35 protein-coding genes are annotated in these 44,904 nt (G+C 71.6%); 18 read left to right on the top strand and 17 right to left on the bottom strand.

Going from position 1 to position 44,904, the window contains the following annotated elements; translation table 11 throughout:
- Position 1: 1 nt before the first annotated feature.
- A complete protein-coding gene (locus F8274_RS11405) occupies positions 2 to 937 on the top strand; it encodes an ion transporter (RefSeq protein WP_151462267.1) in 936 nt (311 codons plus the stop codon).
- Positions 938 to 1,001: 64 nt separating this feature from the next.
- Here F8274_RS11405 and F8274_RS11400 read toward each other — a convergent pair whose 3' ends face one another.
- The 8 genes from F8274_RS11400 to F8274_RS11365 are packed head-to-tail and all read right to left on the bottom strand — an operon-like array spanning position 1,002 to position 10,045.
- A complete protein-coding gene (locus F8274_RS11400) occupies positions 1,002 to 2,642 on the bottom strand; it encodes a DUF4127 family protein (RefSeq protein WP_151462266.1) in 1,641 nt (546 codons plus the stop codon).
- Positions 2,643 to 2,654: 12 nt separating this feature from the next.
- The gene (locus F8274_RS11395; protein WP_151462265.1) at positions 2,655 to 3,353 is read right to left on the bottom strand and encodes an N-acetylmannosamine-6-phosphate 2-epimerase; all 699 of its coding nucleotides are present in this window, start codon (positions 3,351 to 3,353) and stop codon (positions 2,655 to 2,657) included.
- Positions 3,350 to 4,264, bottom strand: coding sequence for an ROK family protein (locus F8274_RS11390; protein ID WP_151462264.1), 915 nt, complete (start codon positions 4,262 to 4,264; stop codon positions 3,350 to 3,352). The genes F8274_RS11395 and F8274_RS11390 overlap by 4 nt, the downstream gene beginning before the upstream one ends.
- Positions 4,261 to 5,103 carry a carbohydrate ABC transporter permease gene (locus F8274_RS11385; protein ID WP_151462263.1) on the bottom strand — a complete coding sequence of 281 codons (843 nt, stop codon included), beginning with the start codon at positions 5,101 to 5,103 and terminating at the stop codon, positions 4,261 to 4,263. Before F8274_RS11385 ends, F8274_RS11390 begins: the two co-directional genes overlap by 4 nt.
- Entirely contained in the window at positions 5,093 to 6,040 is a 948-nt protein-coding gene (locus F8274_RS11380) for a carbohydrate ABC transporter permease (RefSeq protein ID WP_151462262.1), read from the bottom strand. Before F8274_RS11380 ends, F8274_RS11385 begins: the two co-directional genes overlap by 11 nt.
- Positions 6,041 to 6,052: 12 nt before the next feature.
- Positions 6,053 to 7,336, bottom strand: coding sequence for an ABC transporter substrate-binding protein (locus F8274_RS11375; RefSeq protein ID WP_151462261.1), 1,284 nt, complete (start codon positions 7,334 to 7,336; stop codon positions 6,053 to 6,055).
- A gap of 27 nt (positions 7,337 to 7,363) precedes the next feature.
- Positions 7,364 to 8,959 carry an FAD-dependent oxidoreductase gene (locus F8274_RS11370; RefSeq protein ID WP_151462260.1) on the bottom strand — a complete coding sequence of 532 codons (1,596 nt, stop codon included), beginning with the start codon at positions 8,957 to 8,959 and terminating at the stop codon, positions 7,364 to 7,366.
- Between the two features lie 39 nt (positions 8,960 to 8,998).
- Complete coding sequence (locus F8274_RS11365) at positions 8,999 to 10,045, bottom strand: LacI family DNA-binding transcriptional regulator (RefSeq protein WP_151462259.1); 1,047 nt, start codon at positions 10,043 to 10,045, stop codon at positions 8,999 to 9,001.
- Between the two features lie 371 nt (positions 10,046 to 10,416).
- On the opposite strand from F8274_RS11365, the gene F8274_RS11360 reads away from it, so the two are divergent.
- Positions 10,417 to 11,775, top strand: a complete 1,359-nt coding sequence (locus F8274_RS11360; RefSeq protein WP_192579786.1) for a hypothetical protein — start codon at positions 10,417 to 10,419, stop codon at positions 11,773 to 11,775.
- 58 nt (positions 11,776 to 11,833) lie between these two features.
- Here F8274_RS11360 and F8274_RS11355 read toward each other — a convergent pair whose 3' ends face one another.
- Genes F8274_RS11355 through F8274_RS11340 form a run of 4 tightly spaced genes read right to left on the bottom strand, consistent with a single transcriptional unit; the run spans position 11,834 to position 14,600 of the window.
- Entirely contained in the window at positions 11,834 to 13,069 is a 1,236-nt protein-coding gene (locus F8274_RS11355) for an NAD(P)/FAD-dependent oxidoreductase (protein WP_151462258.1), read from the bottom strand.
- A gap of 28 nt (positions 13,070 to 13,097) precedes the next feature.
- Positions 13,098 to 13,694 (bottom strand): GTP cyclohydrolase I FolE, encoded by a 597-nt coding sequence (gene folE / locus F8274_RS11350; protein WP_151462257.1) that lies wholly within the window; start codon positions 13,692 to 13,694, stop codon positions 13,098 to 13,100.
- A gap of 1 nt (position 13,695) precedes the next feature.
- On the bottom strand, positions 13,696 to 14,091 hold the full coding sequence (locus tag F8274_RS11345) for a hypothetical protein (protein WP_151462256.1): 396 nt from the start codon (positions 14,089 to 14,091) through the stop codon (positions 13,696 to 13,698).
- Complete coding sequence (locus F8274_RS11340; RefSeq protein WP_151462255.1) at positions 14,091 to 14,600, bottom strand: DUF2231 domain-containing protein; 510 nt, start codon at positions 14,598 to 14,600, stop codon at positions 14,091 to 14,093. The genes F8274_RS11345 and F8274_RS11340 overlap by 1 nt, the downstream gene beginning before the upstream one ends.
- A 115-nt stretch (positions 14,601 to 14,715) precedes the next feature.
- On the opposite strand from F8274_RS11340, the gene F8274_RS11335 reads away from it, so the two are divergent.
- Positions 14,716 to 15,375: a metalloregulator ArsR/SmtB family transcription factor gene (locus F8274_RS11335; RefSeq protein WP_225853724.1), complete on the top strand. Its 660-nt coding sequence runs from the start codon at positions 14,716 to 14,718 to the stop codon at positions 15,373 to 15,375.
- A gap of 227 nt (positions 15,376 to 15,602) precedes the next feature.
- On the opposite strand, the gene uxaC is transcribed toward F8274_RS11335, so the two are convergent.
- Positions 15,603 to 17,021 (bottom strand): glucuronate isomerase, encoded by a 1,419-nt coding sequence (gene uxaC / locus F8274_RS11330; protein WP_225853723.1) that lies wholly within the window; start codon positions 17,019 to 17,021, stop codon positions 15,603 to 15,605.
- A 181-nt stretch (positions 17,022 to 17,202) separates the two neighbouring features.
- Here uxaC and F8274_RS11325 point away from each other — a divergent pair, with 181 nt between their 5' ends.
- The 8 genes from F8274_RS11325 to F8274_RS11290 all read left to right on the top strand — a co-directional run bounded on the left by F8274_RS11325 (position 17,203) and on the right by F8274_RS11290 (position 26,657).
- Positions 17,203 to 18,192, top strand: coding sequence for a LacI family DNA-binding transcriptional regulator (locus F8274_RS11325; RefSeq protein WP_151462254.1), 990 nt, complete (start codon positions 17,203 to 17,205; stop codon positions 18,190 to 18,192).
- Positions 18,193 to 18,258: 66 nt separating this feature from the next.
- Positions 18,259 to 19,479, top strand: coding sequence for an extracellular solute-binding protein (locus tag F8274_RS11320; protein WP_151462253.1), 1,221 nt, complete (start codon positions 18,259 to 18,261; stop codon positions 19,477 to 19,479).
- Complete coding sequence (locus F8274_RS11315) at positions 19,476 to 20,615, top strand: ABC transporter ATP-binding protein (RefSeq protein WP_151462252.1); 1,140 nt, start codon at positions 19,476 to 19,478, stop codon at positions 20,613 to 20,615. Before F8274_RS11320 ends, F8274_RS11315 begins: the two co-directional genes overlap by 4 nt.
- On the top strand, positions 20,612 to 21,535 hold the full coding sequence (locus tag F8274_RS11310; protein WP_151462251.1) for an ABC transporter permease: 924 nt from the start codon (positions 20,612 to 20,614) through the stop codon (positions 21,533 to 21,535). Before F8274_RS11315 ends, F8274_RS11310 begins: the two co-directional genes overlap by 4 nt.
- On the top strand, positions 21,535 to 22,428 hold the full coding sequence (locus F8274_RS11305) for an ABC transporter permease (protein ID WP_151462250.1): 894 nt from the start codon (positions 21,535 to 21,537) through the stop codon (positions 22,426 to 22,428). Before F8274_RS11310 ends, F8274_RS11305 begins: the two co-directional genes overlap by 1 nt.
- Positions 22,425 to 23,633, top strand: a complete 1,209-nt coding sequence (gene manD, locus F8274_RS11300) for a D-mannonate dehydratase ManD (RefSeq protein ID WP_151462249.1) — start codon at positions 22,425 to 22,427, stop codon at positions 23,631 to 23,633. The genes F8274_RS11305 and manD overlap by 4 nt, the downstream gene beginning before the upstream one ends.
- A gap of 22 nt (positions 23,634 to 23,655) precedes the next feature.
- Positions 23,656 to 25,176 carry a UxaA family hydrolase gene (locus F8274_RS11295; protein ID WP_151462248.1) on the top strand — a complete coding sequence of 507 codons (1,521 nt, stop codon included), beginning with the start codon at positions 23,656 to 23,658 and terminating at the stop codon, positions 25,174 to 25,176.
- Positions 25,173 to 26,657 (top strand): mannitol dehydrogenase family protein, encoded by a 1,485-nt coding sequence (locus F8274_RS11290; RefSeq protein ID WP_225853722.1) that lies wholly within the window; start codon positions 25,173 to 25,175, stop codon positions 26,655 to 26,657. Before F8274_RS11295 ends, F8274_RS11290 begins: the two co-directional genes overlap by 4 nt.
- 126 nt (positions 26,658 to 26,783) lie before the next feature.
- Here F8274_RS11290 and F8274_RS11285 read toward each other — a convergent pair whose 3' ends face one another.
- Both F8274_RS11285 and F8274_RS11280 read right to left on the bottom strand, forming a co-directional pair.
- On the bottom strand, positions 26,784 to 28,427 hold the full coding sequence (locus F8274_RS11285) for a hypothetical protein (RefSeq protein WP_151462247.1): 1,644 nt from the start codon (positions 28,425 to 28,427) through the stop codon (positions 26,784 to 26,786).
- A gap of 25 nt (positions 28,428 to 28,452) precedes the next feature.
- The gene (locus F8274_RS11280) at positions 28,453 to 32,199 is read right to left on the bottom strand and encodes a glycoside hydrolase family 2 TIM barrel-domain containing protein (RefSeq protein WP_151462246.1); all 3,747 of its coding nucleotides are present in this window, start codon (positions 32,197 to 32,199) and stop codon (positions 28,453 to 28,455) included.
- Positions 32,200 to 32,563: 364 nt separating this feature from the next.
- Between F8274_RS11280 and F8274_RS11275 the strand changes: the two genes are divergently transcribed.
- The 5 genes from F8274_RS11275 (at position 32,564) to F8274_RS11255 (ending at position 41,412) form a co-directional block, all read left to right on the top strand.
- A complete protein-coding gene (locus F8274_RS11275; protein ID WP_151462245.1) occupies positions 32,564 to 34,252 on the top strand; it encodes a glycosyl hydrolase family 28-related protein in 1,689 nt (562 codons plus the stop codon).
- Positions 34,253 to 34,281: 29 nt separating this feature from the next.
- The gene (locus tag F8274_RS11270; RefSeq protein WP_151462244.1) at positions 34,282 to 35,940 is read left to right on the top strand and encodes a glycosyl hydrolase family 79 C-terminal domain-containing protein; all 1,659 of its coding nucleotides are present in this window, start codon (positions 34,282 to 34,284) and stop codon (positions 35,938 to 35,940) included.
- A 44-nt stretch (positions 35,941 to 35,984) separates the two neighbouring features.
- The gene (locus F8274_RS11265; protein WP_151462243.1) at positions 35,985 to 38,165 is read left to right on the top strand and encodes a DUF2125 domain-containing protein; all 2,181 of its coding nucleotides are present in this window, start codon (positions 35,985 to 35,987) and stop codon (positions 38,163 to 38,165) included.
- 33 nt (positions 38,166 to 38,198) lie between these two features.
- On the top strand, positions 38,199 to 39,875 hold the full coding sequence (locus F8274_RS11260) for a glycosyl hydrolase family 79 C-terminal domain-containing protein (protein WP_151462242.1): 1,677 nt from the start codon (positions 38,199 to 38,201) through the stop codon (positions 39,873 to 39,875).
- Between the two features lie 97 nt (positions 39,876 to 39,972).
- The gene (locus F8274_RS11255; protein WP_151462241.1) at positions 39,973 to 41,412 is read left to right on the top strand and encodes a glycoside hydrolase family 28 protein; all 1,440 of its coding nucleotides are present in this window, start codon (positions 39,973 to 39,975) and stop codon (positions 41,410 to 41,412) included.
- A 39-nt stretch (positions 41,413 to 41,451) separates the two neighbouring features.
- Here F8274_RS11255 and F8274_RS11250 read toward each other — a convergent pair whose 3' ends face one another.
- Positions 41,452 to 42,228: an IclR family transcriptional regulator gene (locus tag F8274_RS11250; RefSeq protein ID WP_151462240.1), complete on the bottom strand. Its 777-nt coding sequence runs from the start codon at positions 42,226 to 42,228 to the stop codon at positions 41,452 to 41,454.
- Positions 42,229 to 42,258: 30 nt separating this feature from the next.
- Here F8274_RS11250 and eda point away from each other — a divergent pair, with 30 nt between their 5' ends.
- Positions 42,259 to 42,960 carry a bifunctional 4-hydroxy-2-oxoglutarate aldolase/2-dehydro-3-deoxy-phosphogluconate aldolase gene (eda, locus tag F8274_RS11245; protein ID WP_151462239.1) on the top strand — a complete coding sequence of 234 codons (702 nt, stop codon included), beginning with the start codon at positions 42,259 to 42,261 and terminating at the stop codon, positions 42,958 to 42,960.
- A 1-nt stretch (position 42,961) separates the two neighbouring features.
- Complete coding sequence (locus F8274_RS11240) at positions 42,962 to 44,059, top strand: sugar kinase (protein ID WP_151462238.1); 1,098 nt, start codon at positions 42,962 to 42,964, stop codon at positions 44,057 to 44,059.
- Between the two features lie 283 nt (positions 44,060 to 44,342).
- Here F8274_RS11240 and F8274_RS11235 read toward each other — a convergent pair whose 3' ends face one another.
- Positions 44,343 to 44,699, bottom strand: a complete 357-nt coding sequence (locus F8274_RS11235) for a VOC family protein (RefSeq protein ID WP_151462237.1) — start codon at positions 44,697 to 44,699, stop codon at positions 44,343 to 44,345.
- Positions 44,700 to 44,904: the final 205 nt, after the last annotated feature.

Here is a 44,904-nt window from a genome sequence, read left to right as displayed (position 1 = left end):
GGTGAGGCTGCCGACCGTGCCGGGGCAACGACACGCAGCGCCGGCCCCACGATCGAGCCTGGCGGAGCGCTGCCGGCTCATCGCCGACTCGCGCGCCTTCGACGTGGTGATCGTCGTGGTCATCATGCTCAACGGGGTGGTGCTCGGCTTCGAGACCTACCGCGACGTCGGCGCGGCACACCCCGTCCTGCGCTGGTTGGAGTGGTTCTTCCGGCTCGTCTTCGTCGTGGAGATCGCGATCCGGGTGCTGGCCTTCGGTCGCCGGCCGCAGGACTTCTTCCGGCACGGCTGGAACGTCTTCGACTTCCTGGTCATCGCCAGCATCTTCATTCCGGGCCTGCACGGTGACTCGGGGGTGCTGCGGTTCCTGCGGGTCGCCCGGGTGCTGCGGCTGGTGCGGTTCTCACCCGGGCTGCGCACCATCGTGGCGGCGCTGTGGCGGAGCCTTCCCGGTGTCGCGGGGTTCCTCGCCCTGGCCGCGGTCACCCTCTACGTGTACGGCATGGCCGGCTGGCTGATCCTTGGGGAGCGATATCCGGAGCAGTACGGCGACATCGGCCGCTCGCTGCTGACCCTGTTCGTGCTGCTGTCGCTGGAGACGCTGCCGGATCTGCTCCAGCAGGGCATGGCGGTGTCGCCGTGGACCCTCGTCTACTACGTCAGCTATGTGCTGATCACGGTGAACCTGCTGCTCAACATCCTGATCGCGGTCATCGTCAACTCCATGGAGGAGGCCCGCCGGCTGGAGATGACCGAGCGGCTGTCCCCGGACTACGACGAGGACGGCGACGGTATCCCCGACGAGCTCGACCGGATCGCGCTCACCCAGCGGCTGGACGACCTGCGCGCGGTCATCGGCGAGCTCGAACGGGAGCTGCGCATCGACCGCGAGGACGGGCAGCACCGACCGCGCCAGCACCGCGAGCGCGCGGGCTGACCGCCACAAGCAGCACCGGACCGGTCGCGCCGGCAGATCAACACCGGCGCGACCGGTCGTCCGGTCAGGACAGCTGCAGCCGGGGTTCCAGGATCACCTCGAAGAGCCGGTCCCACGGCAGCTCGACGCGCGCCGACTCGAAGCGCGTCAGCGTCGCCGTGAACGTCCTGGCGCCCCGCCGGCCCAGCACGACGCGGTGCCCGGCGAAGTGGTCAGCGAAGTACCGCTCGGTCAGCGGCACGAGCCGCTCACGCACCCAGCCGTCGAAGTAGCTCTTCTGCTCGGGCGTGAGCGCGAGCGGGTCCCAGCCCTGCGCCCGCGCGTGCGCGTACGCCTCGACCTGCACGATGTTCTTCCACGGGTCGTCCTTGACGAACCGGTAGAGCAGGTATTCGGCGTGCGCCTGGCCGGGCCCGCGCAGCTCGGGCACGCCGAAACCGCTGCCCGAGGAGCGCAGGTACGCCCAGCGGGCGGTGCCGTGCCCGAGCGCCAGGCCGAGCGCGTTGCCGCCGGTGTTCCACCCCGAGTAGGACAGCAGCGCCGCGAGATCGATGCCGCTCTCCATCCGCGCCACCAGGTCGTGGTCGGCCTTGTTGACGATGAGCGGGTCCACCACGATGACCGGGGTGCCGGCGGCCAGCAGCTCACCGATCCGCCCGACGAAGGCGTCCAGGTCGGCGGCCCGCTGGGCGGGCGCCGCCGAGGGGGTGTTCACGGCGAGCACGATGTCCGCCTCGCCGCTGACGACCCGGCCGCCCACGGCGGCCACGTGCCGGCGGATGTTCTCCGCGAACGGGATGCCCTCCAGTTGGGCGGTCCAGTTCTCGCCGGAGACGCCGGCGTACTCCAGCCGGTAGGTGGGGGTCGTGCCGGCCGCGATCACACGGGCGACCAGCAGCGCGTCGACCTCGTCGGCGCCGGGGAAGATCTCCACCCGGTCGCCGACGCCGAGGCGGGCGACGAGCGCCTCCAGTTCCACCCGCTCGGCCCGGGCCAGACCGACCGGCGCGGTGTCGTCCTCGGAGAGCACGAGGTGGCTGATCGTGCCGTCGGCGACCCACTCGACCATGAGCCGGTTGACCTGGTGGTTGCGGGCCCGCGCGGCGAGGTAGTCCTCGACGACCTGGTCCGGGATCTGCGCCCGGACGGCGTCGAGCTGGGCCCGCAGCTCATCCTGCCCGAGGTTGACCACCTGGTCGTAGAGCTTCGCCCAGCTGACCAGCGCGTCGCGGTACCTGTCCAGCTCGGTGCCGGTGCTCGTGACGGCGAGGCGCTGGATGGTGTCGTGCACCTCGATCACCGCGTCCGGCCGGGTCGCGCGCAGGTTCCGGATGGCGGCCAGGTTGTCCAGGGCGGCGGCCAGGGTCGGTGCGGCGGTACGGGAGGCGATCAGGCCGCCGTAGGCGAGCATGCTCACCGAGATCACGTACCCGTCGGCGTCGCCGGTGCCGCCCAGCCAGCGGGCGATGGCGGCCCCGTCGCCGGGGGTGAAGAAGCGGCCCAGCAGCTCCTGCGGCGGCAGCCGCACCTGCGCGCCGGCGCTCGCCGCGGTCATCTGCGGGGCGTACGTGTTGACCGGCCGGTCGTCCAACGGCACGAGTGCCACGGTCAGCTGCCGCCTGCCGGGCCCGGCGAGGGCGGGCCGGCCGATGGCCACGGTGGTCAGCCCGGCCACGCCGGTGGCCAGGAGGGTCCGTCTTCTCATCTGCACTCCCTGTTATCTGGGCGCGCTCGCCGCGCGGGGGGTGGCCGGCACGAGCCGGCGGGTGATCCACAGCGGTGAGGTGACGGCGTTGCCCATCACCACCGCGTGCGCACCCGCCTCGAAGGCCCGGCCGATCTGTTCCGTGGTGCGGTACCGCCCTTCGGCGATCACCGGCACGGACAGCTGTGCGACGAGTCGCGCCACGAGCCCGAGGTCGGGCCCGTCAGTCGGTGGGCTGGCCGGGGTGTAGCCGGACAGCGTGGTGGCGACCGCGTCGGCGCCGGCCGCGACGGCGGCGACGCCCTCCGCCGCGGTGGAGACGTCGGCCAGGATCAGCGCGTCGGTCCGTTCGCGGATCAGGCGGACCGTGTCGGCGAAGGTGCGTCCGTCGGGTCGGGGCCGGTCGGTGGCGTCGATCGCGATGATGTCCGCGCCGGCCAGCGCCACGTCGAGGGCGTGGGCCGCGGTCGGGGTGATGACGACGCCCTCGGTGCCGTGCTTGTAGAGCCCGATCACCGGCACGTCGACGACGGAGCGTACCGCGGCGACGTCGTCGGGTCCGTTGACCCGGACCGCCACCGCGCCGCCGCGCACCACCGCGGCGGCCACCCGGGCCTGCACGTACGGGTCGCGCATCGGGTCGCCGGGGTCGTCGGGCAGCGGCTGGCAGGACACCACCAGCCCGCCGGCCAGGTCGTCGAGCACGTTCACCCGTCGGTCCTTTCGCTGTCGGGGTCGTCCATGGCCAGTCGGGCGGCGCCGACCACGACGGCGTCGGCGCCCAGCGTGGCGGGCCGCAGCGGGACGCCGGCCCAGCCCGCGGGCACCTCGGCCGCGTAGGCGGCCGACGCGGCGGGCAGCAGGCCGGCGCCCGCTCCGCCCGCCACGAGGACGGCGTCCGGGTCGAGCAGGGCCACCAGTCCCGCCAGGGCCGCGCCGAGGGCGGCGCCGGCCCGGTCGACGACCCGCCGGGCGACCCCGTCGCCGGCCGCCGCGCGGTCCGCCACGGTCCGTCCGGTGACGCGGGTGCCGGTCTCGATGGCGTACGCGGCGGCCAGCCCGCTGCCCGAGGCGATCGCTTCCAGGTGCCCGTGCCGGCCGCACCCGCACCGCAGCCGTTCGGCGCCGGGGGCCGGCAGGTGCCCGACCTCGCCGGCGGCGCCGCGGGCACCGGTCTCGACGCGGCCGTGCCGGATCACGGCCCCGCCCAGCCCGGTGCCGACGGCCACCAGCAGCACGTGCGCGTGGCCCCGTGCGGCGCCGGCCCAGCATTCGCCGAGTGCCGCGGCGGTCACGTCGTTGGTGACCCGCACGGGTCGGCCCAGCCGGGCGGCCAGCGCGGCGGCGACCGGGGTGCCGGTCCAGCCGGGCAGGCTGTCGGTGGCGTACCGGATGCCGCCCGTCGTGGGATCGACCGTGCCGGCCGTGCCCACCCCCACCGGACCGGTGGTCGCGCCGAGCAGGTCGGCGGCCAGCCGGGCGGCGGCGTCCAGCACGGCCTCGGGCCCGGACCGGGCGGGGGTGGGCGCCTCGCGGCGCTCCCGCACCTGCCCGCCCGGGTCGACCAGCGCGGCCGCCGTCTTCGTGCCGCCGATGTCGATGCCGACGATCGGTGTCGTCATCCCTTGAGACCGGTGTGCGCGAGACCCTCGACGAACTGCTTCTGCGCGATGACGAAGACCACCAGGACGGGCAGCGCGGTCATCGACGCCGCCGCCAACTGGACGTCCCACATGGGGCCGCCGTAGGCGTCGACGAACTGGGTGAGCGCCTGAGGCAGGGTGAACTTCTCCGGGGAGGAGAGGAACACGATCGGCTCCAGGTAGAGGTTCCAGCTGTGCAGGAAGGTGAAGATGGCCACCGCGCCCAGCGCGGGCCGCGACAGCGGCAGGGCGATCCGCCAGAAGGTGGCGAACCGGCCCAGCCCGTCGACGCGGGCTGCCTCCTCCAGTTCACCGGGGAGGCTGATGAAGAACTGCCGCATGATGAACGTCGCCAGCACGCTGGGCGCGCCGAAGATCGGCACGAGGATCAGCGGCCAGTGGGTGTTGACCAGGCCGAGCTTGAAGAACATCTGGAACAGCGGAACGATCGTCACCTCGCTGGGGATGAGCAGGCCCGCGAGGACGACCAGGAACAGCACGTTCTGGCCGCGGAACCGGATGCGCGCGAAGGCGTATCCGGCCAGCGCCGACACGGCCAGGGTGCCGACCGTGACGAGCAGCGCGATGTAGAGGCTGTTCAGGTACTGCTGCCCGAACGGCTGCAACTCGAACACCCGCCGGTACGCGTCGAGCCGCGGGTTGGTCGGCAGCAGGTCCGGCGGGAAGGCGAAGATGTCCGCCACCGGCTTCAGCGACGAGGTGACCATCCACCAGGTCGGGAAGACGAACGGGATCGCCAGGACCAGCAGCACCCCGTAGAGCACCAGCTTGGTCCGCCGCGACAGGTCACGACTCATGGAAGACCCACCTCTTGCGCATCTGCCACTGCAGCACGGTGAGCGCGAGCACGATGGCGAAGAGCACGATCGACAGCGTGGCGCCGTAGCCGAAGTGATGGAACTGGAAGGCCTGCTGGTACAGGTAGTAGACGAGCACCGTCGTCGACGTGCCCGGCCCGCCCTGCGTGAGCACCGCGATCTGCGCGAAGACCTGCAACGACCCGACCACCGTGATGATCGAGGTGAGCAGGATCGTCGGGCTGATGAGCGGCACGGTGATCCGCCAGAACTGGCGCAGCCGGCTGGCCCCGTCCACCTCGGCGGCCTCGTACAGGTCCGCGGGCACGCCTTGGAGGGCGGCCAGGAACAGCACCATGTTCAGGCCGACGTTCTTGAACACCTGCACGACGATGACCGACAGCATCGCGGTGCCCTCGCCGCGCAGCCAGTTCGGCCCGTCGACGCCGACGGTGTCGAGCAGGCTGTTCAACCCGCCGTTGTCCTGCAGCAGGAAGCCCCACACGATGGTCCAGGCCACCAGCGACACCACGACGGGCGAGAAGAACAGCGTGCGGAACAGGATGGTGCCCCGCAGTTTCTGGTTGAGCAGGACGGCCAGCAGCAATGCCAGGCCGAGGTTGAACACCACGAGGCCGACCGAGAACAGCCCGGTGGCGCGCAGCACCGCGCCGAGGTTCGGGTCGTCGACGAGCGCCTGGTAGTTGTCGGTGCCCACGAAGTCGAACGTCCCGGCGAGCACGTTCCACTCGTGCAGGCTGTACCAGACCACGAGGATCAGCGGCAGGATCACGAAGACGACGCTGCCGAGCAGTTGCGGGGTGATGAACAGGTAACCGGCAAGGTGGTCCCGGCGGCGGGTCGTCCAGAACGGCCGGGCCGGGCCCGGGGCAGGCCCGGCGGTCGCCGGGCCCACCCTGGTGTCCGTCTGGGTCATGATCGTTGACCTCTACTTCGCCAGCAGCGGCTGGATCTTGGCGCAGACGCCGTCGAGCACGGCCTTGACATCCGCGTTCGGCTGCCACAGCGGGTCCAGCCCGGCGCGAACCTGCTGGCTCAGCTCGGCCTGGCCCGCGTGGCTGGGCTTGACCACGCCGTTGGTGATGCCGTCGATGACGACCTTCTGCAGCTGCTCCGGCTTGAGCTTCGGGTTCGTCTTGGCGAGCGTCTCGGCGGTCAGCTGGGACTGCCGGGGCGGCGGGAAGAACTGGGCGAGCTTCGCCGAGTTCGTGGGGTTGGTGAAGAAGGCCAGGAAGTCGGCCGCCTGCTTCGCGTACGGGCTCTTCTTCATCACCCCGAGGCCGGCCTGGCCGACCACCGCGTAGTTCCCCTTCGGCCCGGCCGGCAGCGGCACCAGGTCCCACCCGAAGCCACCGTCCTTCAGCAGCGAGGCGCGGGAGATCTGGGTGATCGTCATGGCCGAGTCACCGGCGAAGAAGTCGGCCGTCGTGCCCGGGCCGGGCAGCGCCTTCTGGGTGAAGGTGGCCTTGTGCAGCGTGGTCATGGCGTCGACCATCTCCGGGCTGTTGAAGCCGCAGGTCTTCCCGTCCTCGCTCCACGCCTGGGCGCCCCACCCGGTCCAGAAGGTGGACAGGTTGTCCCAGCCCTTGTAGTCGAAGTCCCGGATGACCAGGCCGGCCTTGCCGGACTTCGCCCCCGCCGCGGCGGCGGTGGCCAGGGCGTTGTCCCAGGTCCACTGCCCGGCCGCGATCAGCTCGGCCGGGGTCTTCTGCCCGGCCTTCTTGACCATGTCGGTGTTGACGAAGACACCGAACGGCGAGGTCGAGAAGGGGTACCCGTAGAGCTTCCCGTCGTTCTGCCAGAGCTTGAGCGTGGCGGGGGAGAGGTCCTCGTACTGGTAGCCCTCGGCCTTCTTGAGCGTGTCGTCCAGCGGCGCCAGCGCGCCCGAGGCGACGAAGTCCGGGGCGGAGTTCTCGAACACCCACGCGAGATCCGGCGCGTTGCCGCCGGCGATCTGGGTGGTCAGGGTGGTGGTGTAGTTGTCGAACGGCAGCGGGTCGAACGTGATCTCCGCGACGTCCGGGTGGCTCTTGCGGTACTCGTCGGCGATCTCGTTGAACAGCTTCAGGTGCGCCTCGTTGGCCGACCAGACGGTCATCCGCAGCTTCGCCGGGCCGCTGTCGGCGGACTCGCCACCGCCGCCGCAGGCGGTCAGGGCGAGCGCACCGGCCAGCGCCACGGCGATGCCGCGCAGGGCCTTTCCTGCTCTCACAATCTTCTCCTCACCGGGGGTGTGTGTTCAGTAGCCCGCGATCCGCGGCCAGCGCTGTTCCACGCCGGCCGCGGTGAGGCGGTCCTGGAAGTCGGCCAGCAGACGGGGGGTGTTGCGGACCGCACGCGGGGACTCGCCCCGCGCCAGACAGAAGTCGGCGAGCAGGCCGGCGACCTCGCCGATGTTCCACTCGACCGGGTGCAGCCGGTAGCTGCCGTTGGTGACGTGGGTGGTGCCGATGTTCTTGCCGGCCGGCAGCAGGTTCTCCATCCGCCGCGGGATCAGCGCGCCGAGCGGGATCTCGAACGGGCAGGAGCCGACGTCGATGTAGTTGTCGCCGCCGGTCGACGGGTGCAGGTCGATCCGGTACATGCCGACGCCCACCGCGTCCGGGTAGCTGACCGCGCCGTGGTCGCCCCGGACCGCCAGGGACAGGTCCTGCTCGGCGACGGTGTACTCGGCGCGGATCCGGCGGGACTCCCGGATGTACGGGGCCTGGGCCAGGCCGTCGGCGCTGCCGGTCACGTCGCCGCGCAGCCGCAGGCCGGGGAAGCCGGTGCCGCCGTCCGGCCGGGGCGCCTCGGTCTGCAGCCAGTAGAGCACCGAGTACGACAGCTCGCGGGCCTTGGTCAGGTGCCACGACGCGTTCGGCACGTCGATGACCGGGCCCTCGAAGTAGTCGATCATCGGCCAGTTGACCAGCGTGATGTCGCTGCCGTACGTGCCGTCGACGAAGTTGCGGCGGGCGGCGATCCGCCGGAACGTCCACAGGTTGCCGTCACCGGGGTTGACGCGCTGGTCGGCGTTGACGCTCAGCGGGTCGTCGTCCGGGTTCGGGGTGAAGCTGCGCTCGACGATCTCCAGCGTGCGCGGGTGCGGCGACTTCCAGGACAGCAGCCGGTCACCCCAGAAGTCGGGCTTGTAGTCCCGCCAGAAGTCGTACCCCGCGGGCCGGTCGATGGTGTGGTCGCCGTCGACGTGGTCGATGGCGAAGCAGACCGACACCGCCTGCATGTTCATCGGCTGGGCCTCGGCCGGGGCGCTGGGCTCGCCGGTCTCCGCCCGCGACTCGAACCCGGTGACGTACTCGGTGCCGGTCAGCGGCAGCAGCTCGCCGGTCTCGGTGGCGTCCAGGATGTACGGCGCGACCACGTCGATCCGCTCGTCCCGGTCGCGGTGCGCCAGCGTCACGCCGGTCACCCGGTCACCGTCGGTCTCCGCGGCGACCGGCCGGTACGGCTGCAGCACCCGCAGCCGGCCCGAACCCCGGTACGGGGCGAGCATCTGCTCGATGACGGCGACGGCCACCCGCGGCTCGTGACAGAGCCGGCTCACCCAGCCGGCACCGGGGTTGAGGTCGGTCCAGGCCCGCGACCGTTCGGTCAGCGGGTAGTGGCGACGGTAGAAGTCGCGGATGCCGTTGCGCAGCGCCCGGTAGCTGGCGGTGGCGCCGAACTGCTCGATCCAGGAGTGTTCGTCCGGTGGGACGGCCTGGCTGGTGAGCTGCCCGCCGAGCCAGTCGAACTCCTCGGTCAGGATGACGGACCGGCCGGTCCGAGCCGCGGCGAGCGCCGCGGCGACACCGCCCAGTCCGCCCCCGACGACGAGGACGTCCGCACGCATGAGTACCACTTGCTTCCTTCCAGTTGCGCGGCCGACCGGTCAGCGCCGATCGACCGCCGGATCAGGGGTGCCGAGGGTGCTGCCCTCGACGAGTTCGCAGGGGAGAAGTCGCTGCTGGAGGCCGCCCGCGCTGCCGTCGATGACGCCGGTCAGCACCTCGACCGACTGCCGGCCCATCTCCTCGCGGGGGATGCGGAACCCGGTGAACACGATGTCGGTGGGGACGGGCACGGTCGGGTCGCCGAGGGTCACGATCGACAGGTCGCCGGGCACGGTCAGGCCGCGCCGCCGGGCGGCCGCCGCCAGGGCCACCGCCGTGGCGAAGTCCTCCACGAAGGCCGCCGTGCTGCCGTCGGCCAGCAGGTCGTCGAGGGTCGCGTCGGCGGCCCCGGGCGCCGTCGACACCTGGCGGGCGCTCTCCGCGGTGGTCGCGGCGGCGTCGAAGCCCTGGCGGCGGTCCTGCGAGGACTCGGCGGTCATGCCCATGCCCACGTACGTGAGGCGGCGGTGGCCGTGCCGCAGCGCGGCCTCCACGAGCCGGGAGACCGCCGAGGCGTAGTCCGCGCCGACGTAGGGGACCGGGCCGCCGGCGTCGTTGCGGCGCCCGACGGCGACGTACGGGTACCCGTCGCCGTTGAGCCGCTGCAGCTCCGCGCCGTCGATCTCGCGCCCGAGCAGGATGCACCCGTCGGCCAGCCGCAGCCGGTTGTCCTGGTGGAAGATGCGCCGCCGCCCGTCCACGACCGGCGCGCTGGTGAACAGCAGCAGGTCGCAGCCGACCCGCTCGGCGTACTCCTCGATGCCGAGCAGGAACGGGTGGAAGAAGTCCCGGCTGCCGCTGGGGAAGGCGGGCTCGTACGTGAAGACGCCGATGATCCGGTTGAACCGCGAGGCGAGGCGGCGGGCCACGGGGTCGGCGGCGTAGCCGGTCTCGGCGATGACCCGCAACACCCGGTCCCGGGTCTCCGGGGCGATGCGCACCTCGGCGTCGGTGCGGTTGTTGAGCACCAGCGACACGGTCGCCTGACTGACACCGGCCATCCGCGCGATGTCACGCTGGGTGACACGTCTGAGGGGAGCAGTCACGTCGGGTCCTTCCGGTGCGGCTAATGCGTATTAGCGCTCGGCGTTGGGAAGGAGCCTGGCCGGTGGACCGGCGTGTGTCAAGAGATGGCCGCGAGATTTCGGCGCGATGAACCCGCAGGAGTAATGCGCATTAGCGGCCGGGCCGCCGCCGGAGTGGCCGGGTGACCCGGACCGATCGGCGCGGCGCTGGATCACCTCTTGACAGAAGCGCGGCGGAGCGAGCAACATTCGAGACACATAGATGCTAATACGTATTAGCGCGGCGACGCCACGGCGCGTCCGCCGATCGATGTCCCCTGTGGTCTCACTGAGAGTCATCCCGCGCTGCTCGCGAACCGTCACCCGAACGCACCGACAGAAGAGGAAGCCGCATGACGAAGCCACTCGTCCCGTCCTCCCGGCGCGCCGCCCTGGCCACGGCCGGCGCCGGCCTGCTCGTCGCCGCCCTGGCCGGCGCCGCACCGGCCGCCGCGGATCCGGGCCTCGACTTCCCGCAGTTCACCTACCAGGGCACCGCGTTCGACAAGAGCACCCTCGCCTACAACCCGACGAACGAGTTCATCTTCCCGAGCGTCATCCGGGCCGCCGACTACTTCGCCCACCCGCTCGGCGCCTACTACCTGTACTACGCGCCGCACGAGCGTCCCGGCGGGATCGCCCTCGCGTACGCCGACTCGATCGACGGCCCGTGGACCGAGTACACCGCCAACCCCCTGATCAGCAACACGTGGCTGCCGCACTACTCCACGGTCAGCCACATCTCCTCGCCGCACGCCGTGTGGATCGAGGGGGAGCGCAAGCTCTTCCTCTACTTCCACGGCGAGAACTCGATCACCCGGTACGCGACCTCCGACGACGGCATCCACTTCGACTACGGCGGCACCGCGGTGAGCCGGAACGAGACGACCGGCGGCGAGACCTCGTACGCCCGGGTGTTCGAGCAGTCCGTGCCCCGCCTGGGCACCCGGTACCTGATGCTGTTCATGGACAACCCGACCGCGGCGCTGCCCGGACCGACCGGGCCCGTGTCGCGGCGGATCCGCTGGGCCGTCTCCAACGACGCGCGCACCTGGACCATGCAGCCCGACCCGATCGTGACCCCGCAGGGCGACGAGGGCCCGAACGCCTCGGGACCGTTCTTCCTGCGCTGGAACGACCGCAACCTGGTGATCTACCACGCCGCCGACGGCAACATGCACGCCGTGGACGTCGGGGAGGACTTCGAGCAGGAGGTCCACCTCGGCGTCGTGCACGACTCGATGACCGCCGCGCCCGACCTCGGCCGCTCGGCCGCGCCGACGTTCTACTTCGACGGGCGGACCGCGCACATGTACTACGAGGCCGGCGGCCGGCTCACCGCGACCATCGGGCACGCCACGGCCACCCTGGCGAACCCGCTGCCGGTGCGGCCGCTCGACTGCGCCGTGGACCGGCCGGTCCTGTGGCCGCCGAACCACAAGCTGGTCGACGTCGACGTGAGCGTGGACCTGCGCGACGGTGTGCTCGGCCCGAACGCGTTCACCCTGACCGGCGTCACCGGCGGTGACGCCGCCGACGTCAGCGGCTTCGCCGTCGGCACGCCGGACACGACCGGGAAGCTGCGGGCCGAACGCGCCGGGAACGGCGGCGACCGGGTGTACCACCTCACGTACGCCGGGCACGACGAGATCGGACGGCCGGTCGGCTGCACCGTCACCGTCACGGTCCCGCACGACCGGGGCGGCAACTAGTCGCGTCCGGGTCGGCCGGCATCCATCGGTGCCGGCCGGCCCGGCGAGGCGACGCCGACTAGCCGGGCGGTAGCAGGTCGTCGAGCGGCACGTCGGGGTCGGCGAGCCGGTCGAGGTCGACCGGGTCGGCCGAGGTGACGAGCCGCCGGATCGACGGGACGACGTCCCACACGTTGACGTTCATGCCGGCGAGCACCCGCCCGCCGGCGGTCCAGAAGGCGATGAACTCGCGCTTGGCGACGTCGCCCCGGACGACGACCCGGTCGAACGCCCCGGGCGGGGCGTGCCCGGCGTACTCCATGCCCAGGTCGTACTGGTCGGTGTAGAAGTAGGGCAGGTCGTCGTAGCTGACCGCCTGCCCCAGCATGGCGCGCGCCGCCGCGGGGCCGCCGTGCAGGGCGTTGGCCCAGTGCTCGACGCGCAGGCGCCGGCGCAGCACCGGGTGGTAGGCGTTGGCGACGTCACCGGCGGCGTGGACGTCCGGGTCGGCGGTGCGCAGGGACGCGTCGACGTGGATGCCGTTCTCGACGGCGAGGCCGGCCGCGGTCGCCAGCTCGGTGTTCGGCCGCACGCCCACGGCGACCACCACGGCGTCGGCGGGCAGTTCGGTGCCGTCGGCCAGCAGCACCGAGGAGACGCGACCGGTGCCGCGGATCTCGCGGACCTCGGCGTCGAAGTGGAAGGTGACGCCGTGGTCCCGGTGCAGGTTGGCGAACACCCGGGCGATCTCGTCGCCGAGCACCCGGCGCAACGGCAGCGCCGCGGTCTCGACGACGTCGACGGTGGCGCCGCGCTGCCGGGCGGCGGCGGCGACCTCCAGGCCGATCCACCCGGCCCCGACGATCACGAGGTGCGCGCCGTCGACCAGGGCCGCGGCGATCCGGCGGCTGTCGGCGAGGGTACGCAGCCGCAGCACGCCGTCCAGGTCGGTGCCGGGCGCCGCGAGGTCGCGGGGCGTGGCGCCGGTGGCCAGCAGCAGCTTGTCGTACCGGAGGAGCTGGCCGTCGGCGAGCCGCACCTCCCGGGCGGCGCGGTCGACGGCGACGGCGCGCGCGGCGGTGCGCAGGTCGACGTCGTGCTCGGGGTACCACCCGGCGTCGTGCACGAACACGCTGTCCGGCTCGGCGCCGCCGGTCAGCAGCCCCTTGGACAGCGGCGGCCGCTCGTACGGTCGCTCGGGCTCGTCGCCGATCACGACGACGCCGCCGTCGAAGCCCTCCTCCCGCAGCGTCTGCGCGGCCCGCGCGCCGGCGAGCCCGGCGCCCACGATCACGAACGTGCCGGTTGTCGACATCGGTCCAGCTCCTTTCGGGGTACGCGATTCAGCGGGGGCCGATCCCGGTCAGGGTGAAGAACTCGGCGCGCGAGCGGTGGTCGTCGCGCAGGGTCCCCAGCAGGGTGGAGGTGATGGTGCTGCTGCCGACGGCCCGGACGCCGCGCAGCGTCATGCAGAGGTGTTCGGCTTCGATGACCACGCCGACCCCGCGCGGGCGCAGGTGGCTGGTCAGCCAGTCGGCGATCTGTTTGGTGAGGCGCTCCTGGACCTGGGGGCCGTGGGCGAACAGTTCGACCACCCGGGCCAGCTTGGACAGTCCCAGGATGCGCTCGCCGGGCAGGTAGCCGACGTGCGCCACGCCGACGAACGGCAGCAGGTGGTGTTCGCAGACCGACCGGATCGGGATGGCCCGGGCCAGCACCAGCTCGTCGTAGCCCTCGTCGTTGTCGAAGGTGGTCAGCTGGAACTCGCGCGGGGTGAGCAGTTCGGCGTAGGCCCGGGCCATGCGGCCGGGGGTGTCGGCGAGCCCGTCGGCGGAGAGGTCGACGCCGAGCGCGGTGAGGAACTCCGCCGCCGCCCGTTCGGCGGCGGCCGGGTCGCGGCGGGGACGCTCGTGCTGCACCCGCAGGGCGGTGACGCTCACCTCAGCGACCTCCCACACCGAGGGCCGCGAGCGCGGCCAGGACGAGCGTGGCGGCGGCGAACAGGCCGTGGCCCAGAACCACCGGCACGGGGAACCGGGACTCGGCGGTCCCGGACCGGCGGGCGGGGATCCAGCGGGCCAGCATCGTGAACCCGAGCAGCGCCACCGGCAGGAGCGCCCCGAACGCGACCCACGCGAGCACGTCGTTGTCGACGGCCAGGTGGGCGATCCACAGCACCAGGCCGATGACGGCCAGGGCGACGTGGCCGAACACCAGGCCCGGCGCCAGCCGGCTGCCGCTTCCCGGCCGGTGGCCGCCGTGGCCGATCCAGGTGCCGAGCATGACGAAGCCACCGGCGGCCGTGATCAGCCAGGTGACGAGTGCGGCGATGCCCATCAGGAGTTCTCCTTGTCTGCGCGGTGGTAGCCCCGCGCCTGGGTGGTCTCGTCGGCGACGCGGACGCCGTACCGGTAGGCCAGTTCGCCGCCGAGGTAACCGGCGACGCCCAGCCCGGCGAGGCTGATCGCCGAGAGCACGAGCGGTCCCGCGGGCACCGGACCCGGCGACCCGCCGGCCCGCAGGGCGAAGTTCACCGCGTACGCGCCGGTGACGGCGAGGTTGATCGCCATGTGCGCGAGCGCGGTGCGGTGCACGCGGGTGCGCGTGGGGATGGCGAACAGGTCCAGGAAGCCGGCGAGCGCGGCGGCGAGCGCGCCGAGGACGCCGAGGCCGATGAGCCACCGTGCGCCGTCGGCCAGGCCCGGCGACCCGGGTGCGAACCGGGTGGCGAGGTCGAGGGCGAAGCTGCCCACCCAGGCGCCGATCGGCACCGCGACCAGCGCCGGATGGAGTGGGTGGCCGTAGCGACCGGCCAGACTGGTCACCGGATGCTTGGCCTGATCCATGGGTCGCACGGGAACCCCCCAGGTGATTTTCACCAACGCTCATTGGTGATAGCGGTCATGCTGCCCCAGCGCGTCCGGAATTTCAATAGCCTTCGTTGGTGATAACCTCGGGGCTGTGAGCACGGGGGAGCGCTGGAACGCGATGGCCGCGCTCGTCGACCGGTCCCGACGGGCGCTCTACGACTACGTGTGCCGGGCCGATCACCCGGTCACCCGTGAGGAGGCCGCCGAGGCGCACGGCATGTCCCGCAACCTCACCGCGTTCCACCTCGACAAGCTCGTCGAGTCCGGGCTGCTGCGGACCCGCTACGAGACGCCCGCCGACCAGCCCCGGGGCCGAGGCCGCACGCCCAAGGTCTACGAGGCCGCCGGCGACGGCGTGGCGATCACCGTCCCCGAGCGGCGCTACGAGCTCATCGCCGAGATCCTCGCCGACGCGGTCGCCGACGACCCGCACGACGCCCCCGAGGCGGCACGGCGGCATGCCCGGCACCGCGGCCGGGACATCGGCGCACGGGTACGCGACGCCGGCGAGGACCTCGTCGCCGTGCTCGCCGGCCTCGGCTTCGAACCGGAGACGCTCGACGACCAGGTGCGGCTGCGCAACTGCCCGTTCCACGCCCTGGCCAGCCGGCAGACCGCCCTGGTGTGCGGGCTCAACCACGCCTTCCTCGCCGGCCTGGTCGACGGCGCCGGCCGCACCGACCTGCTGCCCCGGCTCGCGCCACGCCCCGGCGCCTGCTGCGTCCGGCTGGACGCCGTACCGGAGCAGTAACCGCACCTCAGAGAGGCGCCGTTCCCGGCGAGATGCGGACCTCGACCGAGCTGATGACCCACCGGACGTCGGACTCGCTGTCGATGGTGCCGGGGCACCGTCCTCATCGCGGTCTGCGACAGTGTCCGCACAGGGGAGCGCGTCATGGCACGAACACTGCGGCCCTCAGCCGCGCCGACCTCTTCGCTGGCGTCTGAGTACGACCCGAGTCTCGATCGGTGACGCCCTCACTCGCTCCGGCCGGCGTAGGCCTCGCGGGGAAGGCGGTACGCCAGGTCGGCGGCGGTATCGATCGCCTCGTCCTCCGACAAGCGGTGTTCCACGACGAGGCGGGCCAGGTAGCCCGCGTCGATGCGCCGGGCCAGGTCGTGCCGGGCCGGGATGGACAGGAACGCCCGGGTGTCGTCGACGAACCCGCTGGTGTTGTAGAAACCGGCGGTCTCGGTCACCGACTCGCGGAAGCGGCGCATTCCGTCGGGGCTGTCCAGGAACCACCAGGGGGCTCCGAGGCGCACGGCGGGATAGACGCCGGCGAGCGGAGCCAGTTCGCGGGAGTAGGTCGTCTCGTCGACCGTGAAGAGCACCACCCGGAAGCCCGGGTCGCGGCCGAAGGCGTTGAGCAGGGGTCGGAGAGTGCGGGTGAACTCGGCCGCGATGGGAATGTCGAAACCGCGGTCGGAGCCGAAGGCGGCGTGGATCTCGGGATCGTGATCGCGGAGCACCCCCGGGTGGATCTGCATGACCAATCTGTCGTCGCACGACATCCGGGCCATCTCAAAGAGCATGTGAGCCGCGAAGGCCTGGGCTGCCGCAGGGGTCACCGTGGCGTTGCACGCGTCGGTGTAGATCCGGCGGGCATCGCCCAGGGCGAGCGGTTCGGCGGCGGCGGTCACGTGTCCGTGGTCGGTGGCGCGGGCGCCGGCCGCTCTGAACGCCTCACGGCGAGCGCGCAGGGCCGCGAGGTAGCCGTCGTAGTCGCCGGTGTCCACCCCGGTGAGCGCCTGGAGCCGCGCGAGCCGGCCGGTCCAGCCGGCACTGTCGACATGGGTCAGGTCATCGGGCCGGAAGGTGGGCACCACCCGATCGCCGAGCCCCGCTTCGCGCAGCCGGGCGTGGTCGTCCAAGGGCGAGATGGCGGAGTCAGTGGTAGCCATCAACTCGATGTTGAAGGTGTCGAGCAGGGTGCGGGGGCGGAAGGCCGGCTCGGCCAGCCGGGAGTCGATGAGGTCGTAGAGTTCGTCGGCGGTGTCTGGCCCGGGGGTGATGTCGAGCTTGAGCACCTCGGCGATCTCATGTTCCAGCCAGTAGCGGCTGGGTGTGCCCCGGAACAGGTGCCAGTGGGCGCAGAAGAGCCGCCAGACAGCGCGGGGGTCGGTCTCGGCCGTCGTGCCGTCGAGACGGGGAACGCCGAGCTGGTCGAGCGTGACGCCCTGCGACACGAGCATCCGGGTCACGTAGTGGTCCGGTACGACCAGCAGGTGAGCAGGGTCGGAGAACCGCTGGTCGTCGGCAAGGACGGCCGCGTCCACGTGTCCGTGCATGCACAGCAGCGGCAGTTCCCGGGTGGAGTGGTAGATCCGGCGGGCGAGCGTCCGCCTGTCGCCTTCTGGCAGAGCACGGTCGGGGTGCAGACGCAGCTGTGCCACGCAACTTCTCCTCTGAGGTGTTGATGGAACTCGGCCTGCAAAGGATTGCATCGACGACTGTCTGCCACAAGGTACTGCCCCAGCGGAACCTGGAAACATTCATGCAACAGAGTATTGACAGAGTTCTGCAATCGGTTTCAGACTTCCGAGGTGCGGTTCAGGTGACCGAGGAGGTGGGACGTTGCGAGCGACGATCCGCGAGGTGGCGCGTGATGCCGGCGTTTCGCCGTCCACGGTGTCCCGGGCGCTGTCGATGCCCGACCTGGTCAACCCGGTGACTCGGGAACGGGTGCTGCGCGCGGCCCAGCGGCTGGGCTACGAGCCCAACCGGGCCGCACGAGGCCTGATCACCGGTCGGACCGGCAACGTCGGGCTGATCGTGCCGGACCTGGCGAACCCCTTCTTCCCCAGCCTGGTGAAGGGTGTGCAGGCCAAGGCCCGGGAGGCGGACTACGCGGTCCTCCTGGCCGACACGGATGAGGATCCGGCTGCGGAGAGGGATCTGCTCCGTGTCCTCGCCAAGCAGGTGGACGGGCTCATTCTCTGCTCCCCGCGAGGGCGTGAGGAAGACATCCGGGCGCTTGCCGCGACCACGACCCTGGTCATGGTCAACCGACGCGTCGGCAAATTGCCGTCCGTCGTGTTCGACAACGCCGACGGTATGCGGCAGGCTGTCGCGCACCTGCAGGCCCTCGGGCATCGCCGGGTGGGATGGGTGGGTGGGCCGCGCAGCTCCTGGTCCAACCGTGATCGGGTGCGGGCGCTGCAAACGGCGACCGCCGCGGCGGGCATGGAGCTTCTCGTGGCCGGCAATTTCCCGCCCCAGTTCGAGGGCGGGATCGCCGCAGCGGACCTCGTCATCGCCTCCGGCGTCACGTCGGTCATCGCCTACAACGACCTCATGGCGCTGGGCCTGCTGGATCGGCTCCGCAACCGCGGCATGGACGTACCGCGGGACATCAGCGTGATCGGCATCGACGACATTCAGATGTCGGCGATGTCATCGCCCACGCTCACCACTGTTTCGCTCACCAAGGAGCAGGCCGGCCGGGCCGCCGTCGACCTGCTGCTCGCACTGCTGGAGCAGCCTGACGGCGTGCGCAACGTCCGCCGGGAGCTCCCCACCCAGCTGCTGGTCCGCGGATCGACGGGGGTCGCGCGGACCGACTGATCATCCCGGTCGAAAGACCGTCCCCGTACCTCCGTCTTCGAAGATGATCGAGAGAGGGAACGTCTCATGGGCATTACCCGGCGGAGCGCCCTGATCGCCGCAGCCTCGTCCCTGCTAACCGCCACCGCAGCCTGCGGCGCGCCCGACAACTCCGGCGGAGCCGGCGGCGACACCAACGGCGAGGTTCCCGACAAGCCGAAGAAGGCCGTGGCGTTGAACGTCCTGGACGTCGCGGGAAACCTACAGCTGACGCAGGGCATGATTGACGACTTCGTCAAGGGAAACCCGGACGTCATCTCCCGGGTCACCTACTCGAAGTCGCCCGCCCCGGAGCTGGCCGGCAAGATCAAGGCGCAGCAGAACGCCAACCGGGTCGACATCGGCCTGGTGCTCACCGGCGTGGACGGGCTCGCGGCCGGCATCGACCAGGGTCTGTGGATGGACGTGCTCCCCAAGTTCGAGAGCCGGCTGTCCGGCATGAAGAACTATCTCGAGCCGGCCGCCGCCATGCAGAAGCTTGCCGGCAACGCGGGCGTGACCGTTACCTACTATCCGTCGGGCCCGCTGCTGGAGTACCTGCCGGCCACCGTGCCGAACCCGCCGACGAGCGCCGACCAGCTCCTCGCGTACGCGAAGGCCCATCGCGGCAAGGTCCAGTACGCCCGCCCGTCGAACTCCGGTCCCGGGCGGACCCTGCTGATGGGGTTGCCGTACGTCCTCGGCGACAAGGACCCGAAGGACCCGGTGAACGGGTGGGACAAGACCTGGGCCTTCCTCAAGGAGCTCAACCAGTACGTCGACTACTACCCTTCCGGCACCACCGAGACGATGAAGAACCTGGCCAACGGGTCCGTGCACCTGATCGCCTCGACGACCGGGTGGGACATCAACCCACGGGTCCTCGGCACCGTGCCGAAGGAGGCCAAGGTCACCTCACTGCAGGGGTTCCACTGGGTGACCGATGCGCACTACGCGGTGATCCCCAAGGGGGTGTCGACGGACACCCAGGCCGCGGTGCTCGCCCTGCTCGCGTCCATGCTGACCCCGCAGCAGCAGGCCAAGGCCTACGACGACGGCTACTTCTACCCGGGCCCGGCACTGCAGGGCGTCCAGCTGTCGGACGCGCCGCAGAAGAGCCAGGACGCCATCCGGGACTTCGGCCGGCCGGAGTACGAGTCGCTGATCGCGAACAACCCGAAGGAGGTGCCGCTGGACGCGAAGGCGCTGGTGGCGGCCTTCGACCGGTGGGACCGGGAGGTCGGCAGCGGGAAGGTCAAGCAGGGATGACCACCGGCACGAAGGCCTTCTCCGAGCTGCGACTCGAGGGCGTCTCGCGTCGATTCGGCGGCCATGACGCGCTACGTGACCTCGACCTGACGATCGAGGCGGGCGAGTTCGTCGCCCTCCTCGGTCCCTCGGGTTGCGGCAAGTCCACCGCGTTGAACTGTCTCGCCGGGCTGCTGCCCCTGACCGGGGGCAGCATCTGGCAGGACGAGCGGCGCATCGACACACTGCCGCCCGAGCGCCGCGGCTTCGGGATGGTGTTCCAGAACTACGCGCTCTTCCCGCACATGTCCGTACGGGCCAACGTCGCATTCGGACTCCGGATGCGGCGGCTGCCGAAGGACGAGATCCGCCGCCGTACGGAGGAGGCGATCCGCCTGGTACGGCTCGAGGAGCATGCCGGCAAGCTGCCCGGCCAGCTCTCCGGCGGGCAGCAGCAGCGGGTGGCCATCGCGCGGGCGGTCGTGCTGGAGCCGTCGCTGGTGCTGATGGACGAGCCGCTGAGCAACCTCGACGCCAAGCTGCGCCTGGAGATGCGCACCGAGATCCGCCGGCTGCACCAGTCGCTGGGGCTCACCACCGTCTACGTGACGCACGACCAGGAGGAGGCGCTCTCGCTGGCCGACCGCCTCGTCGTGCTGCGGGCCGGCCGGGTGCAACAGATCGGGCCACCCCAGGAGCTGCACACCCGCCCCGCCAACTGGCACGTCGCCGACTTCATGGGCTACCGCAACCTCTGGTCGATGCGGGTGCAGGCGGCGGTGGACGACACGGTGGCGGTGGAACGGGACGGCTTCCGGCTCGTCGGCGACCCGGTCGGTCCGGTGGCGCCGGGCAGCGAGGTGATCGCCGCGGTGCGCCCGGAGGATGTACGGGTCGATCAGGCCGGCGCGACGACCAACGCGGTGCCGGCGGAGATCGAGGTGGTGGAGTACCAGGGCCGGGAACTCGCGGCGGAGGCGGTGACCGCCACCGGCGTGCGGGTCCACCTGCGTACGGACCGCCGCGTCGCACCCGGTGACCGGGTCACGCTGAGCATGGACCCCCAGCGGCTGCTGGTCTTTCCCGGCGACTCGGCCCCCGCGGCCGGGCCCGCCGCAGGGGCGGCCCTACTCGAGGAACCAGGGCTGGTCGGATGACCGCCGCGACGTCCACCCCCGCGGCGGAGTCCGCCGGGCAGCCCGCGCGGGCCCACTGGCAGCACCGCCTCGCCGAACGGGGCGTCGACCGGCAACTGTGGCTGCTCACCCCGGCGCTGCTCTTCGTCGTGCTGCTCTTCCTCTACCCCTTCTTCTACGGGCTGGGCCTGTCGTTCCAGCCGACCGAGGGCAGGCCGTTCAGCGACTACGCGCGCTTCTTCAGCGACGCCTACCAGCGCGCGACGATCTGGACCACGCTCGGCCTGTCGCTGCCCGCCGCGCTGCTGAACGTGGTGGCGTCGGTGCCGATCGCCTACCGGATGCGGGGGAGGTTCCGCGGCAAGCGACTCGTCACGATCCTCCTGGTCGTACCCATCACGCTCGGGACCGTGCTCACCGCCCAGGGGCTGCTGAACTTCCTCGGCCCGACCGGGTGGTTCAACCGCGTGCTGACCGCGGTGCACCTCACCGACGAGCCGATCCGGCTCATCCACAACTACTGGGGCGTCTTCTTCTCCCTGATCATCACGGGGTTCCCCTTCGCGTTCCTGCTCGTGCTGTCGTACCTGTCCGGCATCGACCCGACGCTCGAGCGCGCCGCGGCGACCCTCGGCGCCGGCTGGTGGCAGCGGTTCCGCGTGGTCACCCTGCCGCTGCTGATGCCGGGGCTGGCCACCACGTTCTGCCTGACGTTCGTCCTCGCGTTCAGCGTGTTCCCGTCGGCGGTCCTGGTCGGCAACCCGGCCGGCGAGACCCGGGTCATCTCTATCGCCGCCTACCAGGCGGCCTACGAGCAGTACGACTACCCCTACGCGTCGGCGATCGCGATGATCATGGGACTGATCGAGCTGGTGGTCATCTCGGTGGTGTTGTTCGCCCGGACGCGCTTCTACACCGGGTCCACGGGAGGTAAGGGCTGATGGTCACCACCACCGCGGCAACCGGCGCCGGCGCGGCCGGCGCCCCGGACGTCCGCCCCCGGCGGCGCATCGTCGCCCGCCCCGCCGCCTGGTTCGTCTGGGGCGCGGTCATCTTCTTCTTCCTCAACCTGCTGGGCGTCGTCGGGTCGGTGCTGGTCAGCTCATTCGGCCAGCGCTGGTTCAACAGCTGGCTCCCGGACGGCTACACCAGCAAGTGGTACGGCGAGGCGTGGACCGAGTTCGCACTGTTCCAGGTGATCAAGGTGACCCTGGAGGTGTCCCTGCTCGTCGTGGGGCTGTCGCTGCTGATCGGCGTGCCGGCGGCGTACGTGCTCGCCCGCCGGAACTTCCCCGGCAAGCGGACCATCTACCTGGTCTTCCTGCTCCCGATCCTGATGCCGCCGATCACCTTCGGCATCCCGCTGGCGACCGTGCTCTACAAGTTCGGGCTCGCCGGCCACCTCTCCGGCGTCGTGTTGGCGAACCTCGTCCCTTCGGTGCCCTTCGTGATCCTCACCATGACGCCGTTCATCGAGCAGATCGACGCGCGGATCGAGAGCGCGGCCCGGATGTGCGGGGCGGGGCTGCGGTCGGTCTTCCTCCACGTGCTGGCGCCCCTGCTGCTGCCCGGGATGCTGGCCTCGGCGATCCTCGTCCTGGTGCGGACCGTCGGCATGTTCGAGCTGACCTTCCTCACCGCCGGTCCCGACTCCCAGACGCTCGTCGTCGCGCTCTACTACTCGATGTCCGCGGCGGGCATCCGCGCCCAGCAGTCGGTGGACGCGATGGCGGTCATGTACACGGCGATGATGGTGGTGCTGCTCGTCATCGCCCTTCGGTACGTCAACCCGACGCAGCTCGTCGCGCGGGTCAAGGAGGAACCGGAGCCGTGAGGATCACCGACGCCCGGGTCATCGTCACCTGCCCGGGACGCAACTTCGTCACGCTGAAGATCGTCACCGACGAGGGCGTCACCGGTGTCGGGGACGCCACCCTCAACGGTCGTGAACTGGCCGTCGCCTCGTACCTGCGTGACCACGTCGTACCGCTGCTGATCGGCCGGGACCCGGCCCGGATCGAGGACACCTGGCAGTACCTGTACCAGGGCGCGTACTGGCGACGCGGCCCGGTCACCATGAGCGCGATCGCGGCGGTGGACACCGCGCTGTGGGACATCAAGGGCAAGGTGGCCGGCCTGCCGGTCTACCAGTTGCTGGGCGGCCGCTCCCGCGAAGGCGTGACGGTCTACGGCCACGCCAACGGGGAGACGGTGGAAGAAGTGCTGGCCGAGGTGGCCCGGTTCGTCGACCACGGCTACCGCGCGGTGCGGGTGCAGTGCGGGGTGCCCGGGCTGGCCAGGACCTACGGCGTCAGCCGCGACAAGATGTTCTACGAGCCTGCCGACGCAGCGCTGCCCACCGAGGCGACCTGGTCCACCGAGCGGTACCTGGCGCATGTGCCGACCGTCTTCGCCCGGGTCCGCGACGAGTTCGGTCCCCACCTGCGACTCCTGCACGACGTGCACCACCGGCTGACGCCGATCGAGGCGGCACGGCTCGGGCGCAGCCTGGAACCGTACGCGCTGACCTGGATGGAGGACCCGGTCCCCGCAGACTTCCAGGAGGGGTTCCGGCTCATCCGCCAGCACACCACGACACCGGTGGCGGTGGGGGAGGTGTTCAACACGGTGTGGGACGCCGCCCAGCTCATCCGCGAGCAGTTGATCGACTACATCCGTACCACGGTGGTGCACGCGGGAGGCCTCACCCACCTGCGTCGCATCTTCGACTTCGCCGCCCTGCACCACGTGCGCAGCGGCTCGCACGGGGCCACCGACCTGTCTCCGGTGTGCATGGCCGCGGCCCTGCACCTCGATATCGCGATCCCGAACTTCGGTCTGCAGGAGTACATGCGGCACACCCAGCAGACCGACGAGGTCTTCCCGCACGGCTACCACTTCGAGGGCGGCTATCTGCACCCGGCGGAGGTGCCCGGCCTCGGCGTGGACATCGACGAGGAGGCGGCGGCCCGCTACCCGTACTCGCCCGCGTACCTGCCGGTCAACCGCCTGGAAGACGGCACGGTGCACCCGTGGTGAGAGCGCGAAGCGAGGTGATGGCATGAGCCTGGTGGTCCTGTACGAGAGCGACGACGTCGCGGTCGCGACGACGGCGATGAGAGCGGGGGAGCCGGTGGCGCTGGCGGGGGCGGCGGGCACGGCGCTGCGGAACGACGTGCCCGTCGGGCACAAGGTCGCCCTGCGTGACCTCCGCGCCGGGTCTCCGGTGCGCAAGTACGGCCAGGTGATCGGGCGGGCCCTGGTGGACGTCCGGGCGGGCGAACACGTGCATGTGCACAACCTCGGGATGCCGGAGGACGCCGCCGCCCGAGTGGCGGGCGGGCAGGTGCACGCGGTCCCGCCGCTCCCCGCCGACCTGCGCCGCACGTTCCAGGGCTACCGTCGCCCGGACGGCCGGGCCGCCACCCGCAACTACGTGGGCATCCTGACCACCGTCAACTGCTCGGCCACCGTCGCCCGCAAGATCGCCCGGATGACCGAGGACGACGCGGACGGGCTGGCGGGGGTCGACGGGGTCGTCGCGCTGACCCACGGCACGGGGTGCGGTATGGCCGCCCAGGGTGACGGGTGGGACCTGCTGCGCCGCACCCTCGCCGGCTACGCCCGGAACCCGAACATCGGCGGACTGGTCGTGGTGGGGCTCGGCTGCGAGGTGAACGCCGTAACCGGGCTGATGGCCGACCTCGGCCTCGCCGAGCACGTGCCGGTCTCGTCGTACACCATCCAGGAGCTGGGCGGCACCTCCGCCGCGGTAGCCCGCGGCACCGAGCTGGTCCGGGACATGATGCGCGACCTCGCCGGCACCACACGCACCGAGGTGGGGGTCGAGGAACTCGTGCTGGGCCTGCAGTGCGGCGGGTCCGACGGGTGGTCCGGACTCACCGCGAACCCTGCCCTCGGGGTGGCCTCCGACCTGCTGGTAGCGGCCGGCGCGACGTCCGTGCTCGGCGAGACGCCGGAGATCTACGGCGCCGAGCACCTGCTGGCCGCGCGGGCGAGCAGCCCGGAGACGGCCGAGGCGCTGATGGAGCGGATTCGGTGGTGGGAGGAGTACACCGGGCGGCAGGGCACCACGATGGACGCCAACCCGTCGCCGGGCAACAAGGACGGTGGCATCACCACCATCCTCGAGAAGTCGCTCGGCGCGGTCGCGAAGGCAGGACGGAGCCCGCTCGCCGCGGTGCGGCACTACGCGGAGCCCATCCCGCGGCCCGGGCTGGTCTTCATGGACACCCCCGGCTACGACCCGGTCTCGGTGACCGGGATGGTCGCCGGCGGGGCGAACATCATCTGCTTCACCACCGGGCGCGGCTCGGTCTTCGGCAGCCGCCCCGTCCCCACCGTGAAGCTCGGCACCAACGCCGAGCTGGCCAGCCGGATGGCCGGTGACATCGACCTGGACTGCTCACCGGTCGTCGAGCAGGGCGTCTCCGTCGACGAGATGGGCCGGCGGGTCTACGACCTGCTGCTGGACGTGGCATCGGGCCGCCGCAGCGCGAGCGAGGAGCTCGGCCTCGGCGGTGAGGAGATCGTCCCGTGGCAGTTGGGGGCCGTGCTGTGAGAGACGAGGCGAACCCGGCACCCCGGCTGCGTCTCGACACCCTGGACCGCCTCGGGCGGGGCGGCGCGTTCACCCGGCCGGCGGTGGACCCGCGCGCGCTGCGGGTCGGCGTCGTGCACCTCGGTATCGGGGCGTTCCACCGGGCGCACCAGGCGATCTTCACCGAGCTGGCCGCGGCGGCGGCGGGCCGCGACGACTGGGGCATCGCCGGGGTCACCCAGCGATCCGCGTCCGTACGCGATCAGCTGACACCGCAGGACGGTCTCTACACGGTGCTGGAGCGGGGCCGCGGCGAGGGGCCGCCGCGGGTCGTCGGCAGCGTCCGCGAGGTGCTCTTCGGGGCCGGCGACCCGGCGGCGGTCGTCGACCGGATCGCCGATCCCGCCGTACGCGTCGTTACGCTCACCGTGACCGAGAAGGGCTACCGCCGCGACGGGTGCGGCCGGCTGGACGTGTCGGACCCGGAGGTCTCCGCCGACCTCGCGGGGCGCCCGCCGCGGACCGTCGTCGGGCAGGTCGTCCGTGGGCTGCAGCGCCGGTCCGCCGGCGCCGCCGGACCGGTCACCGTGCTCTCCTGCGACAACCTGGTCGGCAACGGCGAGGTCCTGCGGGGGCTGGTGCACGACTTCCTGGACGCGTTGCCGGAGGCCGAGGCGGGTGGGCTCGCCGACTGGATCGCGGCGTCCGTGCGCTTTCCGTCCAGCATGGTCGACCGCATCGTGCCGGCGGCCACTGACGACGACCGCGCCGACGCCCGGGCGGTGCTGGGGCTGGAGGACCGGGGCGTCGTGGTGGCCGAGCCGTTCCGCCAGTGGGTGATCGAGGACGACTTCGCCGCGGAGCGGCCCGCCTGGGACCGCGCCGGCGCGGTGTTCACCAGCGACGTCGCCGCCTGGGAGTCGGTGAAGCTGCGCATGCTCAACGCCACGCATTCCCTGCTCGCATACCTGGGGGCCCTGCGCGGTCACGACACGATCGCGGCCGCGCTCGCCGACGACGAGCTCGCCGCCGCCGCCGAGGCGCTGATGGTCGAGGACGTGGCGCCGACCCTGCGCGTACCGGACGGCCTCGACCTGGCCGATTACCGGCACCAGGTGCTGGAGCGGTTCGCCAACCCGGCGCTGCGGCACCGGACCGTCCAGGTCGCCATGGACGGGTCGCAGAAGCTGCCGGTCCGGCTACTCGGCACGGTCCGCGACCGCCTGGCCGCCGGGGCGGTGCCGCGGCAGGCGGCGCTCGCCGTCGCGGCCTGGATGGCGTACGTGGGTGAAGGTCGGGACGTGCGCGGACGGGAGCTGCCGCTCGACGACCCGCTGGCGGACCGGCTACTGGCGGCTGGCGCCGCCGGCGCGGGCGATCCGGGGCGGCTGGTCGACTCGCTGCTCCGGGTCGAGGAGATCTTCGGCGTAGACCTTCCCGAGCACGACGGCTTCCGGGCGGCGCTGATCGAACACGTCGGGCGGCTCACTGGGAACCGGTGAGCCGCCGGACGGCTACCGGTGGCGCTACGACGTGCGGGTCAGCCGCCACGACCGGCGGCTCATGTGGTGCACCCGGTGATCGCGGTCCTGGATGGCGGACCACGATCACCGGGTGCATGTGCCGTCTCAGGCGTGGCCGTGCATCGTGAGGACGACCGCCTCACCGGCGCCCAGCGTGATCCGGGCGTGCCCTGCGGAGGTGGTGCCCACGGTGGGCTGGAATCCGGGCCAGCTGCCGTCCGCCGACACGGCCCGGCCGTCGATGCGTACGCCCGGTGCGTCGAGGGTGCGACCCGCGCCGCTCGGGTCGTCCGGGGTCATCCGGTCGAGTTCGTACCTCGCTCCGGGCGCCGCCACGTCGACCGACGTCGGCTGGTCACCCTTGTTGATCAGGAACAGCCGTCGCTCGGACGCGCCGCCGTCGACGCGCCAGGCCTTGACCTGCCCGCCCTGCGCGGCGTTGACCGTCACGGGCACCGGCCGGAGCCCGGTGGTGCCCTGCGCGAACCGGGAGAACAGCAGCAGCGCGTAGTACTCCGGCGCCGGGGCCGGCGATCCCATGGCCGGTGACGGGTCGAAATTGACCGCGTTGTAGTAGCCGTTGCCCTCCTCCGGGTGGAAGAACGCCCGCACCTCGGCGTTGTGGAAGTTCACCCCGGTCGCGCCGGTGCCGCACGTCGCGTTGACCGACGGGGCGTGCGGCGGCTGGGGGCAGGCCGCGTTGAACATCGCGTCGAGCGCCCAGACCGCGCTGGCGGCGACGTCGCTGACGCCCGGGGCGCCGCGTCCGGCGGCGGTGTTGAGCTCCTCGACCCGGTAGGCGAGGCCGTGGCGGGCCGCCTCGTCGGCGTGGGTGTAGACCTGGTAGTTGAAGTTGTCCAGCCGCTCGTCGGAGAGCAGGGCCGGGATGGTCGGGCAGCGGTACGGGTCGGTGGCGCAGGTGCGGGCCAGCGGGTAGAAGTGGTCGGCGGCCCAGGGTCCGAAGGCGCCGGCCTTCGCCTTCGTCGGCCCGGCGGTGGCGTCGAGGATGGCCGGCCAGTCTGCGAAGAAGCGCGTCTGCACGCTGCGGTCGGCGATGCTCTGCCAGGGTGAGATGGGCTCGCTGGTGTTCGGCGTGACGAGCGGGTACGGCCCGGTGACGTCCGCGCCGGTGTAGGCGGCGAAATCGCCCAGGTACTCCGGCAGGTCGTACCCGTAGGAGAGGTCCGGCTCGTTGCCGAGCGATACCGCGGCGATGTATTCGTCGGCACCCGCGAACGCTGGCTTGACCCCCTGCGTGACGAACGCCTGGGCGTGCTCGGGACCGCGCCAGGGACGGCCCGCGGTGGCCGGCGCCATCGCGGTGCCGAGGGTCACGGCCCAGCGGGGAATGCCGCCGCCGTCGGCGTTCGCCGCCTCGAGGGTCGCCCGGATGTCGGCGAGGTCCTCGGGCGTGATCACCTCGTTGGTGTTCGTCGCGGTCGCGTCGAACTGCATCACGTCCTGCGACGAACCGCCGATACGCAGCGAGCCCGTGTCCAGGTTGCGGAGCAGGTTGACGAAGGCGGGCCGAGCGCTCGGCCCCATGTACCGTTCGATCAACGACCACTCGACGCTGAATCCGACGAAGTGCGCGGGGACGGACCCGCCCCCCACCATGCGCCGCGGGTCGAGCCGTACGGACGCGTGGGACTCGCCGGGATCGGCGGATGCGGCGACGCTCACGCCGGGACAGGCGAGCACGGCCAGGGCCACGACCGCGGCGGCGCCACGGGTCGGATGTCTTCTCATACGGGTACGCCTTTCAGGTGCGAATTCAGGACAGGACGAGCGCGGCGAACCGCCAGTACTGGCCGGCGTTGTCGGCGGCGAAGTCGAGGTCGACGGTCCGCCCGTCCGCGCCCCCGTCGACCGGGAACGTCAGCCAGGTGAACTGCCCGGTGGCGGTCGGGCTGGCCAGGTGGGCGAGGGTGCGTCCCGCGCTGGACACCGTCATCGCGTCGGCGGGGAAACTGGCGTCGCCCACGAGCAGCGCGACCTGGTGGGTGCCGGCCGGCACGGCGAGCCGGAGTGTGGCGGGCACCTGCCCGGTCACGATGTCGCGGCGCAGGTCGTCCGGGCCGCCCCGGTCGCGGGACTGCGGCCCGGTGCCGATCCAGCCGTACCCCCGGGCCGGGTCCCAGGCATCGGACGGGGACACCCGGTGGTACGTCGGCAGCAGCGGGCTGGTGACCGTACCGGCGTCGAGCGCGAGCGCGACCCGATCACCCCGCGGCGTGGTCACCACCGCTGCTTCCGGCCGGCCGTAGAGCGCGTCGGTCGCCGTCACCACCGCGGCGAGGGTCGCCATCTGCGGCGACGGCGCGGGCGTCACGGGGACCGGGATGCTCACCTTCGCGAACGCCGGCACCTCCCGCGCCACGGCCCCCGACGTCCAGCCCTCCGGTACGGCCAGCCGTGCGTCGACCGACACCGGACGGTCGGTGCCGTTGGCCACGGTGACCACGGCCTGTCCCGCCTCACCGGCGAACAGCGGCTGGCCGGGAACCGCGAGGTCCTGCACCGACACGTGCCCGGAGGCCCGCACAATCAGGTTGTCGACGTACGTCGGGACGACGGGTGGCGCGGTGCCGCCGCCGACCGCCTGCACCGCCACCTTCGGTGACCCGGCGAGGCTCGCGCTTCCGAGCCGATACCAGTACTGGCCGTCGCTCGAGTACTCCGCGGCGACGTCGGTGCCCCGGCGTACCAGGCGCAGCCGGGCCGACCGCCCGTCGTACGGCACCGACGACCGGGCGCCGACCTTCCCACCCGACTCGGTCAGAATCTCCAGCGCGCGCCGCCCGTCGACCCAGCCGAGGTCGGCCTTCACATAGTTGTCGTCATCGACGTACGCGTAGAGCCCGACCTGCTGGAAGTCCGCGGAGAGGTCGGGTGCCTCGACAGTGGCGGCGGCGGTGAAGTCGGACTGTGGCGTGTCGGTACGCAGGAACAGGTTCCGCCCGTCGCCGCCGGCCCCCGTCTCGCCGCCGCGCAGCGTCGACAGCCGCAGCGCGCCCGGCCGGTCCTGCAGGCTCCACCCAGAGTCGTCCGGGCGCACGATCTGCCAGCCGGGGTCGAGCGTGCCGGACGGGAAGTCGTCCCCGGCCGGGCTGGTGACGCTGTCGAGGCTGCGGACGGTGAAGGGCACTGGCAGGGCCTCGGTGTCGCTGTCGACGACGGCCCGGACGAACCCGGTCGAGGAGACGTGCTCGGCGGTGAGCGTGCCGGTCAGCGTGACCTCGACGGTGGTCTCGCCGCCGACGGGCACCGTGAAGGGCACCGGCTGGGCGGCGAAGCCCGGCGGGGGCTCGACCACCACCGTCCCGTGCCCGCCGTGGCCGAGCGCGTCCACGATCGTCACCCGCTGGCGCAACGACGCCGGCCGGTCGAGTGGCGCCGCGAGGACGCTGGCCCGCGCGATCCGCACCGGCGAGAACATCACCCGCCAGCCGAGCTTGTGCTCCCGCTGGTAGGTGTCGAGGCCCTTGGTGTGGAAGGGCGGGACGGGTTCCGGGTTCTGCCCCGAACCCCAGGTCGGGGTGCACCAGAACTCGGTGGAGGTCCAGTACATCTTGCCGATGAGGTGCGGGCGGTCGTGCAGCAGCCGGTTGTGTTCGTCGACCAGATAGGCCTGGTAGTACTCGGTGCCGCGATCCAGGCCGGCGCGCTGGTGGACGGCTTCCGCCCCGTACTCGCTGAGCAGGATGGGCTGGCCGGTCATCTTCTGCAACGCGTCCAGATGCGAGGTCAGGCTCTCCAGCGTCGAGTACCAGCCGGCGTAGTAGTTGGTGGCGAAGAAGTCCTGGTAGGGATACGCGCGGTCGCGGGTGTGCCGGTGGGAGACCTGCGTGTAGAGCCGGGTCGGGTCGAGGCTGCGCCCGTGGGCGATGACGGTGCGCACGTAGTCCACCGCGCCGTCGGTCTCGGTGGCATTCTCGTTCCCGACCGACCAGGCGAAGAGGCTGGGGTGGCTGCGGTCGCGGCCGATCATCCGGGCCAGCGTCCGCTTGCCGAACTCCTGCACGTCGGCGCGGCCGAGGAAGGTTCCCGGCTGCGAGCTGATGTTGTTGATCTCCTCGATGACCAGCAGTCCGTACCGGTCGGCGGCGTCCAGTTCCGCAGGGGTGGTCGGGTAGTGCGCGGGCCGGAAGATGCGGAAGCCCTTGTCGTGCAGCCGCTTGATCTCCCGGTCGGCCAGCCCGTCCGGCTGGGTACGACCCAGCCCGGCGTAATCGGCGTGCCGGTTGAAGCCCGGCAGGTCCTTGATCGGCTTGCCGTTGAGCAGCAGGTCGAGGCCGTCGACGGCGACGGTGCGGAAGCCGGTCTGCTCGACCAGTTCCCGCCAGGCGGCGTCACCGAGGGGGCGCAGGCGCACCGTGTACAGGTTCGGGTGGTCCAGGTCCCACAGCGCGGGAGCGGGGACGTCGAGCGTGATCGGTGTGGCGCCGCCGCCGCCGGCGGGGATCGTGGTGGTCACCCGCGTCGGGCCGAGCACGCGCCTGCCGTCCGGCCCGTCGACCGTCAGCATCGCGGACACCTGCTGCCGAATGCCGCTTGCGTTGACCCCGGTCGGGCGTACGGTCAGCCGACCGGACGCGGTGCCCTCGGCCCGGGTCTCGGTCAGGGCGACGGCGGGGGAGCGCTCGAGGCGTACTTCCTGTAGGAGGCCACCCCAGTTCCAGTACAGGCCCTGGACCGGGCGGGCGTACTCGCCCATCTCCGAGACCCGGTTGTCGACCACCACCGCGATGGTGTTCGTCCGGGCGCGGACCGCGTCGGTCACGTCGAGCCGGGTGGGCAGGTAACCACCGGTGCTGGTGCCGACATCGACGCCATTGACGAAGTACCGGCAGGTCCAGAAGCACGACTCGAAGACCAGAGCGGTCCGCTCACCCGGGTCGGGCGCGTCGAGGTCGATGGTCCGCCGGTAGACCCCGAGCACGCCGTTGTCGTCGTTCCAGCTCGCCCGTACCGCCCCGAATGAGTCGGGTACCACGATGAGCGGCCAGTTGCCGGCGTCGTGCTCGGGCCGGACCGCCGGCGGCACGGCGCCGTCCAGTGCCCCGGCCGGCAGTTCGGAGGCGGTGGAGAAGCGCCAGCCTCCGGTCAGGCGGGTGCGGCCCGGCCCGGCGGGCGGGGCGGTCGTCACGACCTGCTTGGTCACGGTGAGCGTGCCCGACGGGGTGTCGGCCTCGGCCCGGAGATCGTGTGCCCCGTTCGGGAACCACGTCGCGTCCGTCGCGGTCGCCCAGGTCGGCGCGGTCTTCGTCTGTCGCGCGTAGAGGTCTGTCAGCTCCGACAGCTGAACGTCGTCCAGGTAGAACCGCACAGCAGTGGTCCCCGGTGGGGCCGTGACCTCGAGATCCACCGTGCCGCTGAGCCGGCGGCCGCTCGGGCTCTTGAACCGGAGTGCCGGGTCGGCCGCGTCGGCGCCACCGACGGGTGCGACGAGCACCAGCGCCAGCGCGACGATGCTGGCGGACAGGCAGGCGACGATCGTTCTGGGTAGCCGGATCCTCATGACAGCGTCCTCGCGGGTGTAGTGGTCCGGGCGGTCCCGCGCACCGGTCAGGTGCCGTCGCCGTCCCGGGCGGTGGCAGGCTCCTGAAACCGTTTGCGGTTATCTGATGGCAACAAAAGGCGACGCCCCCGTCAATGCGTCCAGCGGGATGAAACAAGTTTCAGAAGCCAGCCACTCCAGCGGCCGTCACCCCTTCTACCGGCTGTTTCCGCCTCACTGTTGAAGGAGACCGCCGGGTTGTGGGAGTGGCATTGAAACAAGTTTCAGGCTTGTAACGCATTGACCCCCGGCCAAGTCTTTGGTGTCGTGAACGTCGGACCGCAAACGATTTCAGGTCCGCGCCGCACCGCCTTGAGGAGAGAACATGGCGCCACCACTCACGGATCCCGCCATCACCCGACGTGGACTCTTCGGCCTGGGCGCGGCTGCCACCGCCGCCACCACCCTCGCCGGCGTGACTCCGCCCGCCCGGGCGGCGGAGCCCGGCGGACCCGGACCGGCCCCTGACGCCGCCGCCGACCTCCTGCGGCAGTGGCGGGAGGCCCCCGGCTGTCATCCGCTGCTCCCGGACATCACCGCCGCCGGCTACCGGCTCGGCCGGCGACCGCCGCGGCCCGCGGTCGCCACGAAGGTCACCGACTTCGGTGCCCGTCCGAACGGGACGGACTGCACGGCGGCGTTCAACGCCGCGGTACGGCAGGCAGGGGAGCAGGGCGGGGGCGTGGTGCTGGTGCCCCCGGGGACCTGGACGCTCTCCGGGCCGGTGTGGATGCACTGGTCGGGGGTGGTGCTCAGGGGAACCGGCCGGGACGCCACGGTGCTGCACTTCACGCGCACCCTCGACGACGGCTACCGGCCGAACCGCCAGTCCAACGGCAACAGCCGCTGGTCCTGGACCGGCGGGCAGATCTGGTTCGTCGCGCCCGAGCGGCGCGCCCGCTCGGAGGCCGAGGACTACGCGGGCACCGAGGGATGGCTGCTCGGTGACGTGCTCGCCGAGGTCGGCGCGGCGTCCCGCGGCCAGCGAACCCTGGTGATCTCCGGCACCGACCGGCTGACGGCCGGCGACATGGTCGTGCTGGAGTGCCAGAACCCGCCGGACGCGAGCCTGCTGCAGCACCTCGCCGGCGACGTACCCGGCACCCGCGACTACGACTGGCCCCGCTCGGCGCCCCAGCTCGTCACCGGATCCGGCGGGCAGTACGTGCAGTACGCGACCCTGCAGTGGCCGGTGCGGGTGGAGGCGGTGCTCGGCGAGCGTGTCGTCCGGCTGGCGCAGCCGCTCAAGTACGATCTCCGGCCCGGCTGGCCGGCGCGGCTGCGCGCGATCGGGCCGACCGTGAGCGACGCCGGCGTCGAGAACCTCACGATCCGCAACGAGCTCGTGCCGCAGACCGCGCACAACCGGCATCCGGGTTCCAACGGGGTGTGTTTCCAGGCGGCGCACGACTGCTGGGCCCGCGACGTCCGCGTGGAGAACTGCGACCTCGGTTTCGGGCTCACCACTGCCAAGTCGGTCACCATCACCGGGGTCGCCGTCGGCGGGCGGGCCGCCCACCACAGCTTCGCCTGCCGCATGCAGTCCACGGACAACCTGGTCGAGGACTTCGAGATCGAGCGGTTCACCGTTCCCGTCGCTTCCGGGGCGATCCACCACGGCCTCAACGTCGAAGGCCTCTCGGCCGGCAATGTGTACCGCGGCGGGCGCATGGCGGAGGGGACGTTCGACACCCACCGGGCGCTCCCGTTCGAGAACGTCCGGACGAACATCACGCTGGAGAACAACGGGCGGGTGGGCGGATCAGCCGCGTCGGGCCCCCTCTTCGGCGCGCGGATGGCGCACTGGAACGTCCGGATCACCAACAGCCGCCCGTACGCGATCACCATCGCCGACGTGGCGCCGCGCAGCGCGACGGTCGGCGTGCAGGGCGTCGAGGACACCGGCAGCGGCCTGGCCCGCGACTTCTCCGGCGACCTGGAGTCGCTGCTCGCCGACCACGGATCGGCCCCGTCCGTCGAGGACCTCTACCTCGCCCAGCGCGGACGGCATTAGCTTCCGCCACCTGCCTGAGGAGGACCGAGATGCGCGACGTCACAGGTCGAGGGCCGGCGAGCCCCGGCTCCGGTGGCCACCGGCGGCTGCGCCGGTGCCTCGTCGTGAGCGCCGCGGTCGCGGCGCTGGTGCCGTACCCCGGTAGCGCAGCCGTCGCCGGCGACGCCGCACCGGCGACCACCGAACTGACCATCACCGCCAGCGTTGACGAGCACAGCGCCCGGCTGTCCGACGACTTCCAGGGGTTCTCTGTAGAGTCGGCGGACTTCGCGCACGGCTTCCTGACCAGGGAGCGGATGGCCGAACGGCTGCGCACGCTGGGCCCCGGTGTGCTCCGGTTGGGCGGCTACTCGATGGACCTGGTCTGGCCGGCCTTCGGGAAGTGGGCCGACGTGCCGGCCCCGCCGGAGGCGATCGGCGGCACCGTCGACCAGGCCGACCTCGACCACCTCAAGCAGCTCCTGGACGCCTCCGGCTGGAAGGTCACCCTCGGCGCCCCGCTGAAGACGGTCGTCGACCCGTCGAAGATCAAAAACCCGCTGCGGGACCCGTCGCCGGACGTGAGCCTCGAACAGGTGGTCGCCGAGGTGAAGGCGGCGCACGACACCCTGGGCGATGACCTGCTGGCCGTCGAGCTCGGCAATGAGTACGACAACGTCACCACCCTGACCGGCGGGGAGATGTGGGAGACGGCCAAGCGCTACCAGGCCGCCATCAGCACCGCGGTGCCGCATGCTCGGCTGAAGATAGCCGGGCCCTCGCCCAGCGGCGCGAAGAGCAGCACCAGGGAGGACGAGTTCGTGACCGCCGCGCTGGCCGACGGCTCCGTCAAGCCGCAGCAGGTGCTCGCCGAGCTGTCCTCGCACTGGTATCCGTGGAGCCACTGCAGCGGCCGGACCATGACCATCCAGCAGCTGATGTCCGCGGAGACGCACCTCAACACCCGGGCCAAGCTGGCCGGCATGCGGGCGGTCAGCGCGCGGCTGCACGGCACCGTCCCGTCCACGATCAACGAATCGAACAGTGCCTCGTGCAGCGGGATGCCGGGAGTCAGCAATTCCTACGCCACGGCGCTGTGGTCGCTGGACTACCTGCTGCAGGGCGCGCGGAGCGGCGTCGACCGGGTGCAGTTCCACACCAACACCGCCGCCGTCTGCGGCGACTTCAAGCCGCGTGAGTCCGCCGACTATCCGATTTCGTACCGCTACTACGGCGCGTTCTGCGCGGCCGATCCGGCAGCGCTGGATGCCGGGCAGCTCTCCGCCAACGCCCTCTACTACGGGATCTGGGCGTTCCGCCAGGTGCCCACCGGCAAGTTCGTCGACCTGGACCTGCCCGACACCGCCCTCGACCGGATTCGCGCGTACGCCGTCCTGGGCCGCGACGGAAGCCTCACCGTCGTCCTCATCAACGTCCAGGATCCCGCCGCCGCCGACAGCACCGGCGACACTGTCGCGCTGAACCTGCCCGCGGCCTACCGCACCGCGCGAGCCGTGACCCTGCGAAGCACGGCACCCGGCGGGCTCGCGTCCCTCGACGCCGGCCGCATCACCCTCGGCGACCAGCAGATCTCACCCGCCGGCACCGCCACGGGCACCCCACGCCCGGGCACGGTGCCGGTCGACCAGCGGTCGGCGGCGGTCACCGTCGCGCCCGGCACCGCGCAACTCGTCACCTTCTCGCACTGACCGGTCAGACGCCCCCGACCATCCACGACGACGGGAGCCACACCATGCAGAGTCAAGTGCCGGACGGAGTCCACCCGTCCCGGGGCCTGAGCCGGCGCACCCTGCTCGGCGGCCTCGGGCTCACCGCCGCCGCGACGATGGCCGGGGCTCGGAGCGGCCGCGCGGCGGCGGCCGCCCCCGACGGCGGCCCGCTGAGTGTGGTGGTGTCGACGGCCCCGGCCGGCCGCGGAATGCCCCTCGTCGGCTACAACACCGGTCATTTCATGCCCGGCAGCAACACCAGCGCCTGGCTGGCGTACTCCCGCGTCAACGCGGTCCGCTTCTTCGCGTCCTTCGAGGACTGGTGTCCCGACGAGGCCTTCGACCCGGGCGCCGGGATCGCCGACATCGATGCGTTCGACGTGGCGAAGGACGAACTGCGCCGCAGCCCTGAGCAGAACCGCTTCCTCGACTGGGCACTGCTGCGCGAGGTGTTCGAGCACCACGTCTACTCGAGCACCAACTTCTACCGGCTCAACCACCAGCTCGCCGAGCTCAAGCGGCTCGGCATCACCCCGATCATCGAGGCCGCGCAGCTGCGCTGGAACAGCCCGTGGTCGGGGCTGTGGCAGCAGTGGCAGAAGCACTACGCGCTCACCTACCACCTGGCCCGGGACCACGACGTGGAGCGCTTCAACTTCGTCAACGAGCCCGACCACCCCAGCGCCGCCAAGGACATCGTTGACCAGCAGATCTACATCCGCGGGCTGCAGATCGCGTCGGACGCCGTGCGATGCGCGATCGCCGACGTCAACCAGCGCTACGGCAGGCGCCTGCGGCCCCTCGTCCACGCGCCAGTCGTCACCCACGTGTCCAGTTCACGCGGGAACGATCACATGGACGCCGACCCCGACGCCGATGCCCGCGACGACCGGTACGGCTGGGGCGAGATCTCGCTGCGGAACCTGCGCACCGACTACCACGGCACCCAGGTGGACTACGACATCTTCCACGTGTTCGACACCCACCAGTACAACAAGACGGCGGACGTCTACGCGTACGAGTTCGCGATGATGCGGCAGCGGATGCGGGAATACACCCCGACCGGCGCGGAGCTGCCCATCGTCTACTCCGAGTTCAACCGCCGCAACACCAGCGCGTTCGAGACCAGCGGAGACGATCTCGACACCCCGTTGATCTACTGTGACCTGGCTCGGATCTGGGGCGAGGCGGTCACCGCTCAGGCCGAGGGCATGATCGTGTTCAAGTTCCAGGACACCATGCGCGCCAACGGCATCCCGTACGGCACCGGCTGTTACCACGTCGAGCACAGCGGCGTCTACGACATCCATGGCTCCACGAAAGCCGCCGAGGTGAACCGCCTCTTCGCGAAGGGCTTCGCCGGCCAGCAGCGCCGGCTGCTGCACGCCGTCACCGGGGACGGCGGGACGATCCCGGTCAGCCGCGACCAGCGGACCCGCTGCCACCACCTCTGGCTGCCCCGTGCCAGTGGCGGCCCCGCGGGTTCCGTCTCCCTGGACCTCGGCGGGCTGGGCCTCGGCGGGGGCGAGGTCGTCGTCGAGGAGGTGAGCCCGACGTACAGCGGAGGCATCACGACGGTCGTCCCGCTGCCCGCCGACGGCAGGATCACGCTGACCCAACCCGCCGAGGCCGTCTGGTTGATCACCGTGGCCGACCCCGGCGAGTCACGCTCGATCAAGGCCTACGCCGACGCCTCGGTGAGCCAGGCCGCCCAGCCCTCCGGCGGCGCCGAGCAGAGCCTCGCCATCGCCCTTGACCCAGGCGGCGCCTCGGCCGTGAGCTACCTCGCCTTCGATCTCGGCGGCGGGCCGGCAGCGCGCCGGGCGGTACTCGAGATGCACGGCCGCAGCACGGACGGGGCCCCGCTGACCGTCATGGCGTACGTCATGACGGAAACGTCCTGGACCGGGCGCGACCTGACCTGGGAGTCAGCGCCGTACCTCGACCCGGACGCGGTCCGGCCCACCTCGGTGGGCGACCGGCTCCACCCGGCCGGTCAGCTCACGGCGACCGGTGCCACCGGTCCCATCCGGCTCGACGTCACCGACGCGCTGCGCCGCGCTCGCGGCCGTTCCCTCGCGTTCCTGCTGATCCGGGAGCGGAAGCGGGGCGAGGACACCGCCGACGACGGTCGGCGCCTCGAGCTCTCGGGATGTGCCGCGCCCGCGCCGGACCTGCGCCCCCGACTGCGTCTGTACCGCTGACGCCACCAACCGTCCACCACTGCGAGGAGAACCATGAAAACCTACGGCATCGCCGCTCCGGGTCGCGGCGCCCGCGCCGCCACCCCTGTCCCTGTACGGCGAAGCTTCCTGCGCCGGTCGCTGGTCGCCGGAGTGCTGGCGACCGGTCTCGTGGCGGCCGGCGGCCTACCCGCGACCGCTGACGACTCCGCCGCGACGACGGACCTCACGCTCACGGCCACCGTCGACGGACGCAACGCGGTGCTGGGTGGGGACTTCCAGGGCTTCTCGGTCGAGTCCGCGGACTTCGCGCACGGCTACCTCACTCGGGAAAGGATGGCGGAGCGGCTGCGGACGCTCGGTCCGCACGGTGTGATCCGGCTCGGCGGCTACTCCATGGACCTGGTGTGGCCCGCCTTCGGCACGTGGACCGACGCGCCGGCCCCGCCCGAGGCGATCGGCGGCACGGTCGACCAGAGCGACCTGGACCACCTCAAGGAGTTGCTGGACGCCACGGGCTGGAAGGTGACCCTCGGCGCGCCGCTCAAGAAGATTATCGACCCCTCCAAAATCAAGAACCCGACGCGGGACCCGTCGCCCGACGTCAGCCTGGAGCAGGTGGTCGCCGAGGTGACGGCCGCGTACCGGACCCTGGGCGACGATCTGCTGGGGGTGGAGCTGGGCAACGAGTACGACAACGTCACCACGCTGACCGACGCGGAGATGTGGGAGACGGCGAAGCAGTACCGGGCCGCCATCGACGAGGCGCTGCCGCACGCCCACCTGAAGATCGTCGGGCCGTCGGCCAACACCGCGAAGACCAACACCCACCTGGAGGGATTCGTCTCCGCCGCACTGGCCGACAAATCCACCCAGCCGCGGCAGGTGCTGTCGGAGCTGTCTTCGCACTGGTACCCGTGGAGCCACTGCGGCTCCTCGGTGATGACAATCGGCCAGCTGATGTCCCCGCTCACCTACACGAACACCCGCAGCAAGCTGGCCGGCATCATGGCCGTCGACGACCAGCTCCACGGCACGATCCCGATGACCCTCAACGAGTCGAACAGTGCCTCGTGCAGCGGGATGCCGGCGGCGAGCAACTCGTACGCCACGGCGCTCTGGTCGCTGGACTACCTCCTGCAGGCGGCGCAGAGCGGCGTCGACCGGTTGCAGTTCCACACCAACACCACCGGCGTCTGCGGCGACTTCAAGGCGCGTGACTCCGCCGAGTACCCCATCTCCTACCGCTACTACGGTGCGTTCTGCGCCGCGGACCAGGCGGCACTCGACGCGAACGAGCTGTCGGCGAACCCGCTCTACTACGGCATCTGGGCGTTCCGGCAGGTCCCGCAGGGCCGGTTCGTCGACCTCGATCTCGCCGATGAGCACCTGGACAAGCTCCGTGCGTACGCGGTCAAGGGAAGGGCTGGCACGCTGACCGTGGTGCTCATCAACGTCCAGGACCCGGCTCATGCGGACAGCACGCAGGACGCGGTGACGCTGAACCTGCCCTCGGCGTACGGCACCGGAAGCCAGGTGACCCTGCGCAGTGCGGCCCCGGAGGGCCTGGCCTCGCTGGACGCCGCGCAGATCTCCCTCGGCGGACGGACCGTGTCGCCCGCGGGAGTCGCCACCGGCCCGCCGCAGTCCACCGCCGTTGCGGTCGATCACCGGTCGGCGACGGTGACCGTCGCGCCGGGCACCGCGCAGATCGTCACCTTCTCGCACTGAGCAACGGGACCTGGACCGCGATCCCTCGGCCGGTCCCGCTGCGGCGGGACCGGCCGACCCACCGAATCCTGTTTTCATCCGATCCCGGGAGGGCGCGATGACCACGGAACACAGCAGGCGGAACGTCCTACGGTGGGCGGCGGTCACCGGGGCCGCCGCCGCCCTGACGCCGCTGCCCGGCGGCCGGGCGTCCGCCGACCCGACGCCCAGCGGAAACCCTTGGGCCCGCGCCCAGTACATCAGCGCCAAGGTACGACGGCCGCACTTCCCGGACCGCTGGTTCGACATCACGGGCTACGGCGCGGTGGGTGACGGCGTCACGGACTGCACGGCCGCCATCCGGCGGGCCGTCGCGGAGTGCCACGCCGCCGGCGGCGGACACGTGGTGGTGCCGGCCGGGCGCTTCCTGACGGGGCCCATTCACCTGCTCAGCAACGTCGACCTGCACGTCACGGCCGACGCGGTGGTCCTGTTCAGCCAGACCCCGGCCGACTACCTGCCCGCCGTGTTGACCCGGTTCGAGGGCGTCGAACTCTACAACTACTCGCCGCTGATCTATGCGTACGGGCAGGAGAACGTCGGTGTCACCGGCTCCGGGGTTCTGGACGGCCAGGCGGACACCGCGCACTGGTGGCCGTGGAAGGGCAAGCCGGAGTACGGCTGGCGGCCCGGCGACCCCAAGCAGGACGACGCCCGGGCCCGGCTGCTCGCGATGGCCGAGCAGGGGGTGCCGGTCGAGCAGCGGGTGTTCGGCGAGGGGGACTACCTGCGGTCGTCGTTCATCGAGCCGTACCGGTGCCGCAACGTGCTCATCGAGGGGGTCACGATCGTCCGGTCCCCGATGTGGGAGATCCACCCGACGCTGTCGACGAACGTCCTCGTGCTGGGGGTGACGGTCGACTCGCACGGCCCGAACAACGACGGCTGCGACCCCGAGTCCAGCCGGCTGGTCGTCATCCGGGACTGCACCTTCGACACCGGTGACGACTGCATCGCGATCAAGTCCGGGCGCAACGCCGACGGGCGCCGGCTCGCCGTACCCAGCGAGGATCTCCTGATCGAAGGCTGCCTGATGCGGGACGGCCACGGCGGCGTGACCATCGGCAGCGAGATGTCCGGTGGTGTACGTAACGTGTTCGTCCGCAACTGCGAGATGTCCAGCCCCAACCTGGACATCGCCCTGCGGTTCAAGACGAACTCGATCCGCGGCGGGTTCATCACCGGCTTCCACGCCCGGGACATCCGCATCGGGGAGGTCGCCAGCGCGGTGATCGACATCAACTTCTACTACGAGGAGGGGCCCGGATACGGGTTCAACCCCGTTGTCGGCGACATCCACGTCCAGGACCTCACCGTCCGGTCGGCCGGTCGTGCCCTCAACCTGCGCGGTTACCCCGACGCGCACATCGGGACGGTGACCCTCACCGACGTGGACTTCGGCACCACGAGCCGGGCTGATGTGGTGGAGAATGTCGACAACCTGGTGCTGCGCAACGTGGTGGAGAACGGGGTGCCGCTCGGCCTGGCCTCGGCGTGACGGCCGCCGCTCGACGCCGGGCCGGGGTCGAGCGGCGGGTCAGGCGCTGGTCAGCAGGCCGCCGGCCGCCCGGACCTGGTCGACCGCCCGGTGCAGCGCCGCCACGATCCGTTCCTCGGTGTCGGCCCCGAGCCTGGCCACCGGCACGGAAAGGCTGATCGCGTCGATGGCGGGGGACCGCAGGGGTACGGCCATCGCGACGCAGACGATGCCCTCGGTGCTCTCCTCGCGGTCCGCCGCGTAGCCCCGCTGCCGGATGCCGGCCAGCGCGGCGTGCAGCGCGTCCGGCGTGGTGAGCGTGTGCCGGGTCAGGGCGGGCAGCGGCCAGCTCAGCAACTCGTCGACCTCGTCGTCGCCGCGCTCGGCCAGCAGCACCTTGCCGAGTGCCGTGGCGTGGGCCGGCAACTGCCGGCCGATGGCGCTGTACAGCCGCAGGGGGTGTACGGACTCGCGCTTGGCGAGGTAGACGACGTGTGGCCCGTCGAGGCGCCCCAGGTGGACGGTCTCGCCGAACTGCCGGGAGAGGTCGTCGAGCACCGTGCCGAGCACGCCCATGGCGTCGTCCGCGGTGAGGTACGCGGCGCCGACCTGCAGCGCGCGGATGCCCAGCCCGAACCGGGTGCCGGTCAGGTCGCTCTCCACCCAGCCGCGCTGGGCCAGCGTGCGGAGGATGCCGTGCAGGCTGCTCTTAGGGATGTCGAGGGCGCGGGCCAGGTCGACGAGGGAGCGCCGGTGCGGCGAGGCGGCGAGCGCTTCGAGCACCTCCAGCGTCCGGCCGGCGGACTTCACCGGGAGGAACCCGTCGGGCGAGGTCATGGCGGCCACTTTAGCGGGGTTGACAGGGCGATGGACGTCGATAGGGTCAAGTATGTGACTAGCGTTCGCCATTCTGAACAGTCCGATCCGGAGGCCGGTGGCGTGGTTGCGGCCGTCGGAGCCGGTCGGATCCTGCCCGTGGTCGTGCTCGACGCCGCCCGCGACGCCGTCCCGTTGGCAGCGGCGCTCGTCGACGGGGGCCTGCACAGCGTCGAGGTCACCTTCCGCACCGACGCCGCGGCCGAGGCGATCCGGAACATGTCGGAGCGGCCCGACCTGCTCGTCGGCGCCGGAACCGTGGTGACCCCGGCCCAGGTCGACAGGGCGGTCGAGGCCGGTGCGCGGTTCGTCGTCAGCCCCGGCTTCGGCCCGGCCGTCGTCCGGCACTGCCAGCAGCTCGGGATACCGGTCTTTCCCGGCGTCACCAGCCCCACCGAGATCATGATGGCGCTCGACGCCGGCCTCGACAGCGTCAAGTTCTTCCCCGCCGAACAGCTTGGCGGCCTCGGGATGATCAAGGCGCTGGCCGCGCCGTTCCGCTCCGTGCGGTTCATCCCGACCGGCGGGGTGAACACCGACAACCTCGCCGCCTACCTGGCCCACCCGGCGGTCCTGGCGGTCGGAGGCACCTGGATGGTCGCCCCGGAGCTGATCACTGCCGGACGCTGGGACGAGGTCACCCGGCGTACGTCGGCCGCGGTGTCGGCCGCCCGGACCGGACCGGAGGCGTGAGATGCTGCGGATTCGACCCGCCGACGACTGTCGGTACGACATGGTCTCGCTCGGCGAGATCATGCTGCGCCTCGACCCCGGCGAGGGGCGGGTGCGCACCACCCGCAGCTTCCGGGCGTGGGAGGGCGGCGGCGAATACAACGTCGCCCGCGGCCTGCGCCGCTGCTTCGGCCTCCGCGCCGCCGTGGTCACCGCCTTCGCCGACAACGAGGTGGGCCGCCTGCTCGAAGACCTGGTCCTCCAGGGTGGCGTGGACACCTCGTTCATCACCTGGATGCCGTACGACGGAACCGGCCGCACCGTGCGCAACGGCCTCAACTTCACCGAGCGCGGTTTCGGCGTACGCGGGGCCGTCGGCACCTCTGACCGTGGGCACACCGCCGCGAGCCAGCTGCGTCCCGAGGACGTCGACTGGGACCACCTGTTCGGCACGCTGGGGGTGCGCTGGCTGCACACCGGCGGCATCTACGCCGCCCTGTCCACCACCACCCCCGACACCATCGAGGCGGCGATGCGGTCCGCCCGCCGGCACGGCACCATCATCTCCTACGACCTGAACTACCGGCCCAGCCTCTGGCAGGCCATCGGCGGGCAGCCGCGGGCGCGGGAGGTCAACCGCCGGCTCGCCCGCTACGTCGACGTGATGATCGGCAACGAGGAGGACTTCACCGCGTCGCTGGGCTTCGAGGTGCCTGACACCGACGGGTCGCTGTCCCACCTCGAGGTGGCCAACTTCGAGCGGATGATCCAGGCGGTCACCAAGGAGTACGACAACTTCGCGGTCGTGGCCACCACCCTGCGTACGGTCCGCAGCGCCACGGTCAACGACTGGGGCGCGATCGCCTGGTCAGCCGAAAGCGGCTTCGTCGAGGCCACCCACCGGGCCGGCCTGGATATCCTCGACCGGGTCGGCGGCGGCGACAGCTTCGCCTCCGGACTGATCTACGGACTGCTGAAGACCGGCGACCTGGCCACCGCGGTGGAATATGGCGCGGCGCACGGAGCCCTGGCCATGACCACCCCCGGCGACACCTCGATGGCGAGCCTGAAGGAAGTCGAGTCGCTCGTCCTCGGCAGGGGCGCTCGCGTGCAGCGGTAGTGCCCTCGGTGCCAGCGTGGCCGCAACTCGGCCCGCTGTCGGGCGGCCCGGCGGATGTGGGACCACCTGTCTGGAGGTCGCTCGCCCGTGGCCTCGAATTGCCCGTGTCAGCCAGGCCCAGCAGCCAGGGGGCCAGCCTGCGGCGTTGAGCCAAAGTCGCCAGCTCGTGCGGGTGGTCCGTTGCTCGCGGTGCGTGCCGGAGGACGAGCTGCGCTCGGAGCCGGACCAAGGGGTCGTCGAGGTGGCCGACCTGGCAGGCATACGTTCCGTCCGCGCGCCGCCGTCAGCCGTAGTACTCGACCAGGCAGAACTCGTGGTCCTCGGGGTCGGCCATGACGACGACCACGCCCTCCTCGTAGTCGTGCCGTTCACCGGTGAACCGGCCACCGAGATCGACGACCGCCGTCATGGCCTCGTCGATGTCCGCGACGGTGATGTCGAGGTGGATCCGCACCTTGCCGGTCTGCGGCTCGGCCACGGGCTGGAACACCAGCCGCGGCTGCGGGTCACCGCGCTCGCCGAGGTAGACCCAGCCCTCCTGGGACGGGCCGGGCTCGCGACCGAGCAGGGCGCTCCAGAACCGGGCCACCCGTTCCGGGTCGAGACAGTCGATCGTGACACCGGACCAGACGTTCGCCATCCGCCGATCCTGACTCATCCAGGCGGGGAAGATCGAGGCCCCCACCGAAGTGGATCTCTGCCGTAGCGTGCGCTGATGCGTCGCCACGTACCACTGACCCTGCTTCTCGCACCGCTGCTCGTCACCGCGTGCACCACCGATCCGGCCGCCCCGGCCGGATCGGTGGTGCACGCGGTGACGAGCAGCGGTGCGAGAAGCAGGGTCA

It is taken from the genome of Micromonospora sp. AMSO31t (assembly GCF_008868175.1).
Taxonomy (GTDB): Bacteria; Actinomycetota; Actinomycetes; order Mycobacteriales; family Micromonosporaceae; genus Micromonospora.
The sequence above is the reverse complement of the archived record's forward strand: the minus strand, read 5'-3'. Positions and strand labels throughout refer to the sequence as shown.

Bases quoted from the DNA above. Each gene is read 5' to 3' on its own strand.
- F8274_RS11265 (WP_151462243.1), top strand. From the start codon at position 35,985: ATGCAGAGTCAAGTGCCGGACGGAGTCCACCCGTCCCGGGGCCTGAGC.
- F8274_RS11310 (WP_151462251.1), top strand. From the start codon at position 20,612: ATGACCGCCGCGACGTCCACCCCCGCGGCGGAGTCCGCCGGGCAGCCC.
- F8274_RS11270 (WP_151462244.1), top strand. From the start codon at position 34,282: ATGCGCGACGTCACAGGTCGAGGGCCGGCGAGCCCCGGCTCCGGTGGC.
- F8274_RS11345 (WP_151462256.1), bottom strand. From the start codon at position 14,091: ATGGGCATCGCCGCACTCGTCACCTGGCTGATCACGGCCGCCGGTGGC.
- F8274_RS11370 (WP_151462260.1), bottom strand. From the start codon at position 8,959: ATGCGTGCGGACGTCCTCGTCGTCGGGGGCGGACTGGGCGGTGTCGCC.
- F8274_RS11305 (WP_151462250.1), top strand. From the start codon at position 21,535: ATGGTCACCACCACCGCGGCAACCGGCGCCGGCGCGGCCGGCGCCCCG.
- F8274_RS11275 (WP_151462245.1), top strand. From the start codon at position 32,564: ATGGCGCCACCACTCACGGATCCCGCCATCACCCGACGTGGACTCTTC.
- F8274_RS11285 (WP_151462247.1), bottom strand. From the start codon at position 28,427: ATGAGAAGACATCCGACCCGTGGCGCCGCCGCGGTCGTGGCCCTGGCC.
- F8274_RS11260 (WP_151462242.1), top strand. From the start codon at position 38,199: ATGAAAACCTACGGCATCGCCGCTCCGGGTCGCGGCGCCCGCGCCGCC.
- F8274_RS11400 (WP_151462266.1), bottom strand. From the start codon at position 2,642: ATGAGAAGACGGACCCTCCTGGCCACCGGCGTGGCCGGGCTGACCACC.
- F8274_RS11280 (WP_151462246.1), bottom strand. From the start codon at position 32,199: ATGAGGATCCGGCTACCCAGAACGATCGTCGCCTGCCTGTCCGCCAGC.
- F8274_RS11295 (WP_151462248.1), top strand. From the start codon at position 23,656: ATGAGCCTGGTGGTCCTGTACGAGAGCGACGACGTCGCGGTCGCGACG.
- F8274_RS11240 (WP_151462238.1), top strand. From the start codon at position 42,962: ATGCTGCGGATTCGACCCGCCGACGACTGTCGGTACGACATGGTCTCG.
- F8274_RS11380 (WP_151462262.1), bottom strand. From the start codon at position 6,040: ATGACCCAGACGGACACCAGGGTGGGCCCGGCGACCGCCGGGCCTGCC.
- F8274_RS11390 (WP_151462264.1), bottom strand. From the start codon at position 4,264: ATGACGACACCGATCGTCGGCATCGACATCGGCGGCACGAAGACGGCG.
- eda (WP_151462239.1), top strand. From the start codon at position 42,259: ATGGACGTCGATAGGGTCAAGTATGTGACTAGCGTTCGCCATTCTGAA.
- F8274_RS11255 (WP_151462241.1), top strand. From the start codon at position 39,973: ATGACCACGGAACACAGCAGGCGGAACGTCCTACGGTGGGCGGCGGTC.
- F8274_RS11360 (WP_192579786.1), top strand. From the start codon at position 10,417: ATGACGAAGCCACTCGTCCCGTCCTCCCGGCGCGCCGCCCTGGCCACG.
- F8274_RS11385 (WP_151462263.1), bottom strand. From the start codon at position 5,103: ATGAGTCGTGACCTGTCGCGGCGGACCAAGCTGGTGCTCTACGGGGTG.
- F8274_RS11235 (WP_151462237.1), bottom strand. From the start codon at position 44,699: ATGGCGAACGTCTGGTCCGGTGTCACGATCGACTGTCTCGACCCGGAA.
- F8274_RS11340 (WP_151462255.1), bottom strand. From the start codon at position 14,600: ATGGATCAGGCCAAGCATCCGGTGACCAGTCTGGCCGGTCGCTACGGC.
- F8274_RS11355 (WP_151462258.1), bottom strand. From the start codon at position 13,069: ATGTCGACAACCGGCACGTTCGTGATCGTGGGCGCCGGGCTCGCCGGC.
- F8274_RS11315 (WP_151462252.1), top strand. From the start codon at position 19,476: ATGACCACCGGCACGAAGGCCTTCTCCGAGCTGCGACTCGAGGGCGTC.
- F8274_RS11320 (WP_151462253.1), top strand. From the start codon at position 18,259: ATGGGCATTACCCGGCGGAGCGCCCTGATCGCCGCAGCCTCGTCCCTG.
- F8274_RS11250 (WP_151462240.1), bottom strand. From the start codon at position 42,228: ATGACCTCGCCCGACGGGTTCCTCCCGGTGAAGTCCGCCGGCCGGACG.